Source organism: Siccibacter turicensis LMG 23730 (assembly GCF_000463155.2).
In the GTDB taxonomy this organism is placed as follows: Bacteria; Pseudomonadota; Gammaproteobacteria; order Enterobacterales; family Enterobacteriaceae; genus Siccibacter; species Siccibacter turicensis.
This window is the reverse complement of record NZ_AWFZ01000061.1, coordinates 286,632-344,302: the sequence shown is the minus strand read 5'-3', so window position 1 is coordinate 344,302 and position 57,671 is coordinate 286,632. Positions and strand designations below refer to the sequence as shown.

48 protein-coding genes (1 of these 48 only partly in view) are annotated in these 57,671 nt (G+C 59.4%); 16 read left to right on the top strand and 32 right to left on the bottom strand.

From position 1 onward, the window contains the following. Nucleotides 1-172 precede the first annotated feature (172 nt). The 7 genes from aroB to pilM all read right to left on the bottom strand — a co-directional run bounded on the left by aroB (nucleotide 173) and on the right by pilM (nucleotide 5,485). Nucleotides 173-1,261, bottom strand: a complete 1,089-nt coding sequence (gene aroB, locus DW58_RS19490) for a 3-dehydroquinate synthase (protein ID WP_024551073.1) — start codon at nucleotides 1,259-1,261, stop codon at nucleotides 173-175. Between the two features lie 59 nt (nucleotides 1,262-1,320). Further along, the gene (aroK, locus tag DW58_RS19485; protein ID WP_024551072.1) at nucleotides 1,321-1,842 is read right to left on the bottom strand and encodes a shikimate kinase AroK; all 522 of its coding nucleotides are present in this window, start codon (nucleotides 1,840-1,842) and stop codon (nucleotides 1,321-1,323) included. Nucleotides 1,843-2,150: 308 nt separating this feature from the next. Beyond that, a complete protein-coding gene (gene pilQ / locus DW58_RS19475; RefSeq protein ID WP_409371885.1) occupies nucleotides 2,151-3,299 on the bottom strand; it encodes a type IV pilus secretin PilQ in 1,149 nt (382 codons plus the stop codon). Then, on the bottom strand, nucleotides 3,238-3,612 hold the full coding sequence (locus DW58_RS21630) for a HofP DNA utilization family protein (protein WP_409371884.1): 375 nt from the start codon (nucleotides 3,610-3,612) through the stop codon (nucleotides 3,238-3,240). The genes pilQ and DW58_RS21630 overlap by 62 nt, the downstream gene beginning before the upstream one ends. A gap of 61 nt (nucleotides 3,613-3,673) precedes the next feature. Next, nucleotides 3,674-4,150: a HofO family protein gene (locus DW58_RS19470; RefSeq protein WP_024551070.1), complete on the bottom strand. Its 477-nt coding sequence runs from the start codon at nucleotides 4,148-4,150 to the stop codon at nucleotides 3,674-3,676. After that, entirely contained in the window at nucleotides 4,134-4,679 is a 546-nt protein-coding gene (locus DW58_RS19465) for a PilN domain-containing protein (protein ID WP_024551069.1), read from the bottom strand. Before DW58_RS19465 ends, DW58_RS19470 begins: the two co-directional genes overlap by 17 nt. Further along, nucleotides 4,676-5,485, bottom strand: a complete 810-nt coding sequence (gene pilM / locus DW58_RS19460; RefSeq protein WP_024562432.1) for a pilus assembly protein PilM — start codon at nucleotides 5,483-5,485, stop codon at nucleotides 4,676-4,678. The genes DW58_RS19465 and pilM overlap by 4 nt, the downstream gene beginning before the upstream one ends. A 119-nt stretch (nucleotides 5,486-5,604) precedes the next feature. On the opposite strand from pilM, the gene mrcA reads away from it, so the two are divergent. Beyond that, on the top strand, nucleotides 5,605-8,157 hold the full coding sequence (gene mrcA / locus DW58_RS19455) for a peptidoglycan glycosyltransferase/peptidoglycan DD-transpeptidase MrcA (RefSeq protein WP_024549196.1): 2,553 nt from the start codon (nucleotides 5,605-5,607) through the stop codon (nucleotides 8,155-8,157). 53 nt (nucleotides 8,158-8,210) lie between these two features. Here mrcA and nudE read toward each other — a convergent pair whose 3' ends face one another. Beyond that, a complete protein-coding gene (gene nudE / locus DW58_RS19450; RefSeq protein WP_024549195.1) occupies nucleotides 8,211-8,771 on the bottom strand; it encodes an ADP compounds hydrolase NudE in 561 nt (186 codons plus the stop codon). Between the two features lie 329 nt (nucleotides 8,772-9,100). On the opposite strand from nudE, the gene DW58_RS19445 reads away from it, so the two are divergent. The 4 genes from DW58_RS19445 (at nucleotide 9,101) to hslO (ending at nucleotide 13,377) form a co-directional block, all read left to right on the top strand. Further along, nucleotides 9,101-11,239 (top strand): intracellular growth attenuator family protein, encoded by a 2,139-nt coding sequence (locus tag DW58_RS19445; protein WP_024549194.1) that lies wholly within the window; start codon nucleotides 9,101-9,103, stop codon nucleotides 11,237-11,239. A gap of 64 nt (nucleotides 11,240-11,303) precedes the next feature. Next, the gene (gene yrfG / locus DW58_RS19440; protein WP_024549193.1) at nucleotides 11,304-11,981 is read left to right on the top strand and encodes a GMP/IMP nucleotidase; all 678 of its coding nucleotides are present in this window, start codon (nucleotides 11,304-11,306) and stop codon (nucleotides 11,979-11,981) included. A 2-nt stretch (nucleotides 11,982-11,983) separates the two neighbouring features. Continuing rightward, entirely contained in the window at nucleotides 11,984-12,391 is a 408-nt protein-coding gene (gene hslR, locus DW58_RS19435) for a ribosome-associated heat shock protein Hsp15 (protein WP_024549192.1), read from the top strand. 107 nt (nucleotides 12,392-12,498) lie between these two features. Further along, nucleotides 12,499-13,377, top strand: a complete 879-nt coding sequence (gene hslO / locus DW58_RS19430) for an Hsp33 family molecular chaperone HslO (RefSeq protein WP_024549191.1) — start codon at nucleotides 12,499-12,501, stop codon at nucleotides 13,375-13,377. Between the two features lie 32 nt (nucleotides 13,378-13,409). On the opposite strand, the gene DW58_RS19425 is transcribed toward hslO, so the two are convergent. Next, a complete protein-coding gene (locus tag DW58_RS19425) occupies nucleotides 13,410-15,149 on the bottom strand; it encodes a DUF4153 domain-containing protein (protein WP_024549190.1) in 1,740 nt (579 codons plus the stop codon). Between the two features lie 357 nt (nucleotides 15,150-15,506). Between DW58_RS19425 and pckA the strand changes: the two genes are divergently transcribed. Further along, nucleotides 15,507-17,123 (top strand): phosphoenolpyruvate carboxykinase (ATP), encoded by a 1,617-nt coding sequence (gene pckA / locus DW58_RS19420; protein WP_024549189.1) that lies wholly within the window; start codon nucleotides 15,507-15,509, stop codon nucleotides 17,121-17,123. 79 nt (nucleotides 17,124-17,202) lie between these two features. Here the strand turns inward: pckA and envZ are convergent, their stop codons facing one another. Next, nucleotides 17,203-18,549, bottom strand: coding sequence for a two-component system sensor histidine kinase EnvZ (gene envZ / locus DW58_RS19415; RefSeq protein WP_024549188.1), 1,347 nt, complete (start codon nucleotides 18,547-18,549; stop codon nucleotides 17,203-17,205). After that, nucleotides 18,546-19,265, bottom strand: a complete 720-nt coding sequence (gene ompR / locus DW58_RS19410; RefSeq protein ID WP_006177890.1) for an osmolarity response regulator transcription factor OmpR — start codon at nucleotides 19,263-19,265, stop codon at nucleotides 18,546-18,548. The genes envZ and ompR overlap by 4 nt, the downstream gene beginning before the upstream one ends. A gap of 220 nt (nucleotides 19,266-19,485) precedes the next feature. Between ompR and greB the strand changes: the two genes are divergently transcribed. From greB to feoC, 5 genes are all read left to right on the top strand, one after another. Then, nucleotides 19,486-19,959, top strand: a complete 474-nt coding sequence (greB, locus tag DW58_RS19405) for a transcription elongation factor GreB (protein ID WP_024549187.1) — start codon at nucleotides 19,486-19,488, stop codon at nucleotides 19,957-19,959. A gap of 122 nt (nucleotides 19,960-20,081) precedes the next feature. Further along, a complete protein-coding gene (locus DW58_RS19400) occupies nucleotides 20,082-22,406 on the top strand; it encodes a Tex family protein (RefSeq protein ID WP_024549186.1) in 2,325 nt (774 codons plus the stop codon). 380 nt (nucleotides 22,407-22,786) lie between these two features. Continuing rightward, nucleotides 22,787-23,011 carry a ferrous iron transporter A gene (gene feoA, locus DW58_RS19395; protein WP_024549185.1) on the top strand — a complete coding sequence of 75 codons (225 nt, stop codon included), beginning with the start codon at nucleotides 22,787-22,789 and terminating at the stop codon, nucleotides 23,009-23,011. A gap of 28 nt (nucleotides 23,012-23,039) precedes the next feature. Beyond that, the gene (feoB, locus tag DW58_RS19390) at nucleotides 23,040-25,343 is read left to right on the top strand and encodes a Fe(2+) transporter permease subunit FeoB (RefSeq protein ID WP_029593366.1); all 2,304 of its coding nucleotides are present in this window, start codon (nucleotides 23,040-23,042) and stop codon (nucleotides 25,341-25,343) included. Between the two features lie 10 nt (nucleotides 25,344-25,353). Continuing rightward, nucleotides 25,354-25,590, top strand: a complete 237-nt coding sequence (gene feoC / locus DW58_RS19385; protein ID WP_024551033.1) for a [Fe-S]-dependent transcriptional repressor FeoC — start codon at nucleotides 25,354-25,356, stop codon at nucleotides 25,588-25,590. Between the two features lie 35 nt (nucleotides 25,591-25,625). On the opposite strand, the gene DW58_RS19380 is transcribed toward feoC, so the two are convergent. Both DW58_RS19380 and bioH read right to left on the bottom strand, forming a co-directional pair. After that, nucleotides 25,626-25,895, bottom strand: coding sequence for a YdgH/BhsA/McbA-like domain containing protein (locus DW58_RS19380; protein ID WP_024551034.1), 270 nt, complete (start codon nucleotides 25,893-25,895; stop codon nucleotides 25,626-25,628). Nucleotides 25,896-26,028: 133 nt separating this feature from the next. After that, the gene (bioH, locus tag DW58_RS19375; RefSeq protein WP_024562734.1) at nucleotides 26,029-26,805 is read right to left on the bottom strand and encodes a pimeloyl-ACP methyl ester esterase BioH; all 777 of its coding nucleotides are present in this window, start codon (nucleotides 26,803-26,805) and stop codon (nucleotides 26,029-26,031) included. Nucleotides 26,806-26,845: 40 nt separating this feature from the next. Here bioH and gntX point away from each other — a divergent pair, with 40 nt between their 5' ends. Beyond that, nucleotides 26,846-27,529 carry a DNA utilization protein GntX gene (gene gntX, locus DW58_RS19370; RefSeq protein WP_024562733.1) on the top strand — a complete coding sequence of 228 codons (684 nt, stop codon included), beginning with the start codon at nucleotides 26,846-26,848 and terminating at the stop codon, nucleotides 27,527-27,529. 58 nt (nucleotides 27,530-27,587) lie between these two features. Next, nucleotides 27,588-28,163: a Fe-S biogenesis protein NfuA gene (nfuA, locus tag DW58_RS19365; RefSeq protein WP_024551167.1), complete on the top strand. Its 576-nt coding sequence runs from the start codon at nucleotides 27,588-27,590 to the stop codon at nucleotides 28,161-28,163. Nucleotides 28,164-28,248: 85 nt separating this feature from the next. On the opposite strand, the gene malQ is transcribed toward nfuA, so the two are convergent. Then, entirely contained in the window at nucleotides 28,249-30,360 is a 2,112-nt protein-coding gene (gene malQ / locus DW58_RS19360; protein WP_029593358.1) for a 4-alpha-glucanotransferase, read from the bottom strand. A gap of 9 nt (nucleotides 30,361-30,369) precedes the next feature. Next, nucleotides 30,370-32,772, bottom strand: coding sequence for a maltodextrin phosphorylase (gene malP / locus DW58_RS19355; RefSeq protein ID WP_024549772.1), 2,403 nt, complete (start codon nucleotides 32,770-32,772; stop codon nucleotides 30,370-30,372). 606 nt (nucleotides 32,773-33,378) lie between these two features. Between malP and malT the strand changes: the two genes are divergently transcribed. Further along, nucleotides 33,379-36,084, top strand: a complete 2,706-nt coding sequence (malT, locus tag DW58_RS19350; protein WP_024549771.1) for an HTH-type transcriptional regulator MalT — start codon at nucleotides 33,379-33,381, stop codon at nucleotides 36,082-36,084. Between the two features lie 5 nt (nucleotides 36,085-36,089). Here malT and nadS read toward each other — a convergent pair whose 3' ends face one another. The 5 genes from nadS to glpE all read right to left on the bottom strand — a co-directional run bounded on the left by nadS (nucleotide 36,090) and on the right by glpE (nucleotide 38,843). Next, entirely contained in the window at nucleotides 36,090-36,386 is a 297-nt protein-coding gene (nadS, locus tag DW58_RS19345; protein WP_024549770.1) for a NadS family protein, read from the bottom strand. Nucleotides 36,387-36,406: 20 nt separating this feature from the next. Then, nucleotides 36,407-36,724 (bottom strand): hypothetical protein, encoded by a 318-nt coding sequence (locus DW58_RS19340; protein WP_024549769.1) that lies wholly within the window; start codon nucleotides 36,722-36,724, stop codon nucleotides 36,407-36,409. A 104-nt stretch (nucleotides 36,725-36,828) separates the two neighbouring features. Then, nucleotides 36,829-37,587, bottom strand: coding sequence for a DeoR/GlpR family transcriptional regulator (locus DW58_RS19335; RefSeq protein ID WP_024549768.1), 759 nt, complete (start codon nucleotides 37,585-37,587; stop codon nucleotides 36,829-36,831). Nucleotides 37,588-37,618: 31 nt separating this feature from the next. Further along, nucleotides 37,619-38,449 (bottom strand): rhomboid family intramembrane serine protease GlpG, encoded by an 831-nt coding sequence (gene glpG / locus DW58_RS19330; RefSeq protein WP_024562388.1) that lies wholly within the window; start codon nucleotides 38,447-38,449, stop codon nucleotides 37,619-37,621. A gap of 64 nt (nucleotides 38,450-38,513) precedes the next feature. Next, nucleotides 38,514-38,843: a thiosulfate sulfurtransferase GlpE gene (glpE, locus tag DW58_RS19325; RefSeq protein WP_024548357.1), complete on the bottom strand. Its 330-nt coding sequence runs from the start codon at nucleotides 38,841-38,843 to the stop codon at nucleotides 38,514-38,516. Nucleotides 38,844-39,054: 211 nt separating this feature from the next. On the opposite strand from glpE, the gene glpD reads away from it, so the two are divergent. Beyond that, nucleotides 39,055-40,563 (top strand): glycerol-3-phosphate dehydrogenase, encoded by a 1,509-nt coding sequence (gene glpD / locus DW58_RS19320; RefSeq protein ID WP_024548356.1) that lies wholly within the window; start codon nucleotides 39,055-39,057, stop codon nucleotides 40,561-40,563. Nucleotides 40,564-40,668: 105 nt separating this feature from the next. Here the strand turns inward: glpD and glgP are convergent, their stop codons facing one another. The 6 genes from glgP to asd all read right to left on the bottom strand — a co-directional run bounded on the left by glgP (nucleotide 40,669) and on the right by asd (nucleotide 51,681). Next, nucleotides 40,669-43,116 carry a glycogen phosphorylase gene (gene glgP / locus DW58_RS19315; protein WP_024548355.1) on the bottom strand — a complete coding sequence of 816 codons (2,448 nt, stop codon included), beginning with the start codon at nucleotides 43,114-43,116 and terminating at the stop codon, nucleotides 40,669-40,671. 159 nt (nucleotides 43,117-43,275) lie between these two features. Beyond that, entirely contained in the window at nucleotides 43,276-44,709 is a 1,434-nt protein-coding gene (gene glgA / locus DW58_RS19310) for a glycogen synthase GlgA (RefSeq protein WP_024548354.1), read from the bottom strand. A 148-nt stretch (nucleotides 44,710-44,857) separates the two neighbouring features. Next, nucleotides 44,858-46,141: a glucose-1-phosphate adenylyltransferase gene (glgC, locus tag DW58_RS19305; RefSeq protein WP_024548353.1), complete on the bottom strand. Its 1,284-nt coding sequence runs from the start codon at nucleotides 46,139-46,141 to the stop codon at nucleotides 44,858-44,860. A gap of 13 nt (nucleotides 46,142-46,154) precedes the next feature. After that, nucleotides 46,155-48,131, bottom strand: coding sequence for a glycogen debranching protein GlgX (gene glgX / locus DW58_RS19300; RefSeq protein ID WP_024548352.1), 1,977 nt, complete (start codon nucleotides 48,129-48,131; stop codon nucleotides 46,155-46,157). Beyond that, entirely contained in the window at nucleotides 48,128-50,314 is a 2,187-nt protein-coding gene (gene glgB, locus DW58_RS19295) for a 1,4-alpha-glucan branching enzyme (protein ID WP_024548351.1), read from the bottom strand. The genes glgX and glgB overlap by 4 nt, the downstream gene beginning before the upstream one ends. Nucleotides 50,315-50,574: 260 nt before the next feature. Then, nucleotides 50,575-51,681 (bottom strand): aspartate-semialdehyde dehydrogenase, encoded by a 1,107-nt coding sequence (gene asd / locus DW58_RS19290; protein ID WP_024548350.1) that lies wholly within the window; start codon nucleotides 51,679-51,681, stop codon nucleotides 50,575-50,577. Between the two features lie 172 nt (nucleotides 51,682-51,853). Here asd and DW58_RS19285 point away from each other — a divergent pair, with 172 nt between their 5' ends. Beyond that, entirely contained in the window at nucleotides 51,854-52,447 is a 594-nt protein-coding gene (locus DW58_RS19285; RefSeq protein ID WP_024548349.1) for a YhgN family NAAT transporter, read from the top strand. A gap of 22 nt (nucleotides 52,448-52,469) precedes the next feature. Here DW58_RS19285 and DW58_RS19280 read toward each other — a convergent pair whose 3' ends face one another. From DW58_RS19280 to DW58_RS19255, 6 genes are all read right to left on the bottom strand, one after another. Next, a complete protein-coding gene (locus DW58_RS19280; RefSeq protein ID WP_024548348.1) occupies nucleotides 52,470-52,922 on the bottom strand; it encodes a hypothetical protein in 453 nt (150 codons plus the stop codon). 297 nt (nucleotides 52,923-53,219) lie between these two features. Next, nucleotides 53,220-54,560, bottom strand: coding sequence for a gluconate transporter (gene gntU / locus DW58_RS19275; protein ID WP_024548347.1), 1,341 nt, complete (start codon nucleotides 54,558-54,560; stop codon nucleotides 53,220-53,222). A 9-nt stretch (nucleotides 54,561-54,569) separates the two neighbouring features. Then, nucleotides 54,570-55,091: a gluconokinase gene (gntK, locus tag DW58_RS19270; RefSeq protein ID WP_024548346.1), complete on the bottom strand. Its 522-nt coding sequence runs from the start codon at nucleotides 55,089-55,091 to the stop codon at nucleotides 54,570-54,572. A 144-nt stretch (nucleotides 55,092-55,235) separates the two neighbouring features. Further along, nucleotides 55,236-56,231 (bottom strand): gluconate operon transcriptional repressor GntR, encoded by a 996-nt coding sequence (gene gntR, locus DW58_RS19265; protein WP_024548345.1) that lies wholly within the window; start codon nucleotides 56,229-56,231, stop codon nucleotides 55,236-55,238. A 98-nt stretch (nucleotides 56,232-56,329) separates the two neighbouring features. Continuing rightward, nucleotides 56,330-57,025 carry a pirin family protein gene (locus DW58_RS19260; protein WP_024548344.1) on the bottom strand — a complete coding sequence of 232 codons (696 nt, stop codon included), beginning with the start codon at nucleotides 57,023-57,025 and terminating at the stop codon, nucleotides 56,330-56,332. Nucleotides 57,026-57,171: 146 nt separating this feature from the next. Beyond that, nucleotides 57,172-57,671: the 3' portion of an oxidoreductase gene (locus DW58_RS19255; RefSeq protein ID WP_024548343.1), read on the bottom strand. Its footprint extends 538 nt past the window's final position; 500 of the gene's 1,038 nt are visible here — the last part of the coding sequence; the start codon falls outside the window, past its right edge — the gene reads right to left on this strand; the stop codon is at nucleotides 57,172-57,174.

The window sequence follows — 57,671 nt, the reverse complement described above, 5'->3', positions numbered from 1 at the left end:
TAACACCCCACTCAAAGGTTCGGCCTGTCTTGCGACGTGACGCCTTACCCAAAGTTAAAAATCGCCCGACTGCGGCGACCAGACCCTCTAATAATATGACCCGTTACTGCATAACGTAGCGGAAACGACGGTATTTATACGAATCGTTAACCCGCGCAGCGTTGCGTACGGGCTATGCGGACTGACAATCCGCGATGGCGCTTAATACCACATCATGCGGCACGCCGCTTCGCAGCTCACTGTTCCCAATACCCAGCGGGAGCACCAGACGCAGCTCGCCGCCCAATACTTTTTTATCACGCATCATGTGCGGCAGGTAGTCTTCAGGCGCCATTGTCTCCGGGCCGGTGACCGGCAGACCCGCGCGGGTCAGCAAGGTGATTACCCGCGCCGTCTCCTGCTCGCTGAACTGACCGAGACGCTGTGCCGTGCGGGCGGCCATTACCATGCCCGCTGCTACCGCCTCGCCGTGCAGCCAGTTGCCATACCCCATATGCGCCTCAATGGCGTGGCCGAAGGTATGCCCCAGGTTTAACAGCGCGCGCAGCCCGCTTTCGCGTTCGTCAGCGGCGACCACATCGGCTTTGATCTCGCAGCAGCGGCGAATGCAGTACGCCATCGCAGTGCCGTCGAGCGCCAGCAGCGCATCCAGATGCTCTTCGAGCCAGCTGAAGAACGCCGCGTCAAGAATGATGCCGTATTTGATCACTTCCGCCAGACCCGACGCCAGCTCGCGGGCGGGCAGCGTCTTCAGGCAATCCAGATCCACCACCACCGACGCGGGCTGATAGAACGCGCCGATCATGTTTTTGCCGAGGGGATGGTTGACGGCCGTTTTGCCGCCGACGGAGGAGTCCACCTGCGAAAGCAGGGTGGTAGGGACCTGAATAAAACGGACGCCGCGCTGGTAGCTGGCCGCCGCAAAGCCGGTCAGATCGCCAATGACACCGCCGCCTAAGGCGATCAGTGTGGTATCGCGGGCGTGGGGTTTTTCCAGCAGCGCGGTAAATACGGTATCCAGAACGGAGAGGCTTTTAAACTGCTCCCCGTCTGGAAGAATGACCTGATCAACGTTCACACCTGCCGCTTCGAGCACCTGACGCACTTTTGCCAGATAAACCGGGGCCAGCGTTTCATTGGTGACCAGCATCGCCTGATCGCCTGCTTTCAACGGCCAGAAAGAAGCCGGATCGTTAAATAATCCGGCTGCGATGGTGATTGGGTAACTACGTTCCCCGAGAGTGACGGTAATCCTCTCCATGACGCGAAGCCCACCTTCTTTTACTTATACCCGCAGGCAAGTGTGTGAGTAAGCCAGAATCAGTTGTTTTCCAGCATATGAATAATCTGGTTTGCGACCACTTTAGCGCTCTGGTCGTCAGTGCGAACCGTAACGTCCGCAATTTCTTCATACAGTGGATTGCGCTCGTTCGCCAGGGCTTCAAGCACCTCGCGCGGCGGCGTCTCTACCTGTAACAGTGGGCGTTTTTTATCACGCTGCGTACGCGCCAGCTGCTTCTCGATAGTGGTTTCAAGGTAGACCACCACACCACGGGCGGAGAGTCGGTTACGGGTTTCACGTGATTTCACGGAACCGCCGCCGGTAGCCAGCACAATACCCTGCTTTTCCGTTAGTTCATTGATCACTTTTTCTTCGCGATCGCGGAAACCTTCTTCGCCTTCTACATCGAAGACCCAGCCCACATCAGCTCCGGTTCGTTTCTCAATCTCTTGATCAGAATCGTAAAATTCCATATTGAGTTGTTGAGCTAACTGTCGCCCAATAGTGCTTTTGCCGGCACCCATAGGCCCAACCAGAAAGATATTGCGTTTCTCTGCCATTTTTTTGGTACTACTAAGACAATTCGTTGATGATAAACCCGCTTTGCATATATCCGGCGCCGCAGGACATGAACTGAAACCTCATAAGCGATAGTGCGAGAGTCAGACTGAAAATTATCTCAATACTCAAGCGGGTTTGGCAACCGAATAAATCACCGCGCCTGACGCGCAGGGTTGGAAAGGCTTCTTTCACGGAAGTGCCGCTTGAACAGACGCTCAAATCGGTACTCCTTGTATGATAATTCCTTCCGCGCGTCAAACTTCGAAGCCAGGTTTATGACAAAAAACAGGGGTTTCATCAGCGAACATTACTTCACGGCGACTAGTTTTGGCGTGATAAAAACCACCAGTTCGCGCCGCTCTTCATCCTTTCCATCATGGCGAAAAAGACCGCCCAGCAGCGGAAGCTGCCCAAGTATCGGGACACGATCGCTACCATCTTTGTGCTTTTGCTGAAAGATGCCACCCAGCGCAATGGTTTCACCATTTTTGACATCCACCATGGTTTCAATCTCTTGTTTATCAATGGCTAACACTTCCCCTTCTGCCTGTTGCAGCACCTGACCCGGCATATTCTGGCTGATGCGTAATTTCAGACGAATTCGCCCACCCTGCTGAATCACGGGCGTAACTTCCATTCCCAGCACCGCTTCCTTAAATTCCACGGAGGTTGCACCGCTTTCGCCACTGGAGACCTGATAGGGGATTTCACTGCCCTGCTTAATGCTGGCGGGCTGCTGATGGGAGGCCAGCAGACGCGGGCTGGCGATAATCTCCACCTGATGTCGCTGCTCAAGCGCCGAGAGTTCAAACGCCAGCATGCGCCCGTCGATGCGCCCGATAGTAAAGCCAAGCCGGGTTGAGGCGTTGGCAACGCTCAGATCCGCAGCCACCGACACGCCGCCGTCATCGCTTTCGCCGTTGCTCCATTTGACGCCCAGCTCACGCAGGCTTTGCTGGTTCATGGTGACAATGTGTGCCGCCAGCTCGACCTGCCCGAGCGGCGTATCCATGTCGCGAATCAGCGCTTTGAGTTGCTCCACCACGGCTTTGGTGTCGCGCACCATCAGGCTGTTGGTGCGTTTATCGGCCACCAGCGCGCCCTGAGGACTGAGCAGTTTCAGGCCAGAGGTGATGCTGGCCACCAGCTCTGCCGCCTCGGCATAATGCAACGGCAGGGTGGCGCTGGTGAGCGACGCCGGCTGCTGTGCGGCCCGTCTGGCCGCTTGCTCCGCAGGCCAGGTGCCGGGATAAACCCGCAATACGTTCCCTTCCCGGCGTGAATACAGCCCGGCGCTCTCAATCACCGTCTTAAACGCCTGGCTCCAGGGCACCTCGTTCAGCTGTAACGACACGTTACCCGCCACGCCCGGCGCAAGCACCAGGTTGCGCTTTTCACTTTCGGCCAGCGCCTGAAGCACCTGCCCCACCGGCACGTCGTCCACCGTCAGGGACACCCGATTTTCCAGGCCGCCCTGCGCCAGCGTGGGCAGGAGTAGTAGTGATAACCACAGCATGATTCCCTTCATTTTTTCTTCCTTGATACGTCAAACGTAACGTCTCCTGTGTGCAGGCGCCCCTCAGGCTGGCCTGCACCTCATAGCGGCTGACGGCACTGACCCGCACCCCGCCCGGCAAGGTATCTCTCGCCCGGACGCGCTGCCAGCTGCCGTCAGGATGCTGCAGCAGGGCGACAGAGTGCTCACCGGCGATCATCACCCCTTTGAGTAACCACGCCGTCTCCGGCATCTGGCAGCCCTGCCCCGGCATAGCAAAGGGGTCACGCCCGCAGGCCCACAGCGGAATACAGATCAACAGCCCGGCCACATAGTTAACCCGCATCGACACGCTCCAGGTTCAGCGTCAGACGCAGGCGTCCGTTGACCGGGGCCAGCGTGAACCCTGAGACGCTGAGCCAAAAGGGACTGAGCGTGGCAAACAGCCCCGGCGCCTTTGCCCAGTCGGCATCAGCCACCAGTTCTCCGCCGCCGGACACTTCCGGCCGCCAGCTTACGAAGCTCGCCTCATGCCGGGCACAGAACGCCACGGCGGAAAAGGTTGCGGGCCGCGCTTCACCAGCCAGTTGCGCCCGCTGCTGCTCCAGGGCCTGTCGGGTGGGCAGATGACGCAGTTGCGTGCTCAGGCGAAGGCGTTCATCGGCAAGGGGCAAGCGCTGCGTCTCATTGACCGGCGTCAGTCGGGCTACGCCTGCCGCCCCGAGCAGGCCCAGCAGTACCATAGCCATGGCGCCACTGACGGCCCGCAGCGTAGCCGATGCGCTCAGCCAGCGCTCAATCCATCCGGGCATGGTTCCCCTCCTGAGCCCAGCGCAGGCTAAAGGCGAACTGCCCCTGCTCGTTGCGGCCGGTTGCGCCAGGCGCCGGGGCTGAAAACGCCGGACCGGGCCAGGGCTGCGCGTCGAAAGCGGCCAGCGCCGCCGGGGTACGGGCAAAGCCGGTGGCGATAATCGCCCTGCCGCTGAACTGTAACTGCGTCAGCCAGAGGTCATCCGGCATCGCCGCCTCCAGCGCCGTGAGCCGGGACTGCCAGTGGCGATTTTCCGCAAGCCGGAGGGCGCGTTGCTGCGCGGATGCCTGGGCCGCGCCAACCTCTGTGGCCAGCGCGCTTATCGCGGTGACGCGCGATGCCAGCGCCGCCTGTAACGCGCGGGTATGCTCCTCCCATAGCCGCCCCGTCGCTGCGGGCGTTGCCGTCCGCTGGGCGAAGGTCGTGGCCAGGACGATAAGCTGCGAGCCGATCAGCAGCAGCCCCCAGACACGCAGGCGCTGCCTGCGCTGCATCGCTCGCCAGGCGAGAAGATTGGGCTGCACGCTCATGACATCGCCTCCCCCACCGCCAGCCCGATGGGCACCAGCCACTTTTCCGGCTCGAGCGGCAGCGGGGGCTGCAGGTGGGTAAAGGTACGCCATGGATCGAAGGCCTGCGCCTCCGGTGCCGCCACCCCGGCAGGCAGGGCGCACCAGGCCGCGTCATGCGGCGCCATACCGAGCAGCGCGCACGCCTGTTCAAAGGTGGCGACAGCGGGGGGTTCGCCCCATCCCCAGTGGGTGTCACACGCCAGATACCACTTCCCGCTGTGCCAGCTCACCAGCCCGCGCAACGGCGCGCTAAGATGCCTGACCAGCGCCCCGGGGGCGCTGGCATCGGGCGTGATCGCCGTCAGGTTGAGCCGGGCCTGGCGCGCGCAGCGCATCAGGCATGCCACTTCACCCTGCTGCGCCGCGATGACCGACAACGCTTTGCCATCGGCAGTGGGATGGTAATCAAGCGCGAGCGTCTCAGCGGCAACCCCCACCTGCCGCGCGGCAGCACCGGCGATGTAACGTTCACACTCCGGCTCGCTGAGCCTCGCGGTCGGTAGCGGGACCTGACGAAGCAGAGTGCGATGTGCCGGAAAACCCAGCCTCAGGCGATGCCACCCCGGCAGGGTTTTGCGCCACTGCCGCAGTACCGCGGTGAGCGCCTCCGGCTCCGCCACCACCCCGCCGACAAGGCAACCGTGCGGCAGCGGCAACTGCCACCAGCGGCGCAGCCGCAGCGCCCCCCGCCGCGCGGTCAGCGCCAGCGCCCTGATGCCATCTTCTTGAATTTCCAGACCTATCTGCCATTGCTCGTATGTCATAATCGGCGACCTCCCTGGCGCTACGGATGAAATTGACATATCAATGCTCCTGGCTTGCCTTTATACTACCGCGCGTTTGTTTATAAACTGCCCAGTTGAAACCAGATGGGAAATCTCCGGTGAAGTTCGTAAAGTATCTATTCATCCTTGCAGTGTGTTGCATCCTGCTGGGAGCAGGCTCGATATTCGGTCTGTACAAATATGTTGAGCCACAGCTGCCTGACGTTGCGACGTTAAAGGACGTGCGGCTGCAAATTCCTATGCAGATCTACAGCGCGGATGGCGAACTGATCGCCCAGTACGGTGAGAAACGCCGTATCCCGTTAACGCTCGGTGAAATTCCGCCGATCATGGTTAAGGCCTTCATTGCGACCGAGGACAGCCGCTTTTATGAGCATCACGGCGTCGATCCGGTGGGGATTTTCCGCGCCGCCAGCGTTGCGCTGTTCTCCGGCCATGCCTCGCAGGGCGCGAGTACCATTACCCAGCAGCTGGCACGTAACTTCTTTTTGAGTCCTGAGCGCACCCTGATGCGTAAAATCAAAGAGGTGTTCCTCGCCATCCGCATCGAACAGCTGATGACCAAGGATGAGATCCTTGAGCTGTACCTGAACAAAATCTATCTCGGCTACCGCTCCTACGGCGTCGGTTCCGCTGCGCAGGTCTACTTTGGCAAAGCGGTCGATCAGCTGACGCTGGGCGAGATGGCGACCATTGCCGGTCTGCCGAAAGCGCCGTCAACGTTCAACCCGCTCTATTCGATGGAGCGCGCGGTTGCGCGTCGCAACGTGGTGTTGTCGCGCATGCTGAGCGAGGGCTATATCAGCCAGGCGCAGTACGACGAGGCGCGCAACGAGACAATCGACGCCAGCTACCATGCCCCGCAGATCGCGTTTTCAGCGCCTTATCTGACTGAAATGGTGCGTCAGGATATGGTGAGCCGCTACGGCGAAAAGGCGTATGAAGACGGCTATCGCATCACCACCACCATCACCCGCAGAGTGCAGCTCGGCGCGCAGAGCGCGCTGCGTCAGAACGTCATTGATTACGATATGCGCCACGGCTACCGCGGACCCACCAACCAGCTGTGGAAAGTGGGTGAAATGCCGTGGGACCGCGAGAAAATTATCAGCACGCTGAAAACCGTACCGGGCTATGGCCCGCTGTTCCCGTCGGTGGTGACCTCGGCAAACCCGACGGAAGCCATTGCGCTTCTGGCTGACGGCACGTCCGTGTCACTGAAAATGGACAGCGTGCGCTGGGCGCGCGCCTACCGGTCAGATACCTCCCAGGGTCCGACGCCGCGTAAGGTTACCGACGTGGTGCAAGCCGGGCAGCAAATCTGGGTCCGCAAGGCCGACGATAAGTGGTGGCTGGCCCAGGTGCCGGAAGTGAACTCGGCGCTGGTCTCCATCAACCCGAAAAACGGCGCGGTGATGGCGCTGGTTGGCGGCTTCGACTTTAACCACAGCAAGTTCAACCGCGCCACCCAGGCGTTGCGCCAGGTGGGCTCGAACATCAAGCCGTTCCTCTATACCGCGGCGATGGATAAAGGCCTGACGCTGGCAAGTATTCTCAACGACGTGCCGATCTCCCGCTGGGATGCCGGGGCCGGTTCTGACTGGCGTCCGAAAAACTCGCCGCCGGAGTATGCAGGCCCCATCCGTCTTCGTCAGGGGCTGGGCCAGTCGAAAAACGTGGTGATGGTACGCGCGATGCGCGCCATGGGCGTCGACTATGCGGCTGAGTACCTGCAGCGCTTCGGCTTCCCGGCGCAAAACATCGTCCATACCGAATCGCTGGCGCTGGGCTCGGCGTCATTCACCCCGATGCAGGTCGCGCGCGGCTACGCGGTGATGGCTAACGGTGGCTTCCTCGTCGATCCGTACTACATCAGCAAAATTGAGAACGTTGAAGGCCAGACGCTGTTCGAAGCGCAGCCGAAGATCGCCTGCGCCGACTGCAATATTCCGGTGATCTATGGCGACACGCCGAAGTCCGACGTGCTGGAAAACAAAGACGTTGAGGATGTGGCGATTTCCCGGGAGCAGCAAAACGCCGTGGTGCCTATGCCGCAGCTTGAGCAGGCTAACCGCGAACTGGTCGCGCAGAGCCCTGCCCCGCAGTATGCGCCGCACGTGATCAATACCCCGCTTGCGTTCCTGATCAAAAGCGCCCTGAACACCAATATCTTCGGCGAGCCGGGCTGGCAAGGCACCGGCTGGCGCGCCGGTCGCGACTTGAAGCGTAACGATATCGGCGGGAAAACCGGGACCACCAACAGCTCGAAGGACGCCTGGTTCTCCGGCTACGGTCCGGGCGTTGTGACCTCGGTGTGGATTGGGTTTGACGATCACCGTCGCGATCTGGGCCGCACCTCTGCCTCCGGGGCGATTCCTGGCCAGATCTCCGGCTACGAAGGCGGTGCCAAGAGCGCGCAGCCTGCGTGGGACGCCTACATGAAGGTGGCACTGGACGGCGTACCGGAAGAACCCCTCACGCCGCCGGCCGGTATCGTTACGGTGAATATCGATCGCAGTACCGGTCAGCTGGCCAATGGCGGCAATAGCCGGGCGGAGTTCTTTATCGAGGGTACCCAGCCGACGCAGCATGCGGTGCAGGAGGTGGGGACCACCATTATCGATAACGGTGAAACCCAGGAACTGTTCTGACAAAAACGCGCCGAAAGGCGCGTTTTTTTATGGCGGTGAGGCGCAGGCGGAGGTCAGAGACGTCCCTGACCGCGCAACCATTCACGAATCAAAAACAGGGCGCTGACGTTTCGCGCTTCGTTGAAATCGGGATCTTCCAGCAGGTCCATCAAATGCGCCAGCGGCCAGCGCTCCTGCACCAGCGGCTCCGGCTCATCGCCCGTCAGTGATTCAGGGTAGAGATCTTCTGCCAGCATGATATTCATCTTGCTGGAGAAATAGGACGGCGCCATGGTGAGCTTCTTCAGGAAGGTAAGCTGCCTGGCGCCAAAGCCCACTTCCTCTTTCAGCTCGCGGTTGGCCGCCTGATGCGGGGTCTCCCCCGGATCGATAAGCCCTTTCGGAAAGCCCAGCTCGTATGACTCCAGCCCAACCGCATACTCCCGAATTAATATCAGGTGATCGTCGATAATCGGCACGATCATTACCGCTTCGCGGTTAGAGGGGCGCATGCGCTCGTACACCCGGCGTTCGCCGTTGCTGAACTCCAGATCCACGGATTCCACGTTAAACAGGCGTGAACGTGCTACCGTTTCGACATGCAGGATGGTGGGTTTTTGTAGTGGTTTACTCATCATGGCTGGTCTGAAAGTCAGAATAATGGTGTCATTGTGCGACATGCCGCACGGTTTGGGCAATGTTAATTGCCCCTTATTTACATACCTGTAACTTTACAAAAGCAATCATTTGAACGTTCATAAGTCAAGAGGTTGAAAATGTAATAGGAATTTGCTGATATTTCCGCTGTTCTGACTTTGCTAACATTGATTTACTGCTGGTATGCGTGACAAAACGCCCTCAAGAAAGTCTTGATACCTGCCGATAATCATTCAACTACCTGAATGCTTTAAGGGTTGCTTCCAACCACGCGTAATGAAAAAAAGATGGGTTTAATGGGGAAAGCATGAGCTCCTTGTTTATTGTAGTAGCTACTATGCTGGCCTGTGTGGTGATTGCAGGATGGGTTATCAGGCGTAATGCGCGCCAGCGCAACAAGATACCTTATCTCCACGTTTTCGCTGGGGCATCCACACGCAGATTGACGACAGACGAACGCAGCGCCGTAGAGGCCTATCTCGACACGCTGGCTCGTACTCAGCGGGCGCCAACGCCAACCGGCGCGCCCGCAGCGCCCGTGACTCTACGACTCAACGCCCACAGCAACACCGTCTATGGATTAACCCGCTCCATCACCCGCTACGGTCTGTCTACCGACGACTCGAACAAGTGGCGCTACTACCTCGACTCGCTTGAAGTGCACCTCCCGCCTTTCTGGGAGCAGGTCATCACCGATGATAACGAAGTGGAGCTTATCTGCACCGATACGCTGCCGCTGGTTATCGGGCTGAACGGCCACACGCTCCAGGATCCGCTCTATGAGTCGCAGGGCTATGCGCTGGAAAGCGTCACCGGCACCCAGGCCTCTATTCGCGGCGAAGAGAGCGAGCAGATTGAACTGCTCAACATTCGTCAGGAAACCCAGGAAGAGCATGCCCTGAGCCGTCCTGACGGGATGCGCGAAGCCCTGCTGATCTGCGCCTCGTTTCTGCTGTTCTTCTTCTGCCTCGTCAGCCCGGAAATCGTGCTGCCCTGGCTTGCTGGCGGCGCCATCATGCTGCTGGCCGCAGGGCTGTGGGGGCTGTTTGCGCCGCCCACCCAGACCGCGCTACGCGAAATTCACTGCCTGCGCGGCACGCCGAAGCGCTGGGGGTTGTTCGGGGAGTCAAACCAGGAGCAGATCAACAATATCTCGCTGGGCATTATTGACCTTATCTACCCCGCGCACTGGCAGCCCTGGATCCACCAGGATTTGGGGCATGAAACGGATATCGATATCTATCTTGACCGTCACGTTGTGCGCCAGGGCCGTTTTCTGTCGCTGCATGATGAGGTTAAAAACTTCCCGCTCCAGCACTGGATGCGCAGCCTGACCATTGCCGCCGGCGCGCTGGTGGTGCTTCTGATGCTGGTGATCTGGGTACCGCTTGATATGCCGCTCAAAATCACCATTTCCTGGCTGAAAGGCGCTCAGACGGTGGAAGCCACCAGCGTTGAGCAGCTTGAGCAGGCAGGGATCCGCGTCGGAGATACGCTCAAGGTGAACGGCACCGGGATGTGCAACATTCATACGTCGGGCAGCTACTCGTCACGGCAGAACTATCCGTTTATGCCGTTCGACTGCTCGCAGATCATCTGGAATAACGCCGCGCCGCTGCCGGTTCCGCAGTCGGATACCGTCACGAAAGCCGAGGCGTTGAGCGAAGCCATCACCAGCCAGCTCCACCCCAGCGCCGACGACAACAAGGTCAACCCGGGCCTGCGCTCGGCGATCCAACAGTCAGGCATGGTGCTGCTGGATGACTTCTCAGAAATTGTGCAGAAAACCCAGGATCTCTGCTCGGCGGAAGATGAGTGCGTGCGCCTGAAGAACGCGCTGGTGAACCTCGGCGGGACCAAAGACTGGGATACGCTGATTAAACGCGCCAACAGCGGTCAGCTGAAAGGCACCAACGTGCTGCTGCGCCAGGTGAGCGCCGAGTCGCTCGATAACCTGGTCACCACGTCGATTGCTCCCTTTGTGGCGCGGGAAACCGCCCGTGCGGCCCAGGCGCTCAACAGCCCGGCACCGGGCGGCTTTATGATCATCAGCGATGAAGGCAGCGATTTGGTCGAGCAACCCTGGCCGCCGGTACCGCTGTATGAACATCCGGCCCAGGATCAGTGGAAAGAGTTCCAGCGCCTGGCGGAAATGTTGATTCAGACCCCGTTCCGCGCTGAAGGGATCGTGACCGGCCTGCGTACCGATGCCAACGGCACCATTCATATCGATCTGCACAGCATTCCGGACAGCGCTGGCCTGTGGCGCTACACCGGTATCTGTCTGCTGCTGCTGGCAATGATCCTGTGCGCGGCGTTTAACGGCGTAATGGCCGTGCGTCGCTACCAGCGCAACCGCGCACGCCTGACGGAAATCCAGCAGTATTACGAGAGCTGCCTCAATCCGCGTCTCATGACGCCGCCCGATTCTCGCCCCATGTTCTGATTCAGCCCGCGCGACGGGTTTGTGATAATCTGTCGCGCACTTTTCCCTTCCGGCTGGAGTTTATATGCATCTGGATATCCCCTGGCAGGATATTGATACCGTCCTGCTGGACATGGACGGCACCCTGCTCGACCTCGCCTTCGATACCCGTTTCTGGCAACACCATGTGCCGGAGACCCTGAGCGCAACCCGCGGCATCGCACTGGACGCGGCACATCAGCTTATCCGCCAGGAGTATCACGCGGTGCAGCATACGCTAAACTGGTACTGTCTCGACTACTGGAGTGAACGTCTGGGGCTGGATATCCTCGCAATGACCACCGCGGAAGGGCCAAAGGCGGTGATGCGCGACGATACGGTGCCGTTCCTGGAGGCGCTGAAGGCCTGCGGCAAGCGGCGCATCCTGCTGACCAACGCGCATCCCCATAACCTGGCGGTGAAGCTTGAACACACCGGTCTCGGCGCGCACCTTGATTTATTACTTTCCACCCACACATTTGGATATCCCAAGGAAGATCAGCGGTTATGGCAGGCAGTAGCCCGTCATACCGGCCTTGATGCCGCTCGCACGCTGTTTATCGACGACAGCGAGCCGATTCTGGATGCTGCTGCCCTGTTTGGTATCCGTTATTGTCTTGGCGTCACCAACCCGGATTCGGGACTGGCTGAAAAAGCATATCTGCGCCATCCGGCGATGGGCGACTACCGCCGTTTTCTCCCGGCGCTGCAACCGGAGGAGTGAGCATGAAAGAGAAACCCGCAGCGGGCGTACGCCTCGACAAATGGCTCTGGGCTGCCCGATTCTACAAAACCCGCGCGCTGGCGCGTGAGATGGTGGAAGGCGGCAAGGTGCATTACAACGGCCAGCGCAGCAAGCCCAGTAAGGTGATGGAGCTTAATGCGGTGCTGGTTTTACGCCAGGGAAATGACGAACGCACCGTGATCGTGAAAGCGATAACCGACCAGCGCCGTCCGGCCAGCGAAGCGACCGCGCTCTATGAAGAGACGCCGGAAAGCATCGAGAAACGGGAAAAAATGGCCGCGGCCCGCAAGCTGAACGCGCTGTCGATGCCGCACCCGGATCGCCGCCCGGACAAAAAAGAGCGGCGCGACCTGATTCGATTTAAGGCCGGCGACAACGACCCGGCATAACACCCCAATCTGTAGCGTGACGCGCGCCGGTTCGCAGACCGGTTCGCGGCGCACTGCACTGTAACCAGAGGATGACGCGCCGCGTCGCCTCCGTAAGAGAGAAAATTATGGCCCAACACGACCAACTCCACCGTTATCTGTTTGAAAACTACGCCGTGCGCGGCGAGCTGGTAACGGTATCCGACACCTGGACGCAGATCCTTGAGAATCATGACTACCCGCAGCCGGTGAAGGTGATCCTTGGCGAGCTGCTGGTGGCAACCAGCCTGCTGACCGCAACGCTGAAGTTTGACGGCGACATCACCGTGCAGCTGCAGGGCGATGGCCCGATGACGCTGGCGGTGATCAACGGCAACAACAAGCAGGAAATGCGCGGCGTCGCGCGCGTGCAGGGCGAAGTGGCCCCCGATGCCAGCCTGAAAGATCTGGTGGGTAACGGGTATCTGGTCATCACCATCACCCCGGCCGAAGGCGAGCGCTATCAGGGCGTGGTAGGGCTGGAAGGCGACACGCTGGCCGCCTGCCTTGAAGACTACTTCCTGCGCTCCGAGCAGCTGCCGACCCGTCTGTTTATCCGCACCGGCGACGTCGAGGGCAAGCTCGCCGCAGGCGGCATGCTGTTGCAGGTCTTACCGGCCCAGGATGCCCAGGCAAACGACTTCGAGCACCTGGCGACCCTGACCGAAACCATCAAGGCGGAAGAGCTGCTCACCCTGCCGGCTACCGAGGTGCTGTGGCGCCTGTACCATGAAGAAGAGGTCACGGTATACGATCCGCAGGACGTCATCTTCAAGTGCACCTGCTCTCGCGCACGCTGCGCAGAGGCCCTGAAAACCCTGCCGGATGACGAAGTTGACAGCATGATCGCGGAAGATGGCGAAATCGACATGAATTGCGACTACTGCGGCAGCCATTACGTTTTCAATGCGATGGACATTGCCGAGGCGCGCAATAACGCCTCCCCGGCGGACCCGCAAATCCATTGATTGCCAGACGTCACCTTCGGGTGACGTTTTTTTTACTCGCGCTCCGCGGCAAACGGCAGGCGTTCGCCGTCAATCGACAGGTCGCGCCACGGCTGCGGCAGCGTCGTCAACCGGGACGACTGGGCGATTTTCCGGAGCGTGCTGGCATCCAGCGTCTTCGGCAGCGTGTAGAAATAGCCCACTCCCTGCCACGCCCCTCCCTGCTTGCTCATCACAAACGCACTGCGCATGCTGAAGTTAAACAGGATCCACTCCGGTTGCCCGTCGCCGTTCAGATCCTGCGCCAGCAGCATGCAGCTCGACACGCCGTTTTCCGGCAGACAGTCGCGGGCGCGCCAGACGTACTGTTTCGCCAGCGTCGCCCAGAACGCCGGTTCCGGCTGCGGCTGCGGTGCCGCAAGCGGTATCTGGCGAAACTCGTCGGGCCCGGCGGTACTCCCCGGCGTAACGCGCCCGCTCAGGGCCTCTTTTATCAGCCGCCGCAGTGCGGGATTGCCCTGAATGGCTGGATCGTCCTGAAGCGTACGCAGCGCCTCCCGGCCCCAGCGCAGCGAGTTCGACAGCATGGTGATGGTCGCGCTATCGAGCCGGGTCTTGTCCGCCTCGATGCGCGCCATCTGGCTGTGAACGCTGAGACGCCACGGGTTCAGGATCGGGGTATAGACCAGCGCCATAAACAGCGGCGCCACCATCAACACCACCTTACCGGTACGGCTGAAATCGCTGTCGCTGCGCCGCTGTCGCGCCAGGCTGATGACATAGCCGACAGACCAGAGTAGTGAAACGACGGTAATCAGGGCGGCATACAGGCGGTCCGGCGTCCAGCCGTACTGGGCGACGCGCAGCCACACGGCCCAGGCGGCAAGCAGCGCACACACCGGGGCAAACAGCAGCGCGCCGAGCAGCAGACGGCGCATCAGCGGCATATAAGGCGGCGCGTCGCGGCCGGGATACCACACCAGCGCCATCAGCAGCAGATACAGCAGGCACAGGGTATTGAGTAACCCGGCGCCCGAGATCTGCCGGGATATCGCCGCCATCCCGACGCCCGGCAGCGCCAGCATAAACAGCACCATTACCGCGCCCACCGCCGGCAGCAGGCCGGTTGCCACCAGCGTCAGCAGATGCTGCACCGACAGCATCAGACGCGGATTGCTGCGGCACAGCGTCACCGTCATGGCCACGATGCAGCCGGTAAAAATATGAATAAAGGCGCGGTTATCGAAGAACAGCGTGTTGAAAAAGTCGATGCCGATAAGTGAGAACAGCGAGGCACACAGCCACAGCACCAGCCAGCTCAGCCCGGTCGCCAGCAGCGACAGCAGCAGCGCCAGGCCGTTATGCCAGTACAGACGGAACAGCGACGGGAAATCGCCCCAGCGCCCGGCCTCAAGCCGGCTTTGCAGCCACGGCAGCGTCAGAAACAGCAGGCCAGAGAGCGTGAGAACATAGCCCCGCAGGGCATCACGCTGATCCCAGGTATCGAGCCCCTGCAGCGCGTGCACCAGCCAGGCGCACTGTGCCGCAACCAGCAGCAGCAGCGCGGCAATACCCAGCCACAGCAACGGCTGGCGCAGCGAGCGGGCGGCAAAAATCAGCGCGCTGGAGAGCGCCATGCTGCCTGCCAGCACAAACAGCAGCCAGCCGTGCTCTGCCGGGGTGGAAAAGAGGTCCGTTGTACGATTGAGCAGATAGATGACTCCGCCCTGAAGCATGCCCATCAGCGGCAGAACCCAGCGCAGGGGGGCAGAAAGCGGCGTTTCACTCTTCATGGTAGCGTTCCGTTGTTAACCAGCCTGCATGATAGCGCAGGCCATCTGCACTGTCTTAGCGGGACGAAGGACGATCGGCCCGGCACTTTCCTGCGACTGCCCTGACGGTTGCGAAAATGAATGCGGTTACACTCACAAACTTCCCGACGAATGCCCTACCAGGTCGCATATCCGAGATACATTCCGCCGCATATGTGGATAATCCTGCCATAATTTATGCCGCTTCGTGAGCGGAATCACAGCGTTTTACACTACCGCGAGGTGGCAGATGCCTGAATCTATGAAGCCCGTCGCGGTACAGCTTTACTGAACACCCCTACAATTTCAGGCATTACCTATTGGCTAAGGAGTAGTGACATGCGCGTTAACGGTATAACCCCGCAGGATCTCAAGGCTTATGGCATCAACGATGTGCAGGAGGTGGTCTACAACCCGGATTACGACACCCTCTATCGCGAAGAGCTGGCGCCTGACCTTGAAGGCTACGAGCGCGGTGTGGAAACCCGCCTCGGCGCTATCGCCGTCGATACCGGTATCTTTACCGGCCGCTCACCGAAAGATAAGTACATTGTTCGCGACGACACCACCCGGGATACCCTGTGGTGGGCCGATGAAGGGCAGAAGAATGATAATAAACCCCTCTCGCAGGACACCTGGAATCACCTGAAAGGGCTGGTCACTCGCCAGCTCTCCGCAAAGCGCCTGTTCGTGGTGGATGCTTTCTGCGGCGCGAACCCGGATACCCGCCTTGCCGTTCGTTTCATTACCGAAGTGGCCTGGCAGGCGCACTTCGTCAAAAACATGTTTATCCGCCCGAGTGAAGAAGAGCTTCAGGACTTTACGCCTGATTTCGTGGTAATGAACGGCGCGAAATGCACTAATCCGGACTGGCAAGCCCAGGGGCTGAACTCCGAAAACTTTGTCGCATTTAACCTTACCGAGCGGATGCAGCTTATCGGCGGCACCTGGTACGGCGGCGAGATGAAAAAAGGCATGTTCGCCATCATGAACTACCTGCTGCCGCTGCGGGGCGTTGCCTCGATGCACTGCTCGGCCAACGTCGGTGAAAAAGGCGATGTCGCCGTGTTCTTTGGCCTCTCCGGCACCGGAAAGACCACGCTCTCGACCGATCCGAAGCGTCGTCTTATCGGCGATGACGAACACGGCTGGGATGATGACGGGGTGTTTAACTTTGAGGGCGGGTGCTACGCCAAGACTATTCGCCTGTCGGAAGAGGCGGAACCGGATATCTATCATGCGATTCGTCGCGATGCGCTGCTGGAGAACGTCACGGTGCGCGACGATGGCAGCATCGATTTCAACGACGCGTCGAAAACCGAAAACACGCGCGTCTCCTATCCGATCTACCATATCGATAACATCGTGAAGCCGGTGTCGAAAGCGGGTCACGCCACCAAAGTGATCTTCCTGACGGCGGATGCGTTCGGCGTGCTGCCGCCGGTATCGCGCCTTACCGCCAGCCAGACCCAGTACCATTTCCTGTCCGGCTTCACCGCTAAACTGGCCGGTACCGAGCGCGGCGTGACAGAGCCTACACCGACCTTCTCGGCCTGCTTTGGGGCGGCATTTTTGACGCTGCACCCAACCCAGTACGCCGAAGTGCTGGTGAAACGCATGGAGGCCGCCGGTGCCAAAGCCTATCTGGTGAATACGGGTTGGAACGGCACCGGGAAGCGTATCTCCATCAAGGATACCCGCGCCATCATCGATGCCATCCTCAACGGGTCGCTCGACGAGGCGGAAACCACCGAGCTGCCGGTCTTTGGTCTGGCCGTGCCGACGCAGTTGCCGGGTGTGGACAGCGCCATCCTCGATCCGCGCCATACCTGGGCTTCGCCGGACGCCTGGCTGGAGAAAGCCACGCAGCTCGCGGGCCTGTTCATTGAGAACTTCGCGAAGTATACCGACACGCCTGCCGGGGCCGCGCTGGTAGCCGCAGGGCCGAAGCGCTAACCGCGTTGTACCCCCGACCGATAAAAAAGAACCACCGCAAGGTGGTTCTTTTTTGGTTAGCGCGGCGCGTTATGGTAGATCAGCTGCTCTGCCCGGACGCCCGGGTTATCGGCACCGGCAGCCAGGCGCGGATCCGCAGACCGTCCCGCTCGCTGCGGCCAATATCCAGCACCCCGTTATGGTTATCGATAATACGCTGCACAATCGCCAGCCCCAGTCCGGTGCCGCTGGTGCTGCGCGCGCTGTCGCCGCGCACAAACGGCTGGAACAGGTGCTTAAGCTGATCCGGATTGATGCCCGGCCCGTCATCTTCCACCTGGAACCAGGCACGGTTGAGCTCGGTGCCGCTGCTCACTTTAATCCAGCCGTTGCCGTAGCGCGCCGCGTTCACCACCATGTTCGCCGCGGCACGTTTGATGGAGAGCGGATGGATATGCACCATGATCTCACCGTTTTTCAAGTCGGTCTCAATCTCACGCTCATACCCGCTTTCCGCGGCAATCACCTCACCGAGCACCGCATTCAGATCTGCCATCTCCAGCGGCATCTCCTGACCGGTACGCAGATAGTCGATGAACTGTTCAATGATGGCGTTGCACTCTTCGATGTCTTTATTAATCGATTCGGCCAGATAGCCATCCTGCTCGCCCATCATCTCAGTCGCCAGACGGATACGCGTCAGCGGGGTACGCAGATCGTGACTCACCCCGGCCATCAGCAGCGTGCGGTCATCCGCCAGCTGTTTGACCCCGGCGGCCATATGGTTGAAGGCTCGGGTCACGGAGCGCACCTCAGAGGCGCCGTATTCCCGCAGCGGCGGCGGAATCAACCCGCGTCCCACCTGTAAGGCCGCGTGTTCAAGATCCACCAGTGGCCGGTTCTGGATACGAATAAACAGCCAGGCGCCGCCTATCGCCAGCAGCATAATGGCCAGGGTATAGCGGAACAGCGGGGAGAAATCGCCCTGATGGATTTCGGTCAGCGGCACGCGCACCCAGATGTTCGGCGACAGCCAGGTCTTCAGCCAGACCACGGGGGAGCTTTTGTTGACCTCGACGCGCACTTCGGTCGGGCCGCCCAGTTGCTGGGCCATCTGCTGACTCAGGAATTCATAGTGCTGCGCCCAGCGCAGACCGGCATCCTCAGCCGCTTCGTTGGAGTAGAGCGAAATGCCGAGCTCGCGATAAATCTCACGACGAAACGCCGGTGGCACCACCAGCTGTGTTCCGTCCTCCAGCTGCAGTTTATCGGTCATCAGCATACGGACTTCGTATGCCAGCACCTTATTAAACTGCTGCAAGCTGGGAAGTATCGCGAAGTTCAGCACTACCAGATAGGTCGTCACCAGGCTGACGAACAGCAGGGTGACGATAAGTAGCAGGGTTCGGGCAAACGAGCTTCGCGGCGAGAATCGCACTCGCCTCATGCCTTGGCGCCGTCAGGAACAAAGACGTAGCCCAGACCCCATACCGTCTGGATGTAGCGCGGATGCGCCGGATCTTCTTCCACCATGCGACGCAGGCGGGAGATCTGCACATCAATAGAACGTTCCATGGCGCTGTACTCGCGACCACGCGCCAGGTTCATCAGCTTGTCGCGCGACAGCGGCTCACGCGGGTGGCTGACGAGCGCTTTCAGCACCGCAAACTCACCGCTGGTGAGCGGCATCGGTTCGTCTTCGCGGAACATCTCCCGCGTACCGAGGTTGAGTTTGAACTTCCCAAAGGCGATAACCGCCTCTTCCTGTGACGGTGCGCCCGGCAGCTCATTCGCCTGACGACGCAGCACCGCACGGATACGGGCCAGTAGTTCACGCGGGTTAAACGGCTTCGGAATATAGTCGTCGGCACCGATCTCCAGGCCCACGATGCGATCCACCTCTTCGCCTTTGGCCGTCACCATGATGATCGGCATCGGGTTGCTCTGGCTGCGCAGGCGGCGGCAGATAGAGAGGCCGTCTTCGCCCGGCAGCATCAGATCGAGCACCATCAGGTGGAACGACTCGCGGGTCAGCAGACGGTCCATCTGCTCGGCGTTGGCGACGCTGCGAACCTGGAAGCCCTGCTCGGTGAGATAACGTTCCAGAAGCGCACGCAGGCGCATATCGTCATCCACTACCAGAATCTTGTAATTCTCTTGCATTGTTTTTACTCCCAAAGGTTCGGACAATACGCGTTGTGTATTCTTAAAAAAGTACGCCTCAGTAACCACATATATCTGGTATACATTCTAGTCGAAATTGTTACAAAGCATATTTAACAGCAGCTTATCGCCGCTTTCTACCATAACCATGATGTCACACTGCTGGCGTTAACGGTCAGGAAAGCATGGAAAGACAGGCTGTTACCGGGAAGGCAGAGTGATGAAAACGCCCTTAATTACGCGCGAAGGCTACGAAAAGCTTAAAAAAGAACTCGATTACCTGTGGCGCGAGGAGCGGCCCGAGGTGACGAAAAAGGTGACCTGGGCGGCAAGCCTCGGCGATCGCAGTGAGAATGCCGACTACCAGTATAATAAAAAGCGGCTGCGCGAGATCGACCGCCGCGTGCGCTATCTCACCAAATGTCTCGAGCGCCTGCGCATCGTCGACTACTCCCCCCAGCAGGAAGGCAAAGTGTTTTTTGGTGCCTGGGTTGAGGTGGAAAACGACGATGGCGATCTCAAGCGCTTTCGCATCGTCGGCTACGATGAAATTTTTGGCCGCAAGGACTACATCTCCATCGACGCGCCTATGGCGCGCGCACTGCTGAAAAAAGAGGTGGGCGACGTGGCGACGGTGAATACGCCGGCGGGCGAAGCAACCTGGTACGTCAATGAGATCACCTATCCCAAATAAGCCGTTCGGTCGGCCACGGAAGGCTCCGAAAGCGCGCCCGGGGCGTTGCGTGGCTGGCAATTTACCCCGTCAGTCCGTATAACTGTCCCCAGAATTTTTGTACTCCAACAGATGATATAGCCATGATGAATGACTCGCTCTGCCGCATTATTGCGGGTGAACTCCAGGCACGTGCTGAACAGGTGGATGCCGCCGTTCGCCTGCTGGATGAAGGGAACACCGTGCCGTTTATTGCACGTTATCGTAAGGAAGTCACCGGGGGCCTGGACGACACGCAGCTCCGCCAGCTGGAAACGCGTCTGGGCTATCTGCGCGAGCTGGAAGAACGCCGCCAGTCGATCCTCAAATCTATTGCGGAGCAGGGCAAACTCAGCGACGAGCTGGCCAGCGCCATCAACGGTACGCTGAGCAAAACCGAGCTTGAAGATCTCTACCTGCCGTACAAACCCAAACGCCGCACCCGCGGGCAGATTGCCATTGAAGCGGGTCTTGAACCGCTCGCCGATCTGCTGTGGAACCAGCCGTCACACACGCCGGAAACCGAGGCGGAGAAATTCATTAACGCCGACAACGGCGTCGCCGACGTTAAAGCCGCGCTCGATGGCGCACGCTACATCCTGATGGAGCGTTTCGCCGAGGACGCCGGGTTGCTGGCGAAGGTGCGTGACTACCTGTGGAAGAACGCCCATCTGGTCTCCACGGTGGTCCCCGGCAAAGAGGAAAGCGGCGCGAAATTCCGCGACTACTTCGACCATCACGAGCCGATCGCTACCGTCCCGTCCCACCGTGCGCTGGCGATGTTCCGCGGCCGTAATGAAGGCGTGCTGCAGCTTGCGCTCAACGCCGATCCGCAGTTTGACGAGCCGCCGCGCGAAAGCCACTGCGAGCAGATTATTATCGACCACCTCGGCCTGCGCCTGAACAACGCTCCGGCTGACAGCTGGCGCAAAGGGGTGGTGAGCTGGACATGGCGCATTAAGGTGCTGATGCACCTCGAAACCGAGTTGATGGGCACCGTGCGCGAGCGCGCCGAAGACGAGGCGATCAACGTCTTCGCCCGTAACCTGCATGACCTGCTGATGGCCGCCCCGGCGGGCCTGCGTGCGACGATGGGCCTCGATCCCGGCCTGCGCACCGGCGTAAAAGTGGCCGTGGTGGACGGCACCGGCAAACTGGTGGCCACCGATACCATTTATCCGCATACCGGACAGGCAGCCAAAGCCGCCGTGGTGGTCGCCGCGCTGTGCGAGAAGCATAACGTTGAGCTGGTCGCGATTGGCAACGGCACCGCGTCGCGGGAAACCGAGCGTTTCTTCCTCGACGTCCAGAAGCAGTTCCCGAAAGTCACCGCCCAGAAGGTGATCGTCAGCGAAGCGGGGGCCTCCGTCTACTCGGCTTCCGAGCTGGCAGCGCTGGAGTTCCCGGATCTCGATGTGTCGATCCGCGGCGCGGTGTCCATCGCCCGCCGCCTCCAGGATCCGCTCGCCGAACTGGTGAAAATCGACCCGAAATCCATCGGCGTCGGCCAGTATCAGCATGATGTGAGTCAGTCACAGCTGGCCCGCAAGCTGGATGCGGTGGTGGAAGACTGCGTAAACGCCGTTGGCGTCGATCTCAATACCGCCTCGGTACCCCTGCTGACCCGCGTGGCAGGCCTGACGCGCATGATGGCGCAGAACATCGTGGCGTGGCGCGACGAGAACGGCCAGTTCCGCAATCGCCAACAGCTGCTGAAAGTGAGTCGGCTCGGGCCGAAAGCCTTTGAGCAGTGCGCGGGCTTCCTGCGCATCAACCACGGCGATAACCCGCTCGACGCCTCGACCGTTCACCCGGAAGCCTATCCGGTAGTCGAGCGTATTCTGGCCGCGACCGAGCAGTCGCTGCGCGACCTGATGGGCAACGGCAGCGCGCTGCGTGACCTGAGGGCGGTGGATTTCACCGACGAGCGCTTCGGTGTGCCGACGGTCAGCGACATCATTAAAGAGCTGGAGAAGCCGGGCCGTGACCCGCGTCCCGAGTTCAAAACCGCCACCTTTGCCGACGGCGTGGAAACCCTGAACGATTTGCAGCCGGGCATGGTGCTGGAAGGCGCGGTCACCAACGTCACCAACTTTGGTGCGTTCGTGGACATCGGCGTGCATCAGGATGGCCTGGTACACATCTCGTCGCTCTCCGACAAGTTCATCGACGATCCGCACAAGGTGGTGAAAGCGGGCGATATCGTGAAGGTGAAAGTGCTGGAAGTGGATCTGCAGCGTAAGCGCATCGCGCTGACCATGCGTCTTGACGAGCAGCCAGGCGAAACCAACGCCCGCCGCGGCGGCGGTAAACCGGAGCAGGCTAAACGCCCTGCCGGCCAGCCAAAACCACGCGGTCGCGACGCTCAGCCTGCCGGCAACAGCGCCATGATGGATGCCCTGGCGGCGGCCCTCGGCAAAAAAGGCTAATCCCCTCCCCTCTGCCTGCGGGCAGAGGGAGTTTTCCCCTCCGTGTTATTTTCTTTATTACCAGGCGTTATATATTTCACCGATTTCTTTTCGCGTTACACCTTATTTCCCGGTGCCGCCGCTATTAATTAGCAACTCCTTAACAAATAAATTCAACCTGCAAAACAGAATGTCACCAGATGTTAATTATTGACAGCTCAACGCTGTATTTTGATTTAAATCAATTACAGTGTTAACTGTGTCTAAAACTATATTTGTTCACATTTTCGGCATTGCAGATAAAAAGAATTCTCATTATCATCGTAGCCCGTAGCATACCTTCCCTTCTGTGATCCCACGCCGCGCGCGACGCGCAGGCACGATATTGATAAGCAGGATTTATGGCATACACACCAGGCAGCTCGTGGAAAATAACCGGCTTCGCGACGTCGATCAGCCCGGCCTATCGTCAGAAACTTTTATCGCTCGGCATGTTGCCCGGCGCGTTATTTAACGTGGTGCGCGTGGCGCCCTTTGGCGACCCGATTCATATCGAAACGCGGCGCGTTAATCTGGTATTACGCAAGAAAGATCTCGCGTTATTAAATGTGGAAGCGAGCGCCTGAGTCCAGGCGTATATAGAGCGTCATCACCATGAAAAATATTACCATCGGCCTTATCGGCAATCCAAACTCCGGCAAAACCACGCTGTTTAACCAGCTTACCGGGGCGCGCCAGCGCGTGGGCAACTGGGCAGGCGTTACCGTCGAACGTAAAGAGGGGAATTTCACCACCACCGACAGCGTCGTGCGGCTGGTGGATTTACCCGGCACCTACTCCCTGACCACCATCTCCTCCCAGACTTCGCTGGATGAACAGATCGCCTGCCACTACATTCTGAGCGGCGAGCCGGATATGCTGATTAACGTGGTGGACGCCGCCAATCTTGAACGCAACCTCTACCTGACACTGCAACTGCTGGAGCTGGGCATCCCCTGCATCGTGGCGCTCAACATGCTGGACATCGCCGAGAAACAGGGCATCCGGATCGATATGGACGCCCTCTCCGCACGGCTGGGCTGCCCGGTGGTACCGTTGGTCTCCACGCGCGCCCGCGGCATCCCGGCGCTGAAGCTGGCTATTGACCGCCACCCCGGCAACCGCGCCGTTGAACCGGTGCACTATGCACAACCCCTGCTGCGAGAAGCCGAATCGCTGGCGCAGGCGATGCCCGCGTCGCTGACCGCACCCCAGCGCCGCTGGCTGGCGATTCAGATGCTGGAGGGCGATATCTACAGCCGCGCCCGGGCGGGCGACGCCGCTCATCACCTCGCCGCCGCGCAGGCGCGGCTTGAGCAGGAGATGGACGATCCGGCGCTGCATATCGCCGATGCGCGCTATCAGAGCATCGCCGCCATCTGCGAGGCGGTGAGCAACAGCCTGACCGCCGAGCCGCACCGCCTGACCGCCGCGCTCGACCGCATTATCCTCAATCGCGTACTGGGCCTGCCGGTGTTTTTACTGGTGATGTACGTGATGTTCCTGCTCGCGATTAACATAGGCGGCGCGCTGCAGCCCTTCTTTGATGCGGGTTCCGTGGCGCTGTTCATCCACGGCATTCAGTGGCTGGGCGCCACGCTGCACTTCCCCACCTGGCTGACGATTTTCCTGGCGCAGGGCATCGGTGGCGGTATCAATACCGTCCTGCCGCTGGTGCCGCAGATCGGCATGATGTACCTGTTCCTGTCATTCCTTGAGGATTCCGGCTACATGGCGCGCGCCGCGTTTGTCATGGATCGCCTGATGCAGTCCCTGGGATTGCCCGGAAAATCTTTCGTTCCGCTGATTGTCGGGTTCGGCTGCAATGTGCCGTCGGTGATGGGCGCCCGTACCCTGGATGCACCGCGCGAACGGCTGATGACGATCATGATGGCGCCGTTTATGTCCTGTGGCGCCCGTCTCGCCATCTTCGCGGTCTTCGCCTCGGCGTTTTTCGGCCAGCGTGGCGCGCTGGCGGTGTTCTCGCTCTACCTGCTGGGCATTCTGATGGCGATCCTCACCGGCCTGATGCTCAAGCACACCCTGATGCGCGGCGAAGCGTCGCCGTTCGTCATGGAGCTGCCGGTCTACCACGTGCCGCATCTGAAAAGCCTGCTGCTGCAAACCTGGCAGCGCCTGAAAGGCTTCGTGCTGCGCGCCGGGAAAGTGATTGTGGTGGTCAGCGTGTTTATCGGCGCGCTGAACAGCTTCTCGTTCAGCGGCAAACCGGTGAACACCATTAACGACTCGGCGCTCGCCTCGGTGAGTAAAGTGCTCACCCCGCTGCTGGAGCCGATCGGCGTCGGGCAGGATAACTGGCAGGCGACGGTAGGCCTGTTTACCGGGGCGATGGCGAAAGAAGTGGTGGTCGGCACGCTCAACACGCTCTATACCGCCGAAGATATTCACGACGCCGGGTTCGACGTCACCCAGTTCAACCTGCGCGACGAGCTGGGCGCGGCGCTGACCGACACCTGGGACAGCCTGAAAGCCACCTTCAGCCTGAGCGTGCTGGCGAACCCCATTGAGGCCAGCAAAGGCGACGGCGAGATGGCAAGCGGTGCCATGGGCGTGATGAGCAGTAAATTCGGCAGCGAGGCAGCGGCCTACAGCTACCTTATTTTCGTGCTGCTCTACATCCCCTGCATCTCGGTGATGGGCGCCATTGCCCGCGAATCCAGCCGCGGCTGGATGACCTTCTCAATCTTGTGGGGGCTGAATATCGCCTACAGCCTGGCAACGCTGTTTTACCAGAGCGCGACCTTCAACGCTCATCCCCACTACAGCCTGGTGGCGATGCTCAGCGTGGTACTGTTTAACCTGCTGCTGATAATGGGCCTGCGTCGGGCGCGCAGCCGCGTTCAGGTAGCGCTGCTCACGCCGGACACCGCTACCGCGCAGCAGAGCCACTGCCACTGAGGAGGAAGCGATGACCAGTCTGATGGCGATACGGGATATGCTGGCGCTGGAGGGGCGTTTACAGGCGGCGCAGATAGGGCAACGCACCGCAACGCCGCTGCCGCTGGTGGAGGCGATGCTTAAGCAGCTGGAAGCGATGGGGCGGGTGGTCAGCCTGTCAGCCGACGAGGCCGGGTGTGCCACCGGCGCGTGCCGGACGTGCCCGGAAGGAAAAGCCTGCCAGCCGCGCTGGTGGGCGCTACGGTAGTAAACAAGGCGGGTCATGCCCGCCTTTTGAGTATCTTACTTATACACTTCTGCGGTGGCGTGGATTTTATCGCCGTGCTTCTGTCCGCTGGTGACGACGAAGTATTTTCCGCCTATCTCATCGGCTTTTTTGGACAGTGCTTCTTTGGCATCCATGGGCGCGGAGCCCTGATCGATGCTGATATCCCCGACTTTAGTCAGATTCATCCCTGCGACTTTATCCCTCTGCAACTCTTCTGCGGCGTAGGCCCCGGCGGACAGTGAACCAATAATCAGCGCCGCCACAATACCTGTTACACGTTTCATAGATGACTCTCCCTGAACTGGATAGATGCGGTATGTCCCGCCTGTCCGGTGACCGTGTCGAGACGGACAAAAAACAAGCGGTTACCCGTTGAGTATTGTTTCGCCAGGTGAGATTTGCAATGCGGCCAGTTTCTTAATTCCTGAGCTGCGCTTTCAGTGCCAGTAGCGCTTCACAGAATTCGCCGGGATGCGAAATAAACGGCGCGTGGGCGGCTTTGGGAAACACCTGCGACTCGCTGTGCGGCAGATGTTCATCCAGCAGCGGGACGATGGCGCGCGGCACCAGGCCGTCCAGCCGACCATACAGCCGCAAAAACGGCAGGCGCAGCGCGCTCAGCGCATCACGCAGGTCTACGGTCTTCAGGATCTCCAGCCCGGCGTCCAGCACCTCCAGCGACGGCGACGGCTGCGCCAGCACAACGCTTTTCAGCAGGCGCGCATCCTGCCGGGCGCTGTCGGTTCCCAGGGTTTGCAGAGCGAGGAAACGCTCAACGGTACGCTGAAAATCGCTGCTGAGCTGCTGCTGGAAGTTCGCCAGCACCTCGGGTTTGATGCCGGGCCACTCCTCACGAGCGCTAAAGCAGGGGGATGACGCCACCGTGACCAGCGCCTGCACCCGGGACGGATAGCGCAGCGCAGCGGTGCTGGCCACCAGCCCGCCGAGGCTCCAGCCCAGCCAGATCGCCTGTTCCGGCGCCTGCGCCATCACGCGCTCCGCCATCGCCTCCAGGGGCATCGCCCCGCAGCCCTGGCTGCGGCCATAGCCCGGCAGGTCCACCAGATGCAGAGTAAAATGCGAAGCCAGTTCCGCCGTGATGCAATGCCACACTTCCGCATTCAGGCCCCATCCGTGCAGCAGCACAAGATGACAATTCCCCTCTCCTTTGGTCTGCCACCAGATGTCATTCATCAGTTACTGTTCTCATTATTTTCATGCAAGGAAGCGCGTCATGCTAACAGTACCGGGGCTGTGCTGGCTATGCCATCTGCCGCTGCGGCTGGCGCACTGGGGGATCTGCTCCTGCTGCACCGCGTCGCTCTCCATTACGCCATCACGTTGCCCACGCTGCGGGCTGCCCGCGGCAGGGCGAGGGCGTGAGTGCGGGCGCTGCCTGCAACACCCACCGCCCTGGGAGCGGCTGGTCTGCGTGAGCGATTATGCCGCGCCGCTCAGCCAGCTGGTGCATCGTCTCAAGTTCAGCGGCGCCACCGCCGTTGCGCCCGCGCTGGCCAGGCTGTTGACGCTACAGGTGCTGGCGCAGCGCCGCGAAACCGGCTTGCCGCCCCCGGAGTTTATGGTCAGCGTGCCGCTCCACCGCCTGCGCGCCTGGCAACGCGGGTATAACCAGAGTCACCTGCTCGCGCGCTGCCTTAGCCGGCAGCTTGGCTGTCGGTACGAGGCCGCGGCGTTAACGCGTCTTCGCCGCGGCGCGGTTCAGCATCATCTCAGCGCCAGGCTGCGCAAAAGCAACCTCAAAAACGCCTTCCGCCTTGAATTGCCGGTGACGGGTCGCCATATGGTGATTGTGGATGATGTCGTGACCACCGGCAGCACCGTCGCGGAGATCGCGCGCCTGCTGAAGCGCAACGGCGCAGCGACGGTCCAGGTGTGGTGCCTGTGTCGAACCTTGTAGACCCTCGATGATGGGCGTATTATAACCAACTAAAATAGTCAACTATTAGGCCATTGCTATGATTCGTATTTCCGATACAGCCCAGGCTCACTTCGTAAAGCTCCTGGCGAACCAGGAAGAGGGAACGCAGATCCGCGTTTTCGTCATTAACCCAGGCACGCCGAATGCCGAGTGCGGCGTTTCCTACTGCCCGCCGGACGCGGTCGAAGCCAGCGACACCGAGCTGAAATTTGAGCAGATCACCGCGTATGTGGATGAGCTGAGCGCCCCCTATCTGGAAGACGCCGAAATTGATTTCGTCACCGACCAGCTGGGTTCGCAGCTGACCCTGAAAGCGCCTAACGCGAAAATGCGTAAAGTCGCTGACGACGCACCGCTGATGGAGCGCGTGGAGTATTTACTGCAGTCGCAGATCAACCCGCAGCTGGCAGGCCACGGCGGCCGTGTAACGCTGATGGAGATCACCGACGAAGGTTACGCCATTCTGCAGTTTGGCGGCGGCTGCAACGGCTGTTCAATGGTGGACGTGACGCTGAAAGAAGGGATCGAGAAGCAGCTGCTGAACGAGTTCCCGGAGCTGAAAGGCGTGCGCGACCTCACCGAGCACCAGCGCGGCGAGCACTCATACTACTGAGTTGCAGCTGCCAGTTAACAAAACGCCCGCTTTCGCGGGCGTTGTTGTTTTCGGCGCCAGCCGATGACGCGTTCGGCGTGCAAACCTACTTCGTCTTACGGGCAGGCTGGGTTTTGCGTCCGGCGGCACGGCGACGTTTGTCGAGGTCTTTCAGCAGCCGGTCGATGGCCCGATCGGAAAACATCGCTTCGAGAGAGGTCGAAAGCTTACGCCGCCAGTTCTTGTACTGGTAGCTGGTGCCAGGGATGTTGACCGGTTCGGCCATATCCAGCCAGTCCTCCGGCTGCAGCCCAAGCAGCGCGCTTTGCGTGTCCGCAATGTAACGCTGCAGCCCGCGATTCAGCGTGGCGCTCATCTTCATCCCTTTCGCCCGGTGCCCGGCGCGTTTTGGCAGGCAGCCCGCCTGATGCAGCGCGTCCAGCAGCCCCTGCTTCGCCTGCTCGCGATCGGCGTACAGCCCGCGCAGCATCTCCTCGTCGGGGTATAACCCCAGGGTTCTGCCAAGCGTCAGATCGCCGCTCTCCCAGTAGCCGCGCAGCGTCGGCAGGTCGTGCGTGGTCGCCACCGCCATTGACTGCACGGGCCACTTCTCAGGCGCGCGGAAGTGCTTGTTATGATCGTTTTCAAAGTAGAGCACTTTGTAGGAGTAAACGCCGCTACGCTTGAGCTTGCCGACAATTTCCGCCGGCACGGTACCGAGATCTTCCCCAATCACCATGCAGCGATGACGCTGACTCTCCAGCGCCAGAATCGCCAGCAGATCATCGACCGGATAGTGGACGTAGGCGCCCTTATCGGCGGTTTCACCGTAGGGTATCCACCACAGACGCAGCATCGACATCACGTGGTCGATGCGCAGCGCCCCGCAGTGGGTCATGTTAGCGCGCAGCAGTTCGACGAACGGCTGATAACCGCGCGCGTTCATGACGTGCGGATCCATCGGCGGCAGGCCCCAGTTCTGACCCAGCGGCCCAAGAATATCCGGCGGCGCACCCACCGAGGCTTTCAGGCAGTACAGCTCCCGATCGCACCAGGTTTCCGCTCCCCCTTCCGCCACGCCCACCGCCAGGTCGCGATACAGACCTACCGGCATCTTGTACTGCTGGCTGGTTTCCCAGCACGCCTGGAACTGGCAATAGGCCAGCCATTGCAGCCAGAGATAGAACTCCACGTCGTCGGCGTGGGTTTCGCAAAACGCCTTCACTTCCGGGCTGGTGGTGCGCTGATAGTGAGCAGGCCATACCGGCCATCCCCAGCGCATCTCGTCCTCCTGCACCTGTTTGGCGTGCAGCGCGTCGAAGGCCGCCTGCCAGTACAGGCCCTCGCCTTCCCGGGCCGCAAAATCGCGAAACGCGACTTTCTGCGCGTCGTCGGCGTCGCGGGCAGCGAAGCGCGTCCACGCCATGCGCAGGGCGGTAAGCTTCAGAGCGGTCACCGCCGCATAATCCACCCACTCGGCGTTGCGCGCCTTTTTCAGCGCCTGCCGGGTGGTCGGTAGCTGCCACCAGGCCTGCGCCTCATTGCTGAGGGTAAAATCCTCAACGGCGTTGACATCGATATAGACGATATTCAGCCAGCGGCGTGAGGAAGGGCTGTAAGGACTGGCGCTCTCCGGGTTGGCCGGGTAGAGCGCATGAATCGGGTTCAGGCCGATAAACGCGCCACCGCGGGCACCCACATCGTGCAGCATCGCCTGAAGATCGCCAAAGTCACCGATACCCCAGTTTTTCTCGGAGCGCAGGGTGTAAAGCTGCACGCAGGCGCCCCAGATTTTTTCCCCGTCGCGCAGCGCCTGCGGCTCGTAGCAGCGTTTCGGCGCAATGATAATCCGGCACGACCACGTGTGGGTTTTTCGGGTCAGCGTCAGGGTGTGATACCCCTCAGGCAGCCGGGCAGGCAACGTCAGGTCGCCCCCCGCCTGCGCTGTGCCGGTGTGCTGTTTGCCCTGCTCGGTGGTGAGCGTCCAGTGGTATTCACCTTTCCCCCCCACGGACAGCGCCATCTTTGAACCGCGGGTAAAGACGCGTACTGCCGGCAGCGGTGTTGCCGCGGATGACTCCGCGGCAGTGGGGTGCATGGCATCCAGCAAACGTTGGCGAGTGTCGTCCGCGATCGCCTGCGGCTTACCGTGCGCATTAATATAGGTTGGGCTGATGCCCGCCGCCTGCGCGGCCTTTTCCAGTTGTTTGCTGCCCATGGCGGTTCCTTAGCGTTTGGCCTGCCAGATACGTTGCTGGTAATCGCGGATCGAGCGGTCAGAGCTGAACATGCCGCAGCGAGCGGTGTTCAGGATCGCGGCACGCGTCCAGGCATCCTGGTCGCGATACAGCGTGTCGACACTGCGCTGCGCCTCCACGTAGGCGCTGAAGTCCGCCATTACCAGATAAGGGTCGCCGCCCTGTTTGCCGATGCTGTGCAGCATCTGGTCAAAGGCGTGCTTATCACCGTCGCTGAACGCGCCGCTTTCAAGGGCTTTCAATACCGCATCCAGCGCTTTGTCTTTCTTACGCCACTTCAGCGGATCGTAACCTTTGGCTTTCAGCGCCTTCACCTGCTCGACGGTATGACCGAAGATAAAGATATTTTCACTTCCCACCTGCTCGGCGATCTCAACGTTTGCGCCGTCCAGTGTGCCGACGGTGAGTGCGCCGTTAAGCGCCAGCTTCATGTTGCCGGTGCCCGATGCCTCTTTCCCTGCGGTTGAGATCTGCTCGGAGACGTCCGCCGCCGGAATCATCACTTCCGCCGCCGAGACGCAGTAGTCCGGCAGGAACACCACTTTGAGCGCATCACCCACTTTCGGGTCGTTGTTGATCACGTCGGCTACTTTATTAATGGCATAGATGATGTTTTTTGCCAGGTAATAGCCCGGCGCGGCCTTCGCACCAAACAGGAAGACGCGCGGTACGCGGTCCGCTTTCGGGTTATTACGAATCTCCTGATAGAGCGCCACGATGTGCAGCAGGTTGAGGTGCTGACGCTTGTACTCGTGCAGGCGCTTAATCTGGATATCAAAGATTGCGTCCGGATTGATCGTAATGCCGGTGCGCGCTTTCACGTAGGCAGCCAGCTTGACCTTGTTGTCGCGTTTGATGGCGCGATACGCCTGACGGAACGCCTCATCGTCAGCGTATTTTTCCAGCCCTTGCAGCACGTCCAGATTGTCGGCCCACTCCTGCTCCAGCGTCTTGTCCAGCAGGGCAGCAAGCGCCGGGTTGCACTGTTTGATCCAGCGGCGCGGGGTGATGCCGTTGGTGACGTTATGGAATTTGCCCGGCCACAGCTGGTGGTATTCCGGGAACAGATCTTTGACCACCAGATCGGAGTGCAGCGCCGCCACACCGTTTACTGCAAAACCGCTCACCACGCACAGGTTCGCCATGCGCACCTGCTTGTTGTGCACCACGGCCAGCTTCGCCCACACGGCATCATCACCAGGCCAGGTTTTGCTCACCAGCGTTTTAAAGCGGTCGTTAATCTCTTTGATGATCAGCATATGGCGCGGCAGCAGCTGGCGCACCAGACGCTCGTCCCAGCACTCCAGCGCTTCCGGCATCAGAGTGTGGTTAGTGTACGCAAAGGTCTGACTGGTGATCTCCCAGGCCTCGTCCCAGCTGAGCTGGTGGGCATCGAGCAGCACGCGCATCAGCTCCGGAATGGCGATGGTCGGGTGCGTGTCGTTGAGCTGGATGACTTCGTACGTCGGCAGATCCTGCAGTTTGCGACCCGCCTGGTGATGACGGCGCAGAATGTCGGCCACCGAACAGGCGCACTGGAAATACTGCTGCATCAGACGCAGCTTTTTCCCGGCCTGGTGGTTGTCGTTGGGATAGAGCACTTTGGTCAGCTTTTCAGCATCAATGCCCTGCTGCTCGGCTTTCAGGAACTCGCCGTTGTTGAACTTCGTCAGATCGAACGGGTGCGCATGCGTCGCCTGCCACAGGCGCAGCGGCTGGGATACGCCGTTGCGATAGCCAAGCACCGGCAGATCCCAGGCCTCGCCCACCATGGTAAACGCGGGTTCCCAGCGCACGCTCTTGCCGTCTTTTACAATCTTACCGCCCACGCCCACCTGCACGTCCAGCGCGCTGTTGTGGCGGAACCACGGGTAGCTTCTGCGGTGCCAGTCGTCCGGCGCTTCCTGCTGGTGGCCATCCTTAAAGGACTGACGGAACAGGCCGTACTGGTAGTTAAGGCCGTAACCGGTGGCAGACTGGCCTACCGTCGCCATTGAATCCAGGAAACACGCTGCCAGACGTCCCAGGCCGCCGTTGCCCAGCGCCGGGTCCACCTCTTCCTCCAGCAGGTCGGTCAGGTTGACGTTATGCGCGCTCAGCGCCTCGCTTACCGCCTCGTACCAGCCAAGGTTGAGCAGGTTGTTGCCTGTCAGGCGGCCAATCAGGAACTCCATCGAGATGTAGTTCACATGGCGCTGCGTTGCCTCCGGCTGCGCCGCCGGCTGTGCCGGAAGCAGCTCGGCGATTGCACCGCTCACGGCGTGCCACCACTGCTGGGGGTTCATTTCGCGGGCTGAACTCAGACCAAAACGCTGCCACTGACGTGTCAGTGCAGCTTCAAACTGCGCGGGGTTGAAATCTGGCTGTGACATAGCAAACGGGAGTCCTGTTAAAAGAGAATGAGCATTCCGGGTAGTGTGCCAGGCGACCCCGATCGCGTCCTCCTCCTGGGGGGGATTAGACAGGGAGGAGCGGCGGGGAGGAGTCACCCGTGCGCCAGACGCGATGGAAACCCGCATGGACAGTGGTCGCGATAATTATCCCCCGTGCAGCGCGCGCGGTAATTATCCCAATGGTAAGTTTAGTCACACTCTATTTATAAAATATGAAATGGAGTTTTATAAAAATAACGATAACGACATCAACGATGACAAAAATTTACTTTTTTGGGGTGCTTTTCCCACTTCACGTCCCTCCGGCGCATAATTGGGCGCGCTGTTTTGCACATTACGCTTCTCTCAGAGGCGATCGGGCGATCGCACGCTCACAGCGCCAGCCCTTGGCGCGCCTGCCTTTGGCTGTAAAATCGTCGATTTATTCATAGGGGTAATAGAAATGTGACAGAGTGCAAATTCAGGGGCCGCCAATCCAGACATAACTTGCAATAAAGCGCAATCTGTCCGACCTTAATTATTAATTAATTACGAAGCGCAAAAAAAATCGATTATTTCCGTTCCCGCACAGTGAAGTGACTGACTATGTTGATTCCGTCTAAATTAAGTCGCCCGGTCCGTCTTGAGAACACTGTGGTTCGCGATCGCCTGCTTGCCAAATTATCATCGGTTAACAATTATCGACTGGCATTAATCACCAGCCCCGCAGGCTATGGCAAAACCACACTGATCTCGCAATGGGCCGCCGCGAAAAACGATCTCGGCTGGTATTCACTGGACGAAGGAGACAATCAGCAGGAGCGCTACGCCAGCTACCTGATCGCGGCTGTTCAACAGGCGACGGGCGGACACTGCGCCAGTAGCGAAGTAATGGCGCAAAAGCGTCAGTACGCCAGCCTCTCGTCCCTCTTCGCCCAGCTGTTTATCGAGCTTGCGACCTGGGAGCGCCAGGTCTACCTGGTCATCGACGATTATCATCTGATCACCAACCCCGTGATCCACGAAGCGATGCGCTTTTTCCTGCGCCATCAGCCGGAAAACCTCACCCTGGTCATCATGTCGCGCAACCTGCCGCAGCTGGGCATCGCTAACCTGCGCGTGCGCGACCAGCTGCTGGAGATTGGCAGCCAGCAGCTGGCCTTTACTCATCAGGAAGCAAAACAATTCTTTGACTGCCGTCTAACGTCGCCCATTGAGCACGCAGAGAGCAGCCGCCTGTGCGACGACGTGGCGGGCTGGGCAACGGCACTGCAGCTGATTGCCCTTTCGGCACGCCAGAGCAGCCACTCGGCCCATCAGTCCGCCCGCCGTCTCGCCGGGATTCAGGCCAGCCATCTGTCGGATTATCTGGTGGATGAGGTGCTCAACAACGTCGATACCGCCACCCGCCATTTTCTGCTGAAAAGCTCGCTGCTGCGCTCGATGAACGATGCGCTGATTGTCCGGGTCACCGGAGAAGAGAACGGCCAGATGCGGCTGGAGGAGATCGAACGCCAGGGGCTGTTCCTGCAACGCATGGACGATTCCGGCGAGTGGTTCAGCTATCACCCGCTGTTCGGCAGCTTCCTGCGCCAGCGTTGCCAGTGGGAGCTGGCGGTGGAGCTGCCGGATATTCACCGTGCGGCGGCGGAAAGCTGGATGGCGCAGGGCTTCCCCAGCGAAGCGATTCATCACGCGCTGGCGGCAGGCGACGCGAACATGCTGCGCGATATCCTGCTCAACCATGCCTGGGCGCTGTTCAACCACAGTGAACTGACGTTGCTGGAGGAGTCGCTGAAAGCGCTGCCGTGGGACAGCCTGCTGGCGAATCCAAAGCTGGTGCTGCTCCAGGCCTGGCTGATGCAGAGTCAGCACCGCTACAGCGAAGTGAACACCCTGCTGGCCCGCGCCGAGCAGGAGACCTGTGGCATCATGGACGACACGCTGCATGGCGAATTCAACGCCCTGCGCGCCCAGGTCGCCATCAACGACGGCGATCCGGAAGAGGCGGAGCGTCTGGCGATGGTCGCCCTGGAGATGCTGCCGCTGTCGAGCTTCTACAGCCGCATCGTCGCCACGTCGGTGCATGGCGAAGTGCTGCACTGCAAAGGCGATCTCACTAAATCGCTGTCGGTGATGCAGCAGACCGAACAGATGGCGCGCCGCCACGATGTCTGGCAGTACGCGCTGTGGAGCCTGATCCAGCAAAGCGAAATCCTGTTTGCCCAGGGCTTTTTACAGGCAGCCTGGGAGACGCAGGAGAAGGCGTTTATCCTGATCCGCGATCAGCATCTTGAGCAGCTTCCGCTGCATGAGTTCCTGCAGCGCATTCGCGCGCAGCTGCTGTGGGCCTGGTCACGCCTCGACGAAGCAGAGGCCGCCGCGCGCAGCGGTATGGACGTGCTGGCAACCTATCAGCCACAGCAGCAGCTGCAGTGTCTGGCGCTCATCGTGCAATGCTCACTGGCGCGCGGCGATCTCGATAATGCCCGTAGCCACCTTAACCGCCTCGAAAACCTGCTCGGCAACGGGCAGTACCACAGCGACTGGGTTTCTAACGCCGATAAGGTGCGGGTCATCTACTGGCAAATGATTGGCGATAAAAAGTCGGCGGCTAACTGGCTGCGCCTGACGCCGAAACCCGAGGTGGCCAATAACCACTTCCTGCAAAGTCAGTGGCGCAACATTGCGCGCGCGCAGATCCTGCTGGGGGATTTCGACCCGGCGGAGATGGTGCTGGAGGAGCTCAATGAAAACGCCCGTAGCCTGCGCCTGATGAGTGACATCAACCGCAACCTGCTGCTGCTCAATCAGCTGTACTGGCAGGCGGGACGGAAGAGCGACGCGCAGCGCGTGCTGATGGAAGCCCTGACGCTGGCGAACCGCACCGGGTTTGTCAGCCACTTCGTGATTGAAGGCGAGGCGATGGCCCAGCAGCTGCGCCAACTCATTCAGCTCAACACGCTGCCAGAACTGGAACAGCACCGCGCACAGCGCATCCTGCGCGACATTAACCAGCATCATCGCCACAAGTTTGCCCACTTCGACGAAGGCTTCGTTAACCGTCTGCTGAACCATCCCGAAGTGCCGGAGCTTATCCGCACCAGCCCGCTCACCCAGCGTGAATGGCAGGTGCTGGGGCTGATTTATTCCGGTTACAGCAATGAGCAAATCGCGGGAGAGCTGGCCGTCGCGGCAACGACCATCAAAACCCACATCCGCAATCTTTATCAAAAGCTTGGCGTCGCCCACCGTCAGGACGCGGTGCAGCACGCCCAGCATCTGCTGAAGATGATGGGGTATGGCGTGTGAGAGGATTAAATCTCTTTAAGCTTATTAATCATTAACGGATTGGCTGCTAAAAGCAGTAGCAGCTTGCGGGAGGCGCCGAGTGGGATGCGGCGCTTGCTTTCCCAGCTTTTCACCAGGTCGTGACTGACGCCCACCGCAGCTGCAAAATCCTGCTGTTTCATTCCCGTCGCTTCGCGTATTGACCTGACGTCAATTTCCGTCCAGTTATGGGTACGTTCAACCGGAAGCGGCGTATTGCCCTGCTCAAGGTCAACCATTTCATGCGCGCTCGCCAGCAGATCGTCAAATAGCTCTTTTTTCACGTGAACTCCAGATTACGGTATTAGCGCAGGCTCTCAGTCAGACGTTTTAACATCTGACACTGCTCAGCGGTCAGGTCATCCTGCGCATTTTTCGGATAGACCAGCGCGAGATAGAGGCGCCCTTTACCTGCAATAAAATAGTAGATGACCCGCACGCCGCCGCGCTTACCGCTAAAGCGGTGCCCCCAGCGAACTTTGCGAAACCCACCGGTTCCTGAAATCAGATCGCCCGCCAGAGGGTTGATGATGAGCGCTTCCTGTAGCGCACGGAACTCATCGTCAGTCATTAGCGCCAGCCGGCGTTGGCTAAATCCCTTGAGCTCGATAAACGTAAACATGACGCTCCCTGCGTACCGCTCGCTGACCATATCGTGTACATGGTACACCATAAAATAAAAAAGGCGTACCCTGTACGCCTTTTTAATGGTTGGCCAGTGTGCCGTCAGCAGAGCTCAAGCTGGACGTTGTGGTCCTGAATAACTTTCAGCACGCCGGGCGGCGGCAGGATATCGGTGTAAACCGCGTTCACCATGCTGATACTGCCCATGTTGACCATCGCGTTGCGGCCAAACTTGGAGTGATCGACCACCAGCATAACGTGGCGCGAGTTTTCGATGATGGCACGCTTGGTGCGCACTTCGTGGTAGTCAAACTCCAGCAGTGAGCCGTCGCTGTCGATGCCGCTGATGCCCAGGATGCCGAAGTCGAGGCGGAACTGGGAGATAAAGTCGAGCGTCGCTTCGCCAATAATGCCGCCGTCACGACTGCGCAGCTCGCCGCCAGCGAGGATGATGCGGAAATCCTCTTTCACCATCAGCGTGTTCGCCACGTTGAGGTTGTTGGTGACGATGCGCAGATTTTCGTGGTCGAGCAGCGCGTGGGCCACCGCTTCTGGCGTGGTGCCGATATCAATAAACAGCGTCGCGCCGTTGGGGATCTGGCTCGCTACTTTCCAGGCAATGCGCGCCTTCTCGGCGGTCTGGGTCGCTTTACGATCGTGCCACGGGGTATTTACCGAGCTGGATGGCAGGGCCGCGCCGCCGTGATGGCGCAGGATCATGTTCTGATCGGCTAAATCGTTCAGGTCGCGACGGATGGTCTGTGGGCTGACGGCAAACTGCTCGACCAGCTCCTCGGTACTGACATAGCCCTGTTTTTTTACCAGCTCAATAATCGCATCGTGACGTTGAGTTTGCTTCACACGCTTCTCCTGAAAGCTTCTGCGGATATTTTTATGTTCGTTTTCGCACATGGAGGGTATCAACCAGCGCCATCGCCAGTCCTACCGCCAGGCCGGTAACGTGCGCCGCGTTCGCAATGGCAAGGCCAAACAGATCAAACCAGCCGGCGATAAGCCATATCAGCGCAAAGGCGATAAGCCCGCGCGGCATGCTGATGCCGCTCTCCGGGTCGCGCTCACCGCGCAGCCAGACGTAGCCCATCAGCGCATACACCACGCCCGATAATCCACCGAACCAGGCACCGCTGAATTTCTCCTGCACGAAACCGCTTAACAGCGCCGAGATAAGCGCGATGGTCAGCAGTTTGCCGCTGCCCAGCCGCTTCTCTACCGGGCCGCCAAGATACCACCACCACATCAGGTTGAAGGTGATATGCAGCAGGGAAAAGTGCAGTAACGCATGGCTGAAGTAGCGCCACAGCTCGAACTTAAGCGAGGGATCGAAGGGCCAGGCCAGCCAGACCATCACCGCCTGATCGCCCACGGCCTGCATCACCAGATACACCAGGATGCAGGCCACCATCAGCAGCAGCGTCAGCGGGCCGGCCTTCTGGCGCAGCGTTGCGAGAAACGAGTAGCGGCGATATTCGAGACCGCTGTTGGTCTGCCCGGACTGCCAGCTGGCGGCCAGATAGCGTGGATGGGCAGGATCCTTCATGAACAGCTCCAGCTCCGCTCTGACGCGGGCTTCCTGGCTGGGGTCCGCCAGCCAGACATCGCTCTGTTCGGTGCGGGAAAGGGTCAGGGTGACGCCCTGGGTTGCCATATAGTCCACGAACGCCTGCGCTATTCGTGGGTTAGCAAAGGAGGTAATCATCAACATGGCGACAGCCGTTTTTCCGTATAAAGAAAAACAGTATACCCGCTCAACGCGAGGCGCGGCGACATCAACCCTCTCCGCGCGCCACTTCGCTCGGGAAGTGGCGATGCCAGGCGTCAAACCCGCCATCCACGCTGTAAACGTTATCGAAGCCCTGCTCCAGCAGGTACTGGGCGGCCCCTTTACTGCTGTTGCCGTGATAGCACATCACCATTACCGGCGTGTCGAAATCGTGGTTCTGCATAAAGGGCAGCAGCGTGTCGTTGGTGAGGTGGAACGCGCCCGGCGTATGCCCCATCGCGTAGCTTTGCGGATCGCGAATATCCACCAATACCGCCGTTGACTGGTGAAGTTTCTGATGCGCTTCTTCTACGTTAATACATTCGAAATGGTCCATAACATTCTCTTTCATCGGTGACATCGGGCGGTGACCGCAGCGGCGGCGGCTTCATTTTAGCGTCAAGTGTACGTCTTACGCTGACGGTAACGCCATTATGTTATGCATATCACGCCAAAATGTTTTTTTGATGTTACCAAAAGCGCGATTCCTTGCTATCATGAGCGATAACGAACATTTTTGAGCTTTAACGAACATCTGCGAGGCCAGTATGGAAACCAAAGATCTGATTGTGATTGGGGGCGGTATCAACGGTGCCGGTATCGCGGCAGACGCCGCCGGGCGTGGGCTTTCCGTACTGATGCTTGAAGCGCAGGATCTGGCATCTGCCACCTCCTCTGCCAGTTCGAAACTGATCCACGGCGGCTTGCGCTACCTGGAACACTACGAGTTTCGCCTGGTGAGCGAAGCGCTGGCCGAACGTGAAGTGCTGCTGAACATGGCGCCGCACATTGCGTTCCCGATGCGCTTCCGCCTGCCGCACCGCCCGCATCTGCGCCCGGCGTGGATGATTCGCATCGGCCTGTTTATGTACGATCACCTTGGCAAACGCACCAGCCTGCCGGGGTCGAAAGGGTTGCGTTTTGGCGCAAACTCGGTGCTGAAGCCGGAGATCGTGCGCGGTTTCGAATATTCTGACTGCTGGGTGGATGACGCCCGTCTGGTGCTGGCGAACGCGCAGATGGTGACCCGCAAAGGCGGCGACGTGATGACCCGCACCCGCGCAACCTCCGCACGCCGTGAAAACGGGCTGTGGATCGTGGAAGCGGAAGATATCGATACCGGAGAGAAATTTACCTGGAAAGCCAAAGGCCTGGTTAACGCCACCGGCCCGTGGGTGAAAGCGTTCTTTGACGACGGCATGAAGCTGCCATCGCCTTACGGTATCCGTCTGATCAAAGGCAGCCATATCGTGGTGCCGCGCGCCCATGCCGAAAAACAGGCCTACATTCTGCAGAACGAAGATAAGCGCATCGTGTTTGTCATTCCGTGGATGGATGAGTTCTCCATCATCGGTACCACCGACGTCGAATACAAAGGCGATCCGAAATCGGTGACCATTGATGACAGCGAGATCGACTACCTGCTGAAGGTCTACAACGCGCACTTCAAAAAACAGCTTGGCCGCGACGATATCGCCTGGACCTACTCCGGCGTACGTCCGCTGTGCGACGACGAGTCCGATTCTCCGCAGGCGATTACCCGCGACTACACGCTGGACATTCACGACGAGAACGGCAAAGCGCCGCTGCTGTCGGTCTTCGGCGGTAAGCTCACCACCTACCGTAAGCTCGCCGAGCACGCGGTGGAAAAACTGTCGAGCTACTACGACGGCATCGGGAAAGCCTGGACCAAAGACTGCGTGCTGCCCGGCGGCGAAATCGGTAAGGATCGCGACACCTACGCGGCGATTCTGCGCCGTCAGCATCCGTTCCTTAGCGAATCGCTGGCTCGCCACTACGCACGCACCTATGGCAGCAATGCAACGCTGATCCTCGATAACGCCACCTCGCTGAGCGAACTGGGCGAAGATTTCGGACATGAGTTCTATGAAGCGGAGCTGCGCTACCTGGTGGAACACGAGTGGGTGCGCAAGGTGGATGATGCCATCTGGCGCCGTACCAAGCTCGGGATGTTCCTCACCGAGGAGCAACAGGCACGCGTTGCCCGCTGGCTGGAACAGCACAGCGGCAAGAAAGCGCTGTCGCTGGCGTCATAATAAAATGGCCCCCGCCTGAGCGAGGGCCGTGGTAACAGCGTTATATCAGGCGGGGGGCGCAAGCCACCCGCCTTTTTTACGTCATGCCGTTGGCACAGCCCGTGGCTACAGCCTTACCGGCGTGATGTGCCAGATCTCATCCGCATACTCCTGAATGGTACGGTCTGAGGAGAAGTAGCCCATGTTGGCGATATTTTTCATCGCCGTGGTGGCCCACTGCTCCGGCTGACGATAGAGATCGTCCACCTTATCCTGACAGTCTACGTAGCTGCGGTAGTCCGCCAGCACCTGATAGTGGTCGCCGAAGTTGATCAGGGAATCCACCAGATCGCGGTAGCGGCCTGGCTCTTCCGGGCTGAACACGCCGGTACCAATCTGCGTCAGCACCTGATGCAGCTCTTCATCCTGCTCATAGTAGTCGCGCGGTTTGTAGCCAGCGCGACGCAGCGCCTCCACCTCTTCCGCGGTATTCCCGAAGATAAAGATGTTCTCCTCACCCACGTGCTCGCGCATCTCGACGTTCGCGCCATCGAGGGTGCCGATGGTCAGCGCCCCGTTAAGCGCGAACTTCATGTTGCTGGTGCCGGAGGCTTCGGTACCCGCCAGCGAGATCTGCTCGGAGAGATCCGCCGCCGGGATGATGATCTGCGCCAGGCTCACGCTGTAGTTCGGGATAAACACCACCTTCAGGCGATCGCCAATGACCGGATCGGTGTTGATCACCTTCGCCACGTCGTTGATCATGTGAATAATGTGCTTCGCCATGTAATACGCCGACGCCGCTTTCCCGGCAAACACGTTAACCCGCGGCACCCAGTCGGCATCAGGATCGGCCTTGATACGGTTGTAGCGCGTAATGACGTGCAGCACGTTCATCAGCTGGCGTTTGTACTCGTGGATACGCTTAATCTGCACATCGAACAGCGCTTTCGGGTCCACCACCACGTTCAGGTGCTGGGCGATGTAAACCGCCAGACGCTTTTTGTTTTCCAGCTTCGCCTGACGAACTTCCTGATTTACCAGCGGGTAATCAATGTGCTGGCTCAGTTCGCTGAGCTGGCTTAAATCGGTACGCCAGGTGCGGCCAATGTGCTCATCCAGCACCTCTGATAGCGGCGGGTTGGCCAGCGCCAGCCAGCGGCGCGGCGTGACGCCGTTGGTGACGTTACAGAACCGCATTGGGAAGATGGCCGCGAAGTCGGCGAACAGCGACTGCACCATCAGGTTGGAGTGCAGCTCCGACACGCCGTTAACCTTATGGCTCGCCACCACCGCCAGCCACGCCATGCGCACCTGGCGTCCGTTGGACTCATCAATGATTGAGGTGCGGCTCAACAGCGCGGTGTCGTTGGGATACTGGTCCTGAAGCGTTTTCAGGAAGTAGTCGTTAATCTCAAAGATGATTTGCAGATGACGCGGCAGGATTTTGCCGAGCATATCCACCGGCCAGGTCTCCAGCGCTTCGCTCATCAGCGTATGGTTGGTGTAGGAGAACACCTGACAGGTCACTTCCAGCGCCTCGTCCCAGCTGAATTTGTGCTCGTCAATCAGCAGACGCATCAGCTCGGGAATCGACAGCACCGGGTGGGTGTCGTTGAGGTGAATGGCGATCTTGTCCGCGAGGTTGCTGTAGGTTTTGTGCAGCATGTAGTGGCGCGACAGGATGTCCTGAATAGTGGCCGACACCAGAAAATACTCCTGACGCAGGCGCAGCTCGCGCCCGGAATAGGTGGAGTCATCCGGATAGAGCACGCGCGACACGTTTTCGGAGTGGTTTTTATCTTCCACGGCGGCAAAATAATCGCCCTGGTTAAACTTGCCGAGGTTGATCTCGCTACTGGCCTGCGCATTCCACAGCCGCAGCGTGTTGGTGGCATCGGTATCGTAGCCCGGCACAATCTGATCGTAGGCCACTGCCAGAATCTCTTCCGTTTCTACCCACCGCGTTTTCTTACCTTCCTGCTGGATACGGCCGCCGAAACGCACTTTGTACCGGGTGTTGTGTCGCTTGAACTCCCACGGGTTGCCATACTCCAGCCAGTAGTCCGGCGACTCTTTCTGACGACCATCGACGATGTTCTGCTTGAACATACCGTAATCATAGCGAATACCGTAGCCGCGCCCCGGCAGCGCCAGAGTAGCCAGCGAATCCAGGAAGCAGGCGGCAAGACGCCCCAGACCGCCGTTGCCGAGGCCGGGGTCGTTCTCTTCATCGATAAGCTCAGCGAGATCCAACCCCATCTCTTCCAGCGCGTTCTTCACATCGTCATAGATGCCGAGCGACAAAAGCGCGTTGGATAAGGTACGGCCAATCAAAAATTCCATCGACAGGTAGTAAACCTGACGCGTCTCCTGAGAGAGCTGCGCGCGGTTGGAGCGCAGCCAGCGTTCCACCAGACGGTCGCGCACCGCAAACAGCGTGGCGTTCAGCCATTCATGCTTGTTCGCGATAGCGGGATCTTTACCGATGGTGAACATCAGCTTGTAGGCAATTGAGTGCTTAAGCGCCTCAACGCTGAGCGTCGGAGAGGCGTAGGTGAAGGGTGAATTCATAACAGTGGCTCCACAATACAGGGGCATGGCTGACGGGCATTCCGACCCACGGGGCTTCTGCCAGCCCGGACGCTAACGCCCACTGCATACCCCTGGCAGCAGCGGGCGCCGTTCCGGCCCGGCGTCAGCGGCGCGTACGCCGCCCGTCAGACACACTTCCTACAACAGGCGTTGATAGAGATCGCGGTACGCCTGCGCCGCGACCTGCCAGCTAAAATCCATCCCCATGGCCTGACGCTGAACGAAACGCCAGAGTGAAGGACGGGACCAGAGCACGAAAGCACGCCGGATCGCACGGAGCAACGACCAGGCGTTGCTGTCTTCAAACACAAAACCGCTGGCGACACCGTCCGCCAGGTTTTCCAGCGAGCTGTCGGACACGGTATCCGCCAGACCACCGGTGCGCCGCACCAGCGGCAGCGTGCCGTATTTCAATCCATAAAGCTGCGTCAGCCCGCAGGGTTCAAAGCGGCTGGGCACCAGGATGACGTCTGCGCCGCCCATGATGCGGTGCGAGAACGCCTCGTGGTAGCCAATCTGGACCCCCACCTGCCCCGGATGCTCGGCGGCCGCCGCGAGGAAGCCCTCCTGCAACACCGGATCCCCTGCGCCGAGGATCACCAGCTGTCCACCCTGCTCCAGCAGGCCCGGCAGGGCCTCAAGCACCAGATCCAGCCCTTTCTGGCTGGTCAGGCGGCTGACCACGGCAAACAGCGGCATTTTCTCGTTAACTTTCAGGCCCATGGCGATTTGCAGCTGGCGCTTGTTTTCCGCTTTGTCTTCGAGCGTATCGCGGTTGTAGCGCGCCGTAAGCAGCAAATCATGCGCCGGATCCCAGATCTTCTCATCCACCCCGTTAAGGATACCGCTGAGCCGTCCTTCCAGCTGGCGCTGCTTGAGCAGCCCTTCCATACCGTAAGCAAACTGCGGCTCGGTGATCTCCCGGGCGTAGGTCGGGCTTACCGCCGTAATATGATCGGCAAAGTATAACCCGGCCTTTAAGAAAGAAATTTGACCGTTAAACTCAAGGCCGTTCATGTCGAAGAACGACCAGGGCAGATCGATATCGTTCATGTGGTGCGCGTAGAACATCCCCTGGTAGGCCAGGTTATGCACCGTAAAGACCGATTTCGCCGGATTACCGCGTGCGGCAAGGTACGCCGGCGCCAGGCCTGCGTGCCAGTCGTGCGCGTGCACGATATCCGGTTTCCACAGCGGGTCGAGACCCGCGCCCATCTCAGCGCCTACCCATCCGAGCAGCGCAAAGCGCAGCACGTTATCGGTATAGGCGTACAGATTCGTGTCGTGATACGGACTGCCGGGGCGATCGTAAAGATGTGGCGCATCAATCAGATAGATGCCGACGCCGTTAAAATGGCCGAACAGTAGCGCAAACTCCCCGGCGAAGGTGTCGCGCCGGGCCACTTCTTTTGCATCCGTGACGCCCCGGAGAATATCCGGGAACGCGGGTAACAGTACGCGCGTATCCACGCCGCCCGCAATCTGCGCAGCAGGTAACGCGCCGATCACGTCCGCCAGCCCACCGGTTTTCAGTAGAGGAAATATTTCAGAACATACATGTAAGACCTGCATTATCGCTCCTGTTCGATAAGCCAGGCTTCCGGTGCGCTGCACGCGGCAGCGCATCCCGGAAAGCCCCACTTTGTGTCCCGGCACAAACCCGGTGCCGAAGGCGAAAAACACAGCGCGCATAACCTTTTGCGCGCGGTCACTCTTGCGCTTAGCTTTGCAGTTTTGCCAGCATCTCGCGCGTTACCAGCACAATGCCCTCTTCCGAACGGTAGAACCGACGGGCGTCTTCTTCGGCGTTCTCACCAATGATCATGCCTTCGGGGATCACGCAGGCGCGGTCAACGATACAGCGGCGCAGACGACACGAGCGTCCAACCCAGACATCCGGTAACAGGACGGAGGAATCGATGTTGCAGAACGAATTGACCCGCACGCGCGGGAACAGGACCGACTGCACCACCACGGAACCGGAGATAATACAGCCGCCGGACACCAGGGAGTTCAGCGTCATCCCGTGGCTGCCCGAGCGGTCCTGTACGAATTTAGCCGGCGGTAACGACTCCATATGCGTGCGAATCGGCCAGTTCTGATCGTACATATCCAGTTCCGGGGTCACCGACGCCAGATCGAGGTTCGCTTTCCAGTACGCTTCCAGCGTCCCGACGTCGCGCCAGTAAGGCTCCGCCTCTGGGTCAGACTGGACGCAGGAGAGCGGGAACGGGTGCGCGAAGGCCTGCCCGTCGCGGGTCACTTTCGGGATGATGTCTTTCCCGAAATCGTGGCTCGACGAATCGTCCTTGTCGTCCTCTTCCAGCAGCTCGTAGAGATAATCCGCATCAAAGATGTAGATCCCCATGCTGGCCAGCGATTTGGTGTCATCCCCCGGCATGGTCGGCGGATCCGCCGGTTTTTCCACGAACTCGATAACCTTATCGTTCTCGTCCACCGCCATCACCCCGAAAGCGGTCGCCTCATGCTTCGGCACCGGCAGGCAGGCCACGGTGCAGCGCGCGCCTTTTTCGACGTGGTCGATCAGCATCCGCGAGTAGTCCTGCTTGTAGATATGGTCGCCCGCCAGGATTACCACGTACTCCGCTTTATAGCGACGGATGATATCGAGGTTCTGGGTAACGGCATCCGCCGTACCGCGATACCAGTTCTCACCGTGCACGCGCTGCTGCGCCGGCAGCAGATCGATAAACTCGTTCATCTCTTCGCTAAAGAACGACCAGCCGCGCTGGATATGCTGAACCAGGGTATGCGACTGATACTGCGTAATAACGCCGACGCGACGGATGCCGGAGTTGATGCAGTTTGATAATGCAAAATCGATTATGCGGAACTTGCCGCCAAAGTGGACGGCAGGTTTGGCACGGGTGGAAGTTAAATCTTTTAATCGGGTACCCCGTCCGCCCGCCAGAATTAAGGCAACGGATTTCAATGGCAACTGTCTTGCCAACATCAGAGGGTCGTTCTTTTCCAACCTAACCATGACTAACTCCTTTTCATGACTTTTGGAATACGCACACACCGTGCGCGGCACCATGCCATACCGCCATTAGCACCGGATTTTCCTCTCCGGCGAAAGGGGGAATAGCGCGCCATTCCCCATCAGGTAATACGATGTCGGCGACATCATCAGCGCCGTTGAGAGTGATAAGCCAGCGGTCCGACAGCAGGATTTGTAGCTGCCGTCCACCTGACTCCCACGCCTGCGCGTTCATCGGGCGCGCCTGATTATCGAGCCAGCGAACGTTGTCATCGCCCTCGTCCCACCACTGATTTCGCGTCAGCGCCGGGATCCGTTGGCGAAGATGAAGCAGCGCCGACACAAACGAGGTCAGCCCCTGATGTGCCTCCTGCCAGTTAAGCCACGTGATGGCGTTATCCTGGCAATAGGCATTGTTGTTGCCGTGCTGGCTGTGACCGAGTTCATCGCCAGCGAGCAACATGGGCGTTCCCTGCGACAGCAGAAGCGACGTTAACAGCGCGTGGATGCTGGTGCGCCGACGCTCAATGACCGCCAGGCTGCCGCCTGCTCCCTCCACGCCGTGGTTGTTACTGTGGTTATTATTTGTACCGTCCTGGTTATCTTCGCCGTTAGCCTCGTTGTGCTTATGGTTGAAGCTGACGCAGTCGCGCAGGGTAAACCCGTCGTGCGCCGTCACCAGATTCACCGTCGCCGCTGGCAAACGGCCATTACGACGAAACACATCGGCAGACGCGGCGAAGCGCCCGGCAAACTCCCCCAATGGGAGATCGCCATGCAACCAGAAGCGGCGCACGGCATCGCGATAATGGTCGTTCCACTCGGCAAAGAGCGGCGGATAGTTCCCGACCTGATACCCACCCGGCCCGATATCCCACGGCTCGGCAATCAGCTTCACCTGTGAAAGGACCGGGCAGTTTTTTATCGCTTCGAACAGCGGCGCGTCCTGACGATAGTCAGGCGTACGCCCCATGACGCTGGCGAGATCGAAGCGGAAACCGTCCACATGGCAGGTTTCCACCCAGTAGCGTAGACACTCCAGCGCAAACTGCACTGTCTCCGGCTGGCTCAGGTTCAGCGTATTGCCGCAGCCCGTCCAGTTCTGGTAATCGCCGCGCTCACTTAACCAATAATAGCTACGGTTATCGATCCCGCGCAGGGAGAAGGTCGGGCCTTCCACATCGACTTCCGCAGTATGGTTAAGCACGATATCGAGAATGACTTCGATGCCGGCGCGATGCAGGCTTTTCACCGCATCGCGCAGCTCGTTCAGCGCATTATCCGGGTCCGACGCGTAGCGCGGATCGGGGCTCCAGAGCGCAAGGGGGTTGTATCCCCAGTAGTTGCTCAGCCCCAGTCGTTGCAGGCGCGGCTCGCTGGCGAAGTGCATCACCGGCAGCAGTTCGATAGCGGTGATACCCAAGTTTTTCAGGTAGTTCACCATGACCGGATGGCCAAGCGCGCGCCAGGTCCCGCGGATCGCTTCCGGCAGCGCCGGATGCAGCTGCGTCAGGCCCTTGAGGTGCGCCTCATAAATCACCGTGTTCCCCCACGGGGTACGCGGGTGCTGGTCTCCGTCCCAGTTGTAGTCCGTATCCACGACCACCGACTTCGGCGCGATGGCCGCATTGTCATGCCGATCGGGCGAGTCAATCCCACCCTGAAAGAGCGGACTGTCGTCGGTGCTGCCCGCCACGCGGCGTGCGCAGGGGTCGAGCAGCAGCTTCGCCGGATTGAAACGGTGCCCCTGGGCGGTATCCCAGGGGCCGTGCACGCGGTAGCCGTAGCGCTGGCCGGGCTTCAGGCCTTCGACATAGCCATGCCAAAGGTTGCCGGTGCGCGCGGGCAGATCGTGACGCGTTTCGTTGTCTTCCTCGTCGAACAGGCACAGCTCCACGCGCTCGGCATGCGCCGAAAACAGCGTGAAGTTGACCCCATGACCATCATAACTGGCACCGAGCGGGGCGTTTTTCCCAGAGGAAATCCGAATCACTCGCCCTCCCTGACCAGCCAGATGGTTGCCAGCGGCGGCAGCGTCAGGCTCAGTGAATGTTCGCGTCCGTGCGAGGGGATAGCGTCGGTATGCACCGCGCCGCCGTTTCCTGTGTTACTGCCGTGATAGTGCATGGAGTCGGTGTTCAACTCTTCGCGCCAACTGCCAGGCTGGTTCACACCGAAGCGGTAGTTGTGGCGCACCACCGGCGTGAAGTTGCTGGCCACGATGATCTCGTTGCCCTGACGGTCGCGACGCACGAAGACGAAGATGGAGTTTTCGGCGTCTTCCACCACCAGCCATTCAAAGCCGTAAGAGTCGAAATCCAGCTCATGCAGCGCACGATGATGGCGGTAGGTGAAGTTCAGATCGCGTACCAGGCGCTGTACGCCGTGGTGCCAGTTGTCACCGCCTTCCAGCAGGTGCCAGTCAAGGCTGCTGTCGTGATTCCACTCGCGTCCCTGGGCGAACTCGTTGCCCATGAACAGCAGTTTTTTACCCGGGAACGCCCACATCCACGCGTAGTAGGCGCGCAGGTTGGCGAACTTCTGCCAGGCGTCTCCCGGCATACGGTCAAGAATCGATTTTTTACCGTGCACCACTTCATCGTGGGATAACGGCAACACGAAGTTTTCCGTGTGGTTGTAGATCATCCCGAAGGTCATTTTGTCGTGGTGATGCTTACGGTAGATCGGGTCGAGCTTCATGTAGTCGAGGGTGTCGTGCATCCAGCCCAGGTTCCATTTGAACCAGAAGCCCAGTCCGCCATCGGAGGACGGACGCGATACGCCCGGGAAGTCCGTGGACTCTTCGGCGATAGAAACCGCACCCGGCACCTGCTCACCCAGCGTGCGGTTGGTGTTGCGCAGGAACTCGATGGCTTCGAGGTTTTCACGCCCGCCGTACTCGTTAGGGATCCACTCGCCGTCTTTGCGGCTGTAGTCGCGGTAAATCATTGAGGCGACCGCGTCCACGCGCAGCGCATCGATACCGAAACGCTCCACCCAGTAGAGCGCGTTGCCCACCAGGTAGTTGCTCACTTCGCGACGGCCATAGTTGTAGATCAGGGTTTTCCAGTCCTGATGGAAGCCTTCCCGCGGATCGCTGTGCTCATACAGCGCGGTGCCGTCGAAGCGCGCCAGGCTGAAATCGTCGGTCGGGAAGTGGCCCGGCACCCAGTCCAGCACCACGTTAAGCCCGGCGGCATGGGCCGCGTTAACGAAGTAGCGGAAATCATCACGCGTACCGAAGCGGCGCGTCGGGGCATACAGGTTGGTGGGCTGATAGCCCCAGCTGCCGTCAAACGGGTGTTCGTTAATCGGCAGCAGCTCGATATGGGTAAAGCCCATCTCTTTTACGTAAGGGATCAGCTGATCGGCCAGCTCCTGATAGCTCAGCCAGTAGTTATTGTCGGTATGACGACGCCACGAGCCGAGATGCACCTCGTAAATGGAGATCGGCGCATCGAAGGCGTTGGCTTTACTGCGCGCTTCGGTTTGCAGGATTTTGTCCGGCAGGCCGCAGATCAGCGATGCGTTATCGGGGCGCATCTGGCTTTCAAAGGCGTACGGGTCGGCCTTCACACGCAGTTCGCCGTTGGCGTCGATCAGTTCGAATTTATACAGCTGGCCGTTTTGCGCGCCGGGAATAAAGAGTTCCCAGATACCGCTTTCGCGGCGCAGGCGCATCGGATGGCGGCGACCGTCCCAGTAGTTAAACTGGCCGACCACCGACACGCGCCGTGCGTTTGGCGCCCACACCGAGAAGCGAGTCCCGGGGATGCCGTCCAGCGTACAGGCATGCGCCCCCAGCGTTTCATAGGGGCGCTGATGCGTACCTTCCGACAGCAGCCAGATATCCAGCTCCTGGGTCAGCGTGCCGAAGCGGTACGGGTCGTCAATGAGGTTTTGCTGGCCGTGCCAGATAACGGCGAGCTGGTAGCGGAACGGGTTCTTACGGCGCGCCATGACGCCGCTGAAAAACCCCCGCGAATCGAGACACTCAAGTTTTCCGGCTTTGCGCCCGGTTTTTGTCTCGATGACCCACACTTCGGTGGCGTCAGGCAACAGCGCACGGACTTCCACTCCGGCGCTGGTGATGTGCATTCCCAGCACCGAGAAAGGATCGGCGAAATGACCGTTAATAAGCGCATTTATCACGTCTCTATCAACACGATCGGACATACTTCTTCATCCTGTTTTAATTGTGCCACACCGCTCCAGCCTTACGCCTGTGCGTGAGGTGGTGGCACTATTTATGGCAACCAGAACGGGCTATGTGTTTCGTTCCCTTAACAGCACCGTTCAATCCTCTGGTAGGGCGTGAGAAAACCGCCCTAGAGTAATCATAGTCAAGGGTTGAATGAACTATTCAAAAAATAGGTTAATTATGGATATTTCATATTGCAGGCATAAAAAAAGGGAGGCGATTGCCTCCCTTATTCTTATGCCAGCTGTCGAAGCAGGCGGCGCAGCGGTTCGGCTGCTCCCCACAAAAGCTGGTCCCCGACCGTAAAGGCGGAGAGAAAATCGTTGCCCATGTTGAGTTTACGCAGACGGCCCACCGGGGTGCTCAGCGTACCGGTAACCGCCGCCGGGGTCAGCTCGCGCATCGTGATGTCACGATCGTTTGGCACCACTTTCGCCCACGGGTTGTGTGCGGCAAGCAGCGTTTCGATGCTGGAAATGGACACATCTTTTTTCAGTTTAATGGTGAATGCCTGGCTGTGGCAGCGCAGCGCGCCGATGCGCACGCACAGACCGTCAACCGGGATAAGCGAAGGGGTATTGAGGATTTTGTTAGTCTCCGCCTGCCCTTTCCACTCTTCACGGCTCTGGCCGTTTTCCAGCTGTTTGTCGATCCACGGGATCAGGCTGCCGGCCAGCGGCACGCCGAAGTTGTCCACCGGCAGATCGCCGCTGCGCGCCAGGGCGGTCACTTTGCGTTCGATGTCCAGAATGGCGGACGCCGGGTTAGCCAGCTCGTCGGCCACGTAGTGATGCAGGGCGCCCATCTGGGCCAGCAGTTCACGCATGTGGCGCGCGCCGCCGCCGGACGCCGCCTGATAGGTGGCAACGGAGACCCACTCCACCAGGTCTTCGGCGAACAGACCGCCGAGCGACATCAGCATCAGGCTGACGGTGCAGTTGCCGCCGACAAAGGTTTTCACGCCCTTGTTCAGGCCTTCGGTAATCACATGCTGGTTCACCGGGTCGAGGACGATAATGGCGTCATCTTTCATACGCAGCGAAGAGGCCGCATCAATCCAGTATCCCTGCCAGCCGCTTTCACGAAGCTTTGGATAGATTTCGTTGGTATAATCGCCGCCCTGGCAGGTCACGATGATGTCGAGCGCTTTCAGGGCCTCGAGAGAATACGCGTCCTGAAGCGTGCCGCCGGTGTGATTACCGAACGCGGGCGCCGGCTGGCCGAGCTGGGAGGTTGAAAAGAAAACCGGACGAATGGCGTTAAAATCGTGCTCTTCGACCATGCGCTGCATGAGTACAGAGCCGACCATACCGCGCCAGCCGATAAAACCAACATTTTTCATAGCGAAAGGTTCCTGCAAGGTGTGCGTTGTGCGAGCCAGTAAGCGACTGGACAATATCTTCCACCTTACAAAAAGCAGCCAAAGTCGCAAGTGAAATTAATCTATGATTTGCCGACAATTAGAAATAACGCTAATTGGTCGTCTTATTTATCAAGCATCAGGGATAAGAGTTATGAGTGAAATAATTTCCGCCGCGGTGTTGCTGATCCTGATTATGGATCCGCTGGGCAATCTGCCTATTTTTATGTCGGTGCTCAAGCACACCGAGCCTAAGCGCCGCCGGGCGATTATGATCCGTGAACTGCTTATCGCCCTGCTGCTGATGCTTATCTTTCTCTTCGCTGGAGAGAAGATCCTCGCCTTCCTTAATTTACGCGCCGAAACGGTCTCCATCTCAGGCGGCATTATCCTGTTTCTGATCGCCATTAAGATGATTTTCCCCAGCCAGGAGGGCAACGCCACCGGACTTCCGGCGGGAGAAGAGCCGTTTATCGTGCCGCTGGCGATTCCGCTGGTCGCCGGCCCGACCATTCTGGCGACCCTGATGCTGCTGTCCCATCAGTATCCAAACCAGATGGGGCATCTGGTTATCGCGCTGCTTATTGCCTGGGGCGGTACCGTCGCGATCCTGCTGCAGTCATCGCTGTTTCTGCGCCTGCTCGGTGAGAAAGGGGTCAACGCGCTGGAGCGCCTGATGGGCCTGGTGCTGGTGATGCTCTCCACCCAGATGTTCCTCGACGGCATCCGCGCCTGGATGAAGGGCTGAGGGTCGCGCCGGGGCGCCTTCTCTAGCCGTTGTACTCCGCGCCAGCGCCCGGTTCGCGCCGGGCGGCAGCGTCGGCCCGAATGGTGGTCAGGTAGAGCTGATTGATGTTCCAGCTCAGAATGCGGCACGCCGGCTCCCACAGGTTTTTGGCGCTGAGGGTCTCACTCAGGCGGGCGACGCCGACGCGTTCCACGTCCAGCTCGCTGGTGGCCTGCAAATAATAGTGGTGGTAGGGGTCAGGGCCGAGGACGGAGTTCAGGCCGATGACCGACGGGGAGTGGATCCGCGCCACGACGCGATCGTCACTCTTGCGCCTGAGCGCCGCGCTGCCGCGATGAAACAGCAAACACGCCGATCCTGCTTCCGCATCAAAATGAATGGCCTGGTGGTTATTCAGCCGGCTTATCCTTTCGCGTAGCGACAGGCTCCGTATTATAAAAATTATATCTTTCAGCGGCTTGCCGTTACCACTCATGGTGAATTCCTTATTTTCAGGGGAGCGTCCAGGCGGGCATTATCGCAGGGCGATGAAAGAATGAAATGCGAAAAGTGTCTCTTTTTGGAAAGGCGTTATGGCAGGCGGGGCGTGCGGATAAATATCAGAAAAGGGATCGCTTTTTTATTTCGCCGTCCTGCCGCGACGTCGCTATTTATCAGATAACGTTATTTATTACGTACGAAATAGCGTTATTTCCCTTATCGGTTTTACATCAGGGCACGCATAAAAAAACCCGGCGCAGGCCGGGTTTCACAGGTGTTATCAGGCGAGGCATTAGCTAAGCAGGCTGAACGCCATCATGCCGACGATGGCCCCGGTGGTACCGAGGATGGTTTCCATCATGGTCCAGGTTTTCAACGTCTGCCCTTCGGTGGCGCCGGTAAATTTCCCGAACAGCCAGAACCCGGCATCGTTCACGTGGCTGACGACAATCGAGCCACCGGCAATGCAGATGGAGAGCGCGGCAAGCTGCGCCCCGGAGTAGTGGAGCTGCTCGATAACCGGCATCACCAGACCTACCGCCGTCAGGCAGGCGACGGTGGCCGAGCCCTGAATAATGCGCACCGCAGCGGCCAGCACAAAGCAGGTGATGGCAACGGGCAGGCCCATGCCGGTCAGCGCTTCGCCCAGCGCCGGACCCACGCCCGAATCCACCAGAATCTGCTTGAAGACGCCGCCTGCGCCGATCACCAGCAGGATAATCCCGGCCGGCTGCAACGCGTGGCCGCAGATCTCCATCACCTTCTCTTTCGCCATTCCCTGACGGTACGCGAGGCCGTAAATCGCCACCAGGCAGGCCACCAGAATCGCGGTAAACGGATGGCCGATAAACTCCAGCCATGCATAGAGCGGGGTGCCCTCGGCGACGAAGCGCGCGGCGATAGTTTTTAGCCCCACCAGCACCAGCGGCAGCAGGATCAGCGACAGGCTAAAGCCAAACGACGGCAGTTTACCCTCGCCCAGATGCGGCTCGGAGATATCGTCCGGGATGGTTAACTCGACAAACTTGCTGATGAAGTTGCCGTAGAGCGGCCCGGCGACCAGCATGCCGGGAATGGCCGCGCACAGGCCAATGAGGATCATCCAGCCGAAATCCGCGTGCATTTGCGACGCCAGCAGCATCGGCGCCGGACCGGGCAGCAGGAAAGCGGCGGCGGCGGCAACCCCGGCAAACAGCGGGATCACCAGCTTCACCAGGTTGGTACCGGTGTGGCGCGCCATTGAGAACGCCACGCTTATCAGCAGTACGATCGCCACTTCGAAGAACAGCGGCAGCGCACAAATCAGCCCCGCCAGCCCAATCGCATAGTGCGCGCGGCTGTGACCAAACGACTTCAGCATTTTGACCGCAATCTGATCGACCGCGCCGGTCTCATGCAAAATTTTGCCAAACATCGCGCCCAGCGCGACGACGATCGCCAGAAAGCCCAGCGTACCGCCCATCCCTTTTTCCATGGTGGCCGCAATCTTCTCAAGCGGCATCCCGGAAAACAGCCCTGCACCAATCGACACCACCATCAAAGCCAGAAAAGCGTGCATCCGTGCTTTCATGACTAAAAACAGCAGCAGCAATACGGAACCTGCCGCTGTTAAAACCAGCGTTAATGTACTCACGTTACAGCCTTATTTTTTTATCAGGGCAATCATGTCGGCAACAACGGCATCTACCGGCTGGTTAATGTTCACTACCAGCACGTCCGGTTCGTCGGCACCCGGCTCTTCGAGGGTGGCGAACTGGGTTTGCAGCATCTGCGGCTTGAAGAAGTGGCCTTTACGCGCCTTCAGGCGCTCGCCGATGGTTTCCATATCGCCTTTCAGATAGATAAAGGAGAGGTTCGGGTTGCCAGCACGCAGCTGGTCGCGGTAGTGCTTTTTCAGCGCCGAGCAGACAATCAGCGACACTTCATTAGTGCGCTGCATGGCAAACGCGGCGTCGTTCAGCGCCTGAAGCCACGGTTTGCGGTCGTCATCGTTGAGCGGTTCGCCGGATGACATCTTCATAATGTTGCTGCGCGGATGCAGGAAGTCGCCATCGAGGAAAGCGGCCTGTAGCTTGTACGCCACTTCACGGGCAGTCACGGATTTACCGCTGCCGGAAACACCCATCAGGATGTAAATATGGTGGTCATGATTGGTCGTGCTCATCGCGTCGCTCCTGGTGGCACCGTGAGAAAGTTGAAATGTTACGGGTAACAGTTATCGGTAACATTGTCATGCTGCCAGCCAGGGTAAGCAACAACCCGGCGCGGGGAAAGTGAATAAGTGTGAACTACATCAAATTTGTTAGCGTCAGATCGATCCGCCCGGCGACAGCGTGAAACCTAAATCTAACATTTTAGGCGACACTATTTCACCGCGCACCCGCGCCAGCAGCCGTTCGGCACCGATACGTCCCATCCGTTCACGCGGCGTCAGTACGCTGGCGAGCAGCGGTTCCATCACCTGACCAATATCGTGACCGTGGAAGCCGGCCACCGCCATGTCCTGCGGAATGCGCAGTCCCAGGCGCTGGCACTCGAAGGCCGCGCCGACCGCCAGGTCATCGTTGGTACAGAAGACGCCGTTAAGCTGCGGGTACTCGCGGCGCGCCCGGCGAAACAGCTCGATGCCGGAGGAGTAAGACGACGAGTGCTCGTCCATGACGCTGTTGGGCGCCAGACCCGCATCGCGCATCGCCTGCTCGTATCCCTGCTGTTTAATGATGGTGCGCTCATCCAGACGTGCGCCGAGATAGGCCACATGGCGATGCCCGCGGGCAATCATGGCGGCGGTCATCTGGCGCGCGGCTTCGAAGTTGTCGAAGCCAACGGCGATATCCAGGCACGGCGAGACGCTGTCCATCAGCTCCACCACCGGAATACCGGCAACCTCAATCATCTTGAGCGTGCGCGGGGTGTGGGTGCGTTCGGTCAGCACCAGCCCGTCAATATTCCAGGACAGCATCGACTCCAGACGTTTCTCTTCCAGCTCAGGTTTGTAGCCGTAGTGCGCCAGCATGGTCTGGTAGCCGTGTGCGTCGGTGACGCTTTCGATACCGCGCAGCACTTCGGCAAACACCTGGTTCGTTAAGGAGGGAAGCAGCACGCCGATAGCCCGGCTGGTGGCGTTGGAGAGAATGTCGGGGGCGCGATTGGGAATGTAGCCAAGCTCATCCAGTGCGGCGGCGATCTTACTGCGTAAGGCCACCGAGACCTGTTCCGGGTTGCGCAAAAAACGGCTGACCGTCATTTTGGTCACGCCAACGCGATCTGCCACATCCTGAAGTACCGGTCTTTTCTTTTTCATCGTCCTGAATGGCTTAAAAGGGAAAGATTTCCTCAGTTTACCATGGAGAACGCGCAACCTCCCTGTTTGCACAGAGAGGTTGCGGATTTATTTACCCATTATACCGGCGGCAGATCGAACAGCAGAATTTCGCTGTCGCTGTCGGCGTGCAGAGAGAGCGCCTGCTCATCCCAGATCGCCAGGCCATCGCTGGTACCGGCTTTGGTGCCGTTCACGGAGACGTTGCCTTTCACCACCTGGATCCAGACGCGACGTTCGGCGGCAATCTGGTAAACACTCTGCTCGTCTTTACGCATCGCCCAGCGTGACAGCTCCATATCCTGATGCACTTTCAGCGACCCGTCGCGGGCATCCGGCGAGAGCACCAGCTGGCGACCCTGGTCCGCATCGAAGCGGCGCTGCTCGTAGCGCGGCGTGATGCCGGTGGTTTCCGGGATAATCCAGATCTGATACAGACGCAGGCGGTCGGTTTTGCTCGGGTTGTACTCCGAGTGACGCACCCCGGTACCGGCGCTCATAATCTGGAACTCACCGGCAGGCACCTGCTCTTTGTTGCCCATGCTGTCTTCGTGTTCTACCGCGCCTTCCAGCACATAGGTCAGGATCTCCATGTCTTTGTGCGGGTGGGTACCAAACCCCTGGCCAGCTTCGACGACGTCATCGTTAATCACGCGCAGTGCCGAGAAGCCCATAAAATTTGGATCGTAGTAATTGGCGAACGAAAAGGTATGCCATGAGTCCAGCCAACCATGATTTGCGTGACCACGTTCTTCAGCTTTACGTAAGAAAATCATTTTATTACCCTCGTTTAACCTGAGCGATCAGGTCGTTGTTCGTTTCGATAGATGTAGTGTGGACGTGAACGGCTCAGGATGATAGAGGGTGAAAATTGACTCCTCTGTTCAAATTTTATGAACGACTTATGAGGAGCCTGTTGGACTTATTTCGTTAAGGCCACGGTGGCGGGTGACGGCTGTGCAAACCCGCGTTCGAGGATCTCAAGGTTGGTCAGAACGTCAGTTTCCCTGATGTAGTTTTCCTTCCCGTGGAGAATGGCGTCATACAGCGCGTCGTAGACCCGACCGTAATCGCCGGTTTCCGACGCCACCTCTTCGCGCACCGTCTCGCCCGCATCGTTAACGTACTCCAGCTGCCCCACCGCCTCGTTCGCGGCAAAGCCCGGTTCGCCCGGCATAATCCCGGCTTTGAGGCTGGTTTCCTGCTGGTCGATGCCGTAGCGGATAAACGATCCTTTGGTGCCGTGGACAATAAATTTCGGATAGTCGATTTTCACCAGGTGACTGGTTTTGACGATGGCTTTCAGGCGCCCGTAAAACAGCTGCGCTTCGAAGGTATCGTCCGGATTCGCCGGGTTACGCAGGCTGCGAATGTCGTATGACACGTGCTGCGGTCGGCCAAACAGGGAGATGATCTGGTCAA

Excerpts from the sequence above, each read along its gene's own strand:
- asd (WP_024548350.1), bottom strand. The coding sequence starts at position 51,681 with ATGAAAAATGTTGGTTTTATCGGCTGGCGCGGTATGGTCGGCTCTGTA.
- feoA (WP_024549185.1), top strand. The coding sequence starts at position 22,787 with ATGGCATACACACCAGGCAGCTCGTGGAAAATAACCGGCTTCGCGACG.
- aroB (WP_024551073.1), bottom strand. The coding sequence starts at position 1,261 with ATGGAGAGGATTACCGTCACTCTCGGGGAACGTAGTTACCCAATCACC.
- hslO (WP_024549191.1), top strand. The coding sequence starts at position 12,499 with ATGGCCCAACACGACCAACTCCACCGTTATCTGTTTGAAAACTACGCC.
- feoC (WP_024551033.1), top strand. The coding sequence starts at position 25,354 with ATGACCAGTCTGATGGCGATACGGGATATGCTGGCGCTGGAGGGGCGT.
- yrfG (WP_024549193.1), top strand. The coding sequence starts at position 11,304 with ATGCATCTGGATATCCCCTGGCAGGATATTGATACCGTCCTGCTGGAC.
- glgB (WP_024548351.1), bottom strand. The coding sequence starts at position 50,314 with ATGTCCGATCGTGTTGATAGAGACGTGATAAATGCGCTTATTAACGGT.
- DW58_RS19400 (WP_024549186.1), top strand. The coding sequence starts at position 20,082 with ATGATGAATGACTCGCTCTGCCGCATTATTGCGGGTGAACTCCAGGCA.
- nfuA (WP_024551167.1), top strand. The coding sequence starts at position 27,588 with ATGATTCGTATTTCCGATACAGCCCAGGCTCACTTCGTAAAGCTCCTG.
- DW58_RS19260 (WP_024548344.1), bottom strand. The coding sequence starts at position 57,025 with ATGATTTTCTTACGTAAAGCTGAAGAACGTGGTCACGCAAATCATGGT.
- hslR (WP_024549192.1), top strand. The coding sequence starts at position 11,984 with ATGAAAGAGAAACCCGCAGCGGGCGTACGCCTCGACAAATGGCTCTGG.
- gntX (WP_024562733.1), top strand. The coding sequence starts at position 26,846 with ATGCTAACAGTACCGGGGCTGTGCTGGCTATGCCATCTGCCGCTGCGG.
- greB (WP_024549187.1), top strand. The coding sequence starts at position 19,486 with ATGAAAACGCCCTTAATTACGCGCGAAGGCTACGAAAAGCTTAAAAAA.
- malT (WP_024549771.1), top strand. The coding sequence starts at position 33,379 with ATGTTGATTCCGTCTAAATTAAGTCGCCCGGTCCGTCTTGAGAACACT.
- gntK (WP_024548346.1), bottom strand. The coding sequence starts at position 55,091 with ATGAGCACGACCAATCATGACCACCATATTTACATCCTGATGGGTGTT.
- DW58_RS19465 (WP_024551069.1), bottom strand. The coding sequence starts at position 4,679 with ATGAGCGTGCAGCCCAATCTTCTCGCCTGGCGAGCGATGCAGCGCAGG.
- DW58_RS21630 (WP_409371884.1), bottom strand. The coding sequence starts at position 3,612 with ATGCCGGGGCAGGGCTGCCAGATGCCGGAGACGGCGTGGTTACTCAAA.
- glgP (WP_024548355.1), bottom strand. The coding sequence starts at position 43,116 with ATGAATTCACCCTTCACCTACGCCTCTCCGACGCTCAGCGTTGAGGCG.
- bioH (WP_024562734.1), bottom strand. The coding sequence starts at position 26,805 with ATGAATGACATCTGGTGGCAGACCAAAGGAGAGGGGAATTGTCATCTT.
- pilM (WP_024562432.1), bottom strand. The coding sequence starts at position 5,485 with ATGACATACGAGCAATGGCAGATAGGTCTGGAAATTCAAGAAGATGGC.
- gntR (WP_024548345.1), bottom strand. The coding sequence starts at position 56,231 with ATGAAAAAGAAAAGACCGGTACTTCAGGATGTGGCAGATCGCGTTGGC.
- DW58_RS19280 (WP_024548348.1), bottom strand. The coding sequence starts at position 52,922 with ATGAGTGGTAACGGCAAGCCGCTGAAAGATATAATTTTTATAATACGG.
- glgA (WP_024548354.1), bottom strand. The coding sequence starts at position 44,709 with ATGCAGGTCTTACATGTATGTTCTGAAATATTTCCTCTACTGAAAACC.
- glgC (WP_024548353.1), bottom strand. The coding sequence starts at position 46,141 with ATGGTTAGGTTGGAAAAGAACGACCCTCTGATGTTGGCAAGACAGTTG.
- DW58_RS19470 (WP_024551070.1), bottom strand. The coding sequence starts at position 4,150 with ATGCCCGGATGGATTGAGCGCTGGCTGAGCGCATCGGCTACGCTGCGG.
- malQ (WP_029593358.1), bottom strand. The coding sequence starts at position 30,360 with ATGGGCAGCAAACAACTGGAAAAGGCCGCGCAGGCGGCGGGCATCAGC.
- DW58_RS19340 (WP_024549769.1), bottom strand. The coding sequence starts at position 36,724 with ATGTTTACGTTTATCGAGCTCAAGGGATTTAGCCAACGCCGGCTGGCG.
- ompR (WP_006177890.1), bottom strand. The coding sequence starts at position 19,265 with ATGCAAGAGAATTACAAGATTCTGGTAGTGGATGACGATATGCGCCTG.
- DW58_RS19380 (WP_024551034.1), bottom strand. The coding sequence starts at position 25,895 with ATGAAACGTGTAACAGGTATTGTGGCGGCGCTGATTATTGGTTCACTG.
- DW58_RS19445 (WP_024549194.1), top strand. The coding sequence starts at position 9,101 with ATGAGCTCCTTGTTTATTGTAGTAGCTACTATGCTGGCCTGTGTGGTG.
- pckA (WP_024549189.1), top strand. The coding sequence starts at position 15,507 with ATGCGCGTTAACGGTATAACCCCGCAGGATCTCAAGGCTTATGGCATC.
- malP (WP_024549772.1), bottom strand. The coding sequence starts at position 32,772 with ATGTCACAGCCAGATTTCAACCCCGCGCAGTTTGAAGCTGCACTGACA.
- DW58_RS19425 (WP_024549190.1), bottom strand. The coding sequence starts at position 15,149 with ATGAAGAGTGAAACGCCGCTTTCTGCCCCCCTGCGCTGGGTTCTGCCG.
- aroK (WP_024551072.1), bottom strand. The coding sequence starts at position 1,842 with ATGGCAGAGAAACGCAATATCTTTCTGGTTGGGCCTATGGGTGCCGGC.
- envZ (WP_024549188.1), bottom strand. The coding sequence starts at position 18,549 with ATGAGGCGAGTGCGATTCTCGCCGCGAAGCTCGTTTGCCCGAACCCTG.
- DW58_RS19285 (WP_024548349.1), top strand. The coding sequence starts at position 51,854 with ATGAGTGAAATAATTTCCGCCGCGGTGTTGCTGATCCTGATTATGGAT.
- feoB (WP_029593366.1), top strand. The coding sequence starts at position 23,040 with ATGAAAAATATTACCATCGGCCTTATCGGCAATCCAAACTCCGGCAAA.
- glpG (WP_024562388.1), bottom strand. The coding sequence starts at position 38,449 with ATGTTGATGATTACCTCCTTTGCTAACCCACGAATAGCGCAGGCGTTC.
- glpE (WP_024548357.1), bottom strand. The coding sequence starts at position 38,843 with ATGGACCATTTCGAATGTATTAACGTAGAAGAAGCGCATCAGAAACTT.
- nudE (WP_024549195.1), bottom strand. The coding sequence starts at position 8,771 with ATGAGTAAACCACTACAAAAACCCACCATCCTGCATGTCGAAACGGTA.
- glpD (WP_024548356.1), top strand. The coding sequence starts at position 39,055 with ATGGAAACCAAAGATCTGATTGTGATTGGGGGCGGTATCAACGGTGCC.